The organism is Pseudomonas rhizozeae (genome assembly GCF_031583775.1).
Classification (GTDB): domain Bacteria; phylum Pseudomonadota; class Gammaproteobacteria; order Pseudomonadales; family Pseudomonadaceae; genus Aquipseudomonas.
This window is the reverse complement of sequence record NZ_JAVLSB010000026.1, coordinates 57,445-112,346: the sequence shown is the minus strand read 5'-3', so window position 1 is coordinate 112,346 and position 54,902 is coordinate 57,445. Positions and strand designations below refer to the sequence as shown.

Sequence of the window (54,902 nt, the reverse complement as noted above, 5' to 3'; positions counted from 1 at the left end):
ACACGCGGTTGATCGGCATTAACTGGATCGACGAATTTCAGGCCGTGATCACTTTGCCGTCGTCCGGCGTGCGCGACGTCGCGGAGTTGTTCGGCAAACGCCTCGGCCTGCCGCGGCAGCCACCGGGCATCATTGATTTCCAGCGCGCCACTGCGCTCAAGGGCTTGCTGTCGACGCTGCAAGTGGCGGGCATTCGTCGCGATCAGGTGCAGTTCGTCGATGTCGCTACCCGCACGCCGACCCTGGGCGCCACCACGCCAGGCTACCCGCCACAATTAGTGCGGCGTTTGCCCTATGCCAATGAGTTGACCCAGTTAATCAAAGGCGAGATCGATGCGTTCTTCGTCAAAGGCGCCGAGGGCTTGAGCCTGGCCCATCAGTTTGACGCGGTGATTCTCAACCAGACCGGCAATCATCCCGATCCAGCGATCCGCATCAATAATGGCACGCCGCGCTTGCTGACCGTCGATGGCACCCTGGCCCGGGAACGGCCGGACCTGGTGCAGTCGTTACTCGACTCAGTGGCCGAAGCGGCTGAATGGGCATCGCGCCATCCTGATGAAACCCAGCGCTTCGTGGCTCAGGAAATCGGCGTGTCGGAAGAGGCAGTGCAAGGCGCATTCGGCCCCGATCTGCACCGCAAATTCGCCACTCATCTGGACGCGCCGGGCTTGCAGGCGATCAACAGCTTCAAGAATTTTCTGCTGACCGAAGGCTTTATCGACGCCGATTTCTCGGTGGAGGCCTGGGTGTATGAGTGACGCGGTGACCTGGGATGTCATCGTGCTGGGCGGCGGTGCGGCAGGGCTGGTCGCGGCGTTTCATGCGCGGCAGGCCGGAGCCTCGGTGTTGGTGGTGAACAAGGGGCTGGTGGGCCGCAGCGGTGCGACCATCACCTCCGGCGGCGGCGTCTCGATTGCCGGCGAAAGCCTGGTGGCGATCGGGCTGGAGGCCGACGCCAGCGACACCGAAGAACGTTTCCTGCAGGACACCCTCGCGGCCGGTTCATGGCTCAACGATCAGCATCTGGTGCAGAGTATGGTCAGCGGCATCGGCGCGGAAGTGCAGCGCTTGATTGACTGGGGCATCAAGTTCAGCGTCAACCGTCGCGCTCCCGGCCACAGCAGCGGACGCGGCGTGCACATCAGCGGCATCGACATGCAGCGGGCCTTGACTCGCATCGCCCAGCAGGCCGGGGTGAGCTTTCGCGAAGACTTCCAATCGAGCCAATTGCTGCGCCGCGACGGCGCGGTGGTGGGCGTGCTCGGCCTCGACCGCCGCAGTGGCAGCGTTGACCGGATTTTCGGCAACAGCACGGTGCTGGCCACCGGCGGCGCGACTTCGAACTGGAGTCTGCGCACCGCGCCGGAGGAGTTGTCCGGTGAGGGCCAGCGCATGGCGGTGGAGGCGGGCGCCACCCTGATCGACATGGAAATGATGCAGTTTTTGCCCTGCTGCCTGGCCGCGCCAGCGCTGTGGCGCGGCCTGCAGTTCCCGTGGATTCTCGGCCCGCAGAGCGGCGTGCACGCCTGGTTGATGAACCGCTTTGGCGAACGTTTTATGGCCCGTTGGGACCCGGTGCGCATGGAGCTGGCGACGCGCGACATGGTGTCGGCCGCCTGTGCCACTGAAGTGTATGAAGGGCGCGGCAGTCCGAATGGCGGGGTGTATCTGTCGTGGAAGCATTTGCCCAACGACATCATCGATCACTTCCCGGCGACCTCGCGTTCGATCAGTGCGGACTGGCAGTGGGAAGGCTTCGACATGACCCCGCTGGTGGAGCGGATCAAGCAGGGCTACGGCATTGAAGTGGCCCCCGCTGCGCATTTCTCTCTGGGCGGGGTGCGCGTGGATGCGGGTGCCGCTACCGGCGTGCCCGGGTTGTTTGCCTGCGGCGAAGTGACCGGCGCGATGCACGGCGCCAATCGCTTGTCCGGCAATGCCGGGGCCCAAGTGTTGGTGCAAGGCCGTGTGGCCGGGCAAGCGGCGGCGCTGGATGCCTTGCAGCGGCGGGCGCTTGATCGTTCGGCAGACAATCTGGATGAAGCGGTGGCGGTGACGATTGCGCCGTTCGAGCGTCGCGAAGGTATCGCGCCGTTCGAACTCAAGGAGCGTTTGTCGCAACTGGCCGAACGCGCACTCGGCCCGGTGCGCACCGCCAAAGCCCTGAATGAAGGCCTTAATGAACTGACCGATCTGCGAACCAACGCGCTGCCGCAACTGGCCTGCCGCACCCGCGACTTGATGTGGAACCGCGACTGGAGCGACGCGCTGGAATGCCAAGCGGCCTTCAGTGTGATCGAGTCAGCCCTGCTCGGTGCCATTGGCCGCGAGCACTCGATTGGCGCACATCAGCGCCACGACCATAAAGCGCCGGCCAGCGGCGTGCTCAGCCACTCGCTGGTGACCTTCGACGGCGGCGCACTGCGTCGGCTCACCGTGCCCGTGGCGTTTCCCCTGATGGCCCGGCCATGAACAGACACTGGAGTTGCCGATGCTGATGCACCTGACGTTATTTCGTGACGGTGAACTGCGGCAACTGGAGATCCAGTTGCCGCCACCCGCTGGCCTCGGTCTGGGCATCGACAGCTGGGAAGGCGCCTCGGTGAGCACGGCGCTGCAGTATGCGCAGCGAGTGTTCGAGCCCAATCTCGGTTACTCGCTGTCGTGCCGTCGCGGACTGTGCAAACTGTGTGCGATGCGCATCAACGGCGAGGTGAAACTGGCCTGCACCGTAGCGCTGCACGACGGTATTCGCATCGAACCGGCCAAGCCGAAACTGGCGCTGCACGACACCGTGGTCGAGCTGAGCCTGGTGCGGATCAAGCCCGAACGCGCGCCGAAAGCCATCGCCCTGAAAACCTTTTCAACAACCACCTGACTGCCTGTCGGGCTAGCCCTTTCCATCGCCAAGCGAACCCTCTCAGGAGTTGCACCATGTCTGAAGCACTGTTGAAAACTGCCCCTGCTGCTGAAACCCAACCGAGCGCAATCTGGTACACCCGCTGCCCGGTGCCGACCACCTCCGGCATCGCCCAGCACAAGGGCTGGTTGCAGAATGAATTCGCCCGTCACGGGATCAAACTCGACTCGATCCGCGCGTCGCAAGACCGTGCGGTGCGCGAGTCGCATTTCCGCCACAGCCTGGCCGGCAGCTTCCGCGAGGGCGGTAACGTGCCGCCAATCTGGGCCCGCGCATTGGGCCAGGATACGGTGGTGGTCGGCATCACCTGGGTCGATGAATCGCAGCAAGTGTTCGTCCGGGGTGACAGCGATATCCACACCGTGGCCGACCTGCGCGGGCGCAAGCTCGGGGTGGTGCGCAAAGCCGCCAGTGACCTGGTGGACGTCGGCCGCGCCGAAGGCTTGCGCGGTTTGCTGACCGCGTTGCAACTGGGCGGCGTGCCCCGCGACAGCGTCGAATTCGTCGACATCGCCGCGCCCGAGTGGGACCTCAAGGAAGTCTCCAAGACCCGCGAAGACCATCACGCGATTCCGACCCTGGCCTTGCTAAACGGCACGGTGGACGCGATTTTCATCAAGGGCGCCGGCAGTGCCCGCGCACTGGCCCAGGGCTTGCGTCCGATCATTAACCTCAACGACCAGCCTGACCCGCTGCTGCGCCTGAGCGCCGGTTCGCCACGGCCGATCACCGTCGACCGCCAGACCTTGATCGACTCGCCGGACATCGTCGTGCGTTACCTCGCGGTGCTGCTGAAAACCAACGAGTGGGCCAAGGAGCATCCGCAGGACGTCGTCAGCACCATCGCCGCCGAAACCACCACCGACGAAGCCAGCGTGCGCCTGGCCTTCGGTGACAAACTGCACCTGGCGTTCGAGCCGCAACTGTCGCAGATCTACGTCGAAGGCTTGCGTCGGCAGAAAGACTTTTTGCTCGCCGAAGGCTTTATCTCCCAGGATTTCGACTTCGACAGCTGGATCGACCCCGCACCGCTGCAACAGGCGTGGGCGATCAAGGATGAGATTGTGCTGGAGTAAGTGACGTTGCCTGATGGTCCCACGCCGGAGCGTGGGACCATCACTGGAAAAAGAACTTGGTGTCGCGCTCAAACATTAATTAGAATCGATCTCATTTGAAACTTCCTTCGCGTAGGGTCTCTTGAGATGACTGAATCAGCGACGCCATCGCAGCACAGCCTGCACGCGCTGTATCGCGACCATTCGAGCTGGCTCGAAGGCTGGTTGCGGCGGCGCATGGGCAATGCCTGGGATGCCGCCGACCTGAGCCAGGACACCTTCTTGCGCGTGCTCTCCAGTTCGCAGCAGATCGCTGAAATGCGCGAGCCACGGGCCTATCTGGTTACCGTCGGCAAGCGCTTGCTGAGCAATTTCTACACCCGCCGCAATCTCGAACAAGCCTACCTCGACGCCCTCGCGCAGTTGCCGGAGGAGTGCGTGCCGTCCCCGGAGCAGCGCTGGCTGTGGCTGGAAACCCTGCAAGCCCTGGACGAATTGCTCGACGGCTTGCCGCCGCTGGTGCGCCGCGCGTTCCTCTGGAGCCAGCTGGACGGCCTCGGTTACCGCGAGATCGCCGAGCGCCTGGACGTCTCTGAACGCAGCGTCAAACGTTACATGGCCCAGGCCTACGAACATTGCCTGCTGGTGGAGTGGTGATGCGCGCTGCGCCGTCCGATGACGTGCGCCAAGTGGCGCGCGCCGCCGCGCAGTGGCTGGCATTGCTCGAATCGGGTGGGGCCAGCGAAGAAGATCACCTGCGCTTGCAACAATGGCGCAACAGTCACAGCAGCCACGAAAACGCCTGGCAGAAAGCCCAGCAATTGCGCCAACGCTTCATTGGTTTGCCGTCAGCGCTGGCCATGGCCACGCTGGATCGCCCGGACGCCGGGCGCCGCGCGGTCCTTAAACGTGCGCTGGGGGTCGCGGCACTGGTGCCGGCCGCTTGGCTGATCAGCCGCCAATTGCCGCTGGACGTGTGGCGCGCCGACCTGCAAACCAGCACCGGCGAACGCCAGCAGCGGCCGCTCGCCGATGGCAGCAGCCTACAGTTGAACAGCGCCAGCGCAGTCAATATCGATATGCCAGCGCGGCTGCTGACGTTGGTGCGCGGCGAGATGTCGCTGAAGGTGCCGGACACCGGACCGCTCACGATCCAGTCCAGCTATGGAAGGATTACGGTCAGCCACAGCGAAGTCTGCGTGCGCCTCAACGAGCGCGATTGCCGGGTCTCGGTGGTCAGCGGCTCGGTGCAGGTGCAACCGTTGCGCGGGCCATTGTTGGTGCTGCGCGAAGGTCAGCAAGTCGACCTGAGTGCCAGCGGCGCTGCTTCGGTGCAGGGCTTCGACGCTATGCAGCCGGGTTGGCGCGAAGGCGTGCTGGTGGCACAAAACCAGGCGTTGGGGGATTTCCTCCGCGAGTTGAGCCGCTACCGCCCAGGGTTGCTGCGCTGGGACCCAAGCCTGGAAAACCTGCGCGTCACCGGCAGTTTCCGCCTCGACAACACCGACCGGGTGCTGTCGCTACTGGCCGCGAGCCTGCCGCTTGAAGTGCAAGCGCGCACGCGGTTTTGGGTCACCTTGGTCCCGGCCAATAACCATCTCGATAAAAACATTGGCTGAGCCTGTCCCTTTTTTTCGCGTCGCTGGTCATTCCAGGTAAGTGAATTAAATCGAGAGCCTCTTCCAATGCCCGCCGTCTTGCCGTTTCGTTTGCGCCCGTTGCTGAACTTGAGCCTCATGCTGAGCCTGGGTGCCAGTCCGTTGTTCGTCCCGGTCAGTTATGCCGAAGACGCCGCCGCGCGCCGCAGCTACCAAGTGCCGGCCGGTAGTCTGAGCGCCGCGCTGACCCGGTTTGCCGGCCTGGCGGGGGTCAACCTGTCGGTGGACCCGGCGCTGGTCAGCGGCCGTAACAGCGCCGGATTGTCCGGCGAGTTCGGCGTCGAGGAAGGCTTTGCCCGGCTGCTGCAAGGCTCCGGCCTGCAACTGCAACCGGTGGGCGAGCAGGCTTACATCCTGACCCCAGCCCCCGAAGGCAGCAGCCTGCAACTGGCGCCGACCTCGATTCTCGGCGCCAGCGACGGCACCGACGGCGTGCCTTATGCCGGTGGCCAGGTGGCGCGGCGCGGTTCGCAAGGCTTGCTCGGCTCGAAGGACTTCATGGAAACGCCGTTCAGCATGACCACCTACACCAGCGAAACGGTGAAGAACCAGCAAGCGCGCACCCTCGGCGACCTGATCGCCAGCGACCCCTCGGTACGCGCCACCAACCCGGCGGGCGGGCGCTACGAGCAGTTCACCATTCGCGGTTTCAGCCTGTTCAACAGTGATGTGGCGTACAACGGCCTGTACGGCGTGCTGCCGACCTACACGATCGACATGGAAATGGCCGATCGGGTCGACATCCTCAAAGGCCCGACCCAGTTGATCAACGGCATTTCGCCACGGGGCAGCGTGGGTGGCGGGATCAACGTGGTGCCCAAGCGCGCCACCGACAAGCCCATCACCTCGTTCACCGGCAGCTACGCCTCGGACAGTCAGGTCGGCGGCGCGGTGGACATCGGTCGGCGCTTTGGCGAAGGTAACCAGTTCGGCGTGCGTTTTAACGGGGTCAAGCAGTCGGGCGATACCGAATGGGATCACCAGAATGTCGACCGGGAAATGGCCGTGCTGGGCCTGGACTTTCGCGGCGAGCGGCTGCGGCTTTCCACCGACTTCGGCCGCACCGAACGGGACACCGACGCCCCGCAAGAGCGTGTGCAAGTGGCGGCCAACGCTCAGGTGCCGCACGCCAGCGACGTGCGCCGCAACTACGCGCAACCCTGGAGTGTGGCGCATACCAAGGACACCTTCGGCACGGTCAACGCCGAGTTCGACGTCAACGATTCGGTGATGCTCTACGGTGGCGTCGGTGCGCGCAAAAGTAACCACGACTTCCTGCGGCACGCGGTGCCGGTCAGCAATGATCGCGGCGATTTCAGTGTGCAGCCGCGCAATTTCACCCGCGACGAAAACGTGCGCACAGCCACCGCCGGGGTGCGCAATTGGTTCCATACCGGCCCGGTGAGCCACGAGGTCAACCTGGCCGCCAGCTACTTCTACATGGACTTCGAGAACGGCGGCGCACGCTACGCCGCGTCCCCCAGCAACCTGTACAACCCGGTGGAAACGCCGACGCCGGTCCGCCCGACGCGCCAGGACGCCGAGGTCTACACCGAAAACCGCTTCAGCGGCGTGGCGTTGTCCGACACCCTGGGCTTCTTCGATGATCGTTTGCTGCTGACCCTCGGCGCGCGCTGGCAGCGGGTCAAGGTCGACGACTGGACCGATAACCTCAAGGGCGACACGGCGTACGACGAGGAAAAGGTCTCGCCGTCCGGCGGCCTTCTGTTCAAGGCCACCGACAAACTGTCGCTGTACGCCAACTACATGGAAGGCCTGAGCCAGGGCAAGATCGCGCCGTCGACTTCGGTCAACGAGGACGAAATCTTCCCGCCGTTCATTAGCCGCCAGGTTGAGGTCGGCGCCAAGTACGACGCCGGTGCCTTCGCGGTGACCGCTGCGGTGTTCCGCATCAAGCAGCCGGCTTACGAGACCAATGCCGTGACGCGGGTGTTCGGGCCCAACGGCAAACGACAGAACGACGGCGTGGAACTGAGCGTGTTCGGCGAACCGCTCAAGGGTTTCCGCCTGCTCGGCGGCGTGATGTACATCGACAGCGAACTGACCAACACCGCTGGCGGTACGTTCGACGGCAACCGCGCGCCGGCCACGCCAAAGTACAACGTCAACCTCGGCGCCGAGTGGGACGTGCCGAACCTGCAAGGGGTGACCCTGACCACGCGCGGCATCTACTCCAGCTCGCAGTATCTGGATCAGTCGAACAACAAGGAAATCGACGCCTGGACCCGCATCGACGTGGGCGCGCGGTACGCCTTCAAGATTGACGAGAAGAACATCACCCTGCGCGCCAATGTCGAGAACCTCGCCGACAAACGTTACTGGAGTTCGGCCGGCGCCTCGGACGACAGCGAGCCGGGCCTGACCCTGGCCACACCGCGCACTTATTTGCTGTCGGCGACGGTGGACTTTTGAAGCGACGCCACTGTGAAGGTTGATCCACTGAGCCGGCGCACTCTTTTGCGCCTGTCGTTGGGGGTGTGGGCGCTGCCGCAGATCGCGCTGGCGGACGGCGTGCGGGTAGTCACCTTGTTCCAGGGCGCCACCGATTGCGCCGTGGCGTTAGGCGTGACGCCCAGCGGCGTGGTCGATTCCTGGAGCGAGAAACCCATGTACCGCTACCTGCGCCACGCCGTGCAGGGCGTGGCGCATGTCGGCCTGGAAACCCAACCGAGCCTGGAAGACATTGCCCTGGTGCGACCGGACGTGATCGTCGCCTCGCGGTTTCGTCACCAACGCATCGCCCCGTTACTGGCGCAGATGGGCCAGGTGGTGATGCTCGACGAAGTCTTCGAATTCAAGCAGACCCTGGCCATGATGGGCGCCGCGTTGCAGCGTCAACAACAGGCCAGGTATTTGCTAGAAAAGTGGCAGCAGCGGGTGGCGCAGTTGCGCCTGCAATTGCAAGTGACCTACGGCGATCGTTGGCCGTTAACCGTGTCGGTGCTGGACATCCGCGAGGATCATATCCGCAGCTACTTGCCCGCCAGTTTCGCCGGCTCGGTGCTTAGCGAACTGGGTTTCGCCTGGACCCCGGCGGCCCGGGAGGCGCGGGGTGTGTCGCTGAAAATCACCAATAAGGAAAGCCTGCCGGTGGTCGATGCCGATCTGTTTTTCATCTTCCAGCGTGGCGACGGTGAAGCGGCGCAACGCAGCTATCAGGCACTGGTCCAGCACCCGATCTGGCAGCAGTTGCGGGCGCCGCGCCAAGGCTTGATGTGGAGGGTCGACGGCGTGGCCTGGAGTTTGTCCGGCGGCATTCTCGGCGCTAACTTAATGCTCGATGAAATCGCCCGCGTCACCGCCGGGGAAGTCGCTTCATGAACAACGGTTTGAAACTGCTCACGCTGTGCCTGGCGCTGGTGGTCTCCGGCATATTGAGCCTGGCCACGGGGGCGACCTGGATTGCGCCGGGGCAGATCCTCGCCGCGCTGTTTGACCCCGCCGCCCTGAACCTGACCCATCAACTGCTGGTGGACACCCGGCTGACCCGCACGCTGATGGCCATGGCGGTCGGCGCAAGCCTGGCGGTGGCGGGGGCGCTGATGCAGGCGTTGACCCGCAATCCTTTGGCATCGCCGGGATTATTCGGGGTCAATGCCGGGGCGACCTTTGCGATCATTCTCGGCGCCACGCTGTTGGGCCTGACCTCGCCGTCTCAGTGGTTGTGGTGCGCATTTATTGGCGCGGCGCTGGCCGGCGGCCTGGTGTGGGTGATCGGCAATCGTGGCCAGGGCAGCCTGAGTCCGTTGCGCATCGTGCTCGCCGGTGCGGCCATGACCGCGCTGTTTTCGGCGTTCAGCCAGGCCTTGCTGGTGGTCAATCAGGAGGGTCTCGACACGGTGCTGTTCTGGCTCGCCGGGTCCTTGTCCGAGCGCGACCTGGCCCTGGCGGCGCCGCTGCTGGCCTGCGTCGTGCTGGGATTGCTTGGCGCGCTGCTGCTGGCCGGGCAGGTCAATGTGCTCAACGCCGGTGAAGCGATCGCCAGCGGTCTGGGCCAGCGCACCGGGCTGATCCGTCTGCTGATGAGCGCGCTGATCATTGCCCTGGCCGGCAGCGCGGTGGCGTTGGCCGGCAGCATTGGTTTCATTGGTTTGCTGGTGCCGCACATGGTGCGCAGGGGCTTGTCGATCGATCATCGCTGGTTGCTGCCGGGCTGCGCTCTGGTCGGGGCGATTGTCTTGTTGCTGGCCGATACCCTGGCGCGGGTGGTGATTCTGCCGCAGGAGGTGCCGGTGGGCGTGATGACCGCGCTGTTCGGCGCACCGTTCTTTATCGCCTTGGCGCGGCGGGGTGGTCGGTATGCGTGATTCGCTCACCCTGCGTAGCGGCGGCTTCTCGCGGCGTATCGAGCTGTCGACGGTGTGGCGATTGTTGGCGGCGCTGGGCCTGACCTTAATGCTGATGCTCGGCGTGTTGTCGTTGGGCAAAATCAACCTGTCGCCACTGACCGTGCTGTACCTGCTGGGCGGCGGGGGCGATGACAGCCTGCGTTTTATCGTTGAGCAACTGCGCTTGCCGCGCCTGTTACTGGCGGCGTTGGTCGGTGCTGCGCTGGCGGTGTCCGGGCTGATTTTGCAAAGCATCATCCGCAACCCGTTGGCCTCGCCGGATCTGCTCGGTATCACCAGCGGCGCGAGCACGGCGGCGGTGTTGTACCTGTCGTTTTTCTCCGCGGTACTTGGCTCGCAGTGGTTGCCGCTGGCGGCGATGTTCGGTGCCGGTCTTGCGGCGCTGGCGATCTACTTGCTGGCGTGGAAACAAGGCGCCACGCCGCTGCGCCTGGTGCTGATCGGCGTCGGTGTGTCGGCGCTGTTGACCGCCGTGACCACTTTCACCCTGGTGTTCAGCCCGTTGACCACCACGCTGTCCGCCTACGTGTGGCTCACCGGCAGCGTCTACGGCGCCAGTTGGCCGGAGCCCAAAGCGTTGGCCCTGTGGTTGCTGGCGATTGTGCCGCTGTTGGTGTGGCTCGCGCGTCAGGTGCGGGTGCAACAACTGGACGATGCCTTGGCCCAGGGCATTGGCGTGCGGGTGCAGTGGTTGCGTGCCGGATTGTTGCTGGTCAGCGTGGCACTGGCCGGGGCGGCAGTGGCATGGGGCGGGGCGATTGCCTTCGTCGGGCTGATCGCTCCGCACATTGCCAAGCGCCTGGCGCCGCCGGGGTTTGCCGGGCAGGCGCTGATGGCGGCGTTGATCGGCGCCAACCTGGTGATGCTGGCCGACCTGATCGGCCGCACGCTGTTTCTGCCGCTGGACTTGCCGGCGGGGATTTTCGTCGCGGTGCTCGGCACGCCGTTCTTTTTGTACCTGCTGATCAACCAGCGGCACTGAGGATTTTTTATGACCGCTTCGATGGCGACTCGACAGTTGACCCTGGGCTATCAGCGCCAGGTGATCATCGACGGGTTGGACCTGCAATTGCCCGCCGGCCAGGTCTCGGTGTTGATCGGCAGTAACGGCTGTGGCAAAAGCACCTTGCTCAAAGCCCTGGCGCGGCTGCTCAAACCGCAGCAGGGTTCGGTGATTCTCAATGGCGCCGACATCCACAGCCGTTCCACCGCCGCCGTAGCGCGGGAGTTGGCGATCCTGCCGCAAATGCCCTCTGCGCCGGAGGGCATCAGCGTCCGGCAACTGGTGGCGCTGGGGCGTTTTCCGTATCAGAACTGGATGCAGCAATGGTCGGCCGAAGACGAGGCCATGGTCGAGCGCGCCATGCGCCAGACCGGCGTGCTGGAACTGGCCGAGCGGCCGGTGGATGCGTTGTCCGGCGGCCAGCGCCAGCGGGTGTGGATCGCCATGACGCTGGCTCAGGACACCGACATCGTGCTGCTCGACGAGCCCACCACCTTCCTCGACCTGGCGCACCAGATCGAAGTGCTGGACCTGCTGCGCGAGCTCAATCGCCAGCAAGGCAAGACCATCATCATGGTGCTGCACGACCTCAACCTGGCCTGTCGCTACGCCGATCATATGGTAGCGGTGCACCAGCGCACGGCGTTCGCCCAGGGCCGCCCGGCGGACATCCTCAATGAAGCGCTGGTCAAGCAGGTGTTCAACCTCAATTGCCGGATCATCGCCGACCCGTTCTTCGGCACGCCGCTGTGCATTCCGTTCGGCCGGGAGCTGCCGCCATGTCGCTGAGCGAAATGTTCAGCGTGCAGGACTGGGCGCTGTTGTCCGGTGCGCTGCGCCTTAAGCCGTTGGCCGCGCGCGATATGCAGCGTTCGGTCAGTGCCCGGGCGCTATTGGACGATGAGGTGTGCGCGCAGTTGCTCGATCAACTGGGGCCGGTGATCGGTTCGCCGACTCGCAGTATTACCGCATCGCTGCTGGCCAAGCGTTTTTCCTTTCTCGCCACCGGTGCCTGTTTGTACGCGCTGTCGGCGTGCGACCGGGGCCTGCCGCTGACACTGGACAACGCGGTGCTGGAATACGGTTATGACGAGGGTCGCTGGAGTTCGTCGCTGCCGCTGGCGGATCACACACCGCAAAGTTATGCGCCGGGCCAGCGCGAGGCCTGGCGTGAGGCGATCGTCGGCGACTTGTTCGCCGGGCTGCTGGCACCGTTGTGGCAAACCTTCAACCGGGTCAGCGGTATTTCCCGGCGGATCCTGTGGGAGAACACGGCGGTGCGCGTGTATTCGTTGTATGAGAAACGCATGGGTCTGATCGACGATCCGCTGATTCGCCAGCGCTGTGCCGAAGATTTTCACTGGTTGCTGGAAGAGGCGGCGCCTGCAGTGTTTGGGTTGGGGTACAACCCGCTGGGGCATTTCCGTCGGCCATTGACGGTGGTGGAGGGGGGCAAAGCGGTCCGGTTCCGCCGGACCTGTTGTTTTTGGTATGAAGTGTGTGAGCCGGTGGAGTTTTGTTCGGGGTGTCCGTTGGTGAGGCCCAAGGTGTCGAGGGCATCCGCAACGCACTCACCGGGCGGTGAATAGCCTTCGTCGAAACGTCGCCCGGAGCAGGCTCGCACACCGGAGCTCCAGTGTTCAGGCGAACGGCATCCATCACCCAACCCTCTGCTCGCGAGAGCTATTCGCCTGCCAGCAAACACCTCGAACGAACCCCATCGCACATTGACTCTGCCCGCCACCAGTGGTCAGATGCGCGCCTGTTTCAGGTGCCTCATGCCGCCGTGTATGAGGTGAAACGGGAAACCGGTGCGTCGTTTCGATGACTAGTCCGGTGCTGCCCCCGCAACGGTAAGCGAGCGAAGCATTCGACAGACCACTGTGCTCCGGCATGGGAAGGTGAATGCTTCATGACCCTCGCAAGCCCGGAGACCGGCCTGAAGCTTTGTGTGGCAAACCCGCGGTGGGCGGGCGCAGGCCGGTTTCCGTGGGCTTTTGCGCGCCCGCGATTCCCTATGCGTTGTTCCCTCCGGGATTCATTCATTCCTGTTTCGAGTTGGAACGACATGTCCCGTAAATCCTTGTTCAACACTTTGTCCGGCACGTCCCTGCGCGCCGGTATCGCGCCGTGCCTGGCGTTTGTCTTGCCGGTCCAGGCCGCTGAAGACGACACCACCCTGACGTTGCCGACCACGGCCATCACTGAAACCGTGCACAGCACCGAAGCGCCGGCCGACCTGCACACCGTGGTGCCGACCGGTTCGCGGCTGAACCTCACGGCGCTGCAAACTCCGGCCAGCGTCAGCCGCATCAGCGCGGAGCAGATCCAGCGCCGCAACAACGCCACGGTGCAGGACGCAGTGACCCGTTCGCCGGGCATCAGCTTCATCGGCTCGCCGGGCAATGGCGGCACCGCGTTGTCGGCGCGCGGCTTTACCGGGCATGGCTCGATCATGCAGCTCTATGACGGCACGCGGCTGTACGTGGGCGCTGGTACGGTGACGTTCCCGGTGGACACCTGGTCGGTGGAGCGCATCGATATCCTGCGTGGCCCGGCCTCGGTGCTGTACGGCGAAGGCGCAACCGGCGCGGTGGTCAACGTGGTGCCGAAGAAGCCGTTCGAGGGCGAGATACGCAATCGCCTGCGCCTGGGCTACGGCTCGGATGATCGCCGGCAAGCGGCGCTGGACAGCGGCGGCTCGTTGACCGACACCCTCAGCTATCGGCTCAACATCAATCGACAGGCGAGCAACGGCTGGGTCGATCGCGGCGACTCCGACAGCCTGGCCCTTAGCGCGTCACTGCGCTGGGCGCCGTCGGAAGACCTCAGCGTGAGCCTGTCCCACGACTACGGTGAGCAGAATCCGCAGCAGTATTTCGGCACGCCGCTGGTGCAGGGGCACAACCGCGAACGCCTGCGTGATCGCAATTACAACGTCGACAATGCCGAGCTGCACTACAACGATCAGTCGACGCGGCTGGTGACCGATTGGCGCATCAGCGATGCAATCACCGCCAGCAATCAGTTGTATTTCCTCAAGACCCAGCGGCGCTGGCGCAACGCGGAAACCTATACCTGGCAGCCCGGCGAGCAAATCGGCCGCAGCGACTTCATCAGCATCAAACACACCCAGGAACAGGTCGGCGATCGCCAGAGTTTCACCTTCGACCACAGTCTGTTCGGTCTCGACAGCCGCACGGTGGTTGGCGCCGACTACAACTCGATCCGCTTCCTGCGCAAGCATGACTTCGGTAACACCTACAGCGACAGCGTGCCCATGGCGCAGTCCGGTGGCGGGCAGTACGTCAGTGATGACCCGTACCGCTCGCGGGATGGTAATCAGGCGCGGCAGTTCTCGCTGTTCGCCGAGAACCGCACCCAGTTGACCGAACGTCTGTCGCTGATCACCGGGGCGCGCCGTGATCAGGTGCACCTTGATCGGCATGATTTGCTGTCCGACACCCGCAGCGACCGCAGCCTGACCGGTGAGAACTACCGCGCCGGACTGGTGTTTGCGCTGACCGACGACACCTCGGTCTACGGCCAGTACGCCACCAGTACCGAGGGTGTCAGCAACCTGCTGACCCTCAGCGCCGGCCAGCAGCAGTGGGACCTGACCAAGGCCAAGCAGACTGAAGTGGGTTTCAAGCAGCAGTTCCTCGATGACCGTGGCGAATGGACGTTGGCGGCGTATCACATCGTCAAAAAGAAACTGCTGAGCACCGACCCGGCCAACCCGACGATCCAGCAGCAGATCGGCCAGCAATCCTCGGACGGCATCGAGGCGACTTTGGAACTGAGCTTGCCTTACGCGGTGCAACTGTCGGCCAACGCCGCATTCGTACGCGCCGAGTACGACGACTTCGCCAGCGGCGGCCAGGACTTCCAGGGCAACCGGCCGGTCGATGTACCGCGCCGGACTGCCAACCTGTGGTTGAGCAAGGATTTCGCCGAACGCTTCAATGCCGGCGCGGGGGTGCGCTACGTCGATGCGCGTTATGCGGATAACGCTAACCAGACCACGGTGCCAAGCTACAGCGTGTTCGATGCCAACCTCGACTGGCGTATCCAGCCTGACCTGACCCTGGGCCTGCAATTGAACAACCTGTTCGACCGCCAGTACGCGACCACCTCCAGCAACAACGGCCAGCAATGGCTGCTGGGCGAGCCGCGTTCGTTGTTCGTCACGGCGGATTACAGCTTCTAACACCGCGCCAGATGACCGCGCCGCCCGTAGAGCGGCGCGGTTTTCATCAAATCATTAACGGGCCGCGAAGCGCGGTGCCAGATTCACGGCAGCGGCTTCGAACGCCGTCTTCATTTCTTCGACCACGGCGTCGCTGTGCTCGAACGACAAATACACCCGCCCATACGGCGACGGCATGATCAACACCCCGGCTTGTCTCAACGCGAGGTGCAGCGCCTGGCTGAATTCGGCATTGGCGAAGGCGTGCGCCTCTTCGTAGTTCACCGGGGGCTGCGCCGACGGCCAGAGAGCGAACACGTTGCCGTAGCCGCTGGTGCTGACCACGATGCCTTGGGCCTTGAACGTCGATTCCACAGCGATCCGCAACCGATCGCCGCGCTCGATCAAGCGTTGGTAATCGGCGTCGTCCAACAGGGCGAGGGTGCTGGTCACCGCCGCACATGCCAGCGGGTTGCCGCTGAAGGTGCCGCCGCGCAGCACGCGACCTTCCTCGAAACCGGCGAGGATGTGCGGCTTGCCGACGATGGCCGAGACCGGCACGCCGTTGCCGATGGCCTTGCCCACGCAAGCCAGGTCCGGATCGAGCCCGGCCTGCACACCGGCCAGCCCTGGGAACAGGCGAAAACCCATCAGCACTTCATCGCAGATCAGCAGCGCGCCGTGCTGGTGGGCGACTTGCTGCACATGCGCCAGGTAGCCCGGCGCGGGCATGATGCAGCCAGCGTTGGCGAGCATCGGTTCAAGGATTACTGCGGCGATGTCCGGGTCTTCGGCGAACAGCCGCTCGACGTCAGCGAAATCATTAAAGCGCAGCAGCGTCGTGCGCGGGGTGGAGGGCCGCTGACCGTCGGCGAAACCGGCCTCGCGGGAGGCGACGTTGCCGAAGCTGACGTCATCGAACCAGCCATCGAAGCCCGCCGCCATCTTGGCGATTTTGCCGCGCCCGGTGAACGCGCGGGCGGCGCGACAGGCCAGGTGCACGGCTTCGCTGCCGGAGTTAGTGAAAATCACTTTGCTCAAAGCGCCGGTGTGCGTCGCCAGTGCGCTGGCGGCAATCGGCTCGCGGACATGCGCCCACGACGGCGATGCCGAGTCGGCGAGGGCGCCGGCAACTTCAGCGTTCACCTGTTCGTTGGCATGCCCGAGCAACACGGCGCCGAAACCCAGCGCGGTGTCGATGTAGCGCCTGCCTTCGGTGTCCCATAGATAAGCGCCGTGGGCGTTGCGGATGCACAGGCTTTCGCCGTTGAGTTCGGGCAGGATGCGAGCGGCGCTGGAAACATCGCCAACCAGATTACGCATGTGAAACCTCTGTTGTGAGGGCAGGTGAATCGCCGGTTCGCGGACCGGCAAAATCATTCATCGCGGATTTGCCAGGGCTCAAGGGCCGCTGGTATTCCACGGGCTCTGCGCAAGTTTTTGTTCGAGGAAATCGCGGAACACGCGGATCCTCGGGCTCAGGTGTTTGCGATTGCTGTAGATCATGTAGATCGGTTCGAAACTGTCGGCACTGAACGCATCCAGCAGCGGTACCAGGCGTCCTTCGCGGATGTCCTGGCCGATATGAAACTCGGCCAGGCGCACGATGCCCGCGCCGTCGAGCGCCAGGTCGCGGAGCAAGTCACCTTGGGCGAAGGTGGCTTTGGGCACCACCGGTACGGTGATGCGTTTGCCGTTGAGCAGAAAATCCCAGTTGTTCCACACGCTGTTGAAGCCGAAGCTGAAGCAGGTGTGATCAAGCAACTGCAGCGGTTGCTCCGGCGTGCCATGCCGCGCCAGGTAGGCGGGCGAGGCGCAGATGATCCAGCGACTCTGGCCGATCTTGCGGGCAATGCGCGTGGAGTCGGGCAGCACGCCGCTGTGGATCGCCACGTCCAGGCCCTGGTCGAACTGGTCGGAAAACTGCGCGCCCACCTGCACATCGATGGTCAGGCCGGGGTAGGCGGCGAGAAATTCCGGCAGCCACGGGATGATCTGGTGCTTGGCGAAACTGGTCATGGTGTGCAGGCGCAACGAACCACTGACCCGGGTTGGAAACGCCTCGGCCAGGGAGTCGGCTTCGGCCATGGCATTGAACACCGCGCGGGCACTGACCAGGTAGGCCGCGCCTTCTTCGGTCAGGGTCAGGCTGCGGGTGCCACGCTGGAACAGCCGCACCTGCAAGCGATCCTCGAGCCGCGAAATCAGCTTGCTCATGGCCGATGGCGTCAACCCATGGGCACGCGACGCGGCGGAGAAGTTGCCGTGCTCGGTGGTCCAGAGAAATGCCAGTAATTGCGAATAATTGTCCATGTCTGCCTCCGGTAACTGCCGCCAGACTGGCAGCGCCGCGCCGGTGTGACAACCGGCGCGGCCCGCGCGCCAGTCGAGTGGGCGTTGGCCGTCAGCGGATGAAACGTTCGATGTAATCGTCCGGCAGGCCCAGGCTCTTGTAGTGCGCGCGGGCGCTTTCCAGTTTAGTGAACACGTCTTCGTAGCCGACCGCCACGCCTTGCGGGTCGACGTAGGTGTAGCCGCCCTGGACGTGGAACCAGGTGATCATCTCGTCGACGCCTTCGGGCACGAACAGGGTGTGGGTTTCACCCGGTGGCTCGAAAGCGAACGAACCTTCTTCGGCGACCCAATCGTGCTCCAGGTAGTACCAGCGGCCCTTGAGCACCAGTGCATGGACGCCGCCACTGTGGCGATGACGCGACAGCACGCCGCTCTGGCGCACCCGCAGCAGGTTGATGTAATAACCACCGGACACGCTGAGCAGCAGCGGCTTGAAGGACACCGACGCGGTCACCGGCACCCACAACTGATCGTCTTCCAGCCATTGGCCGAGGACACCGGGGTGGACCATGTCCGGGGACATGAACGGCACTTGCGGCAGTTGATAAGGGATCGCCAGTTCGTCGGGTTTGGGGGCTAAGGTCATGAGGACTTCCACAGTAAGTTCTTTGGAGCCCCGGCGCTGAAACGCCGGAGTCAGTGCAGGTTAGGGATGCGCCGGGCCGGGAAAAAGGCCTCGGTCGGCACACGCGCTATGACGGCCAGTCATAGCGGTTGATCAGGCAAACGCTCTGGGCGCGGCCGCCTCTTCAGGCATGGCCATGGCGCTGCGCTGCGCGGACAACTCTGGCTGCGACTTCTGCAACCAGGCACCGATGATCACCAGCACGGCAGTCAGGCCGAGGGTCGAGAGCAATTCCGCCCGTTGCCCGGGGAAGGCCGCCATGATGCCGAATACCACCAGAATCAAGGCGATGGTCAGCAGCGTGAGGTAGGGGAACAACCACATCCGCACTTCCAGCTGTTTGCCGAGGGCGACTAACTTGCGGCGCATGCACAACTGAGTAATCGCGATCACCAGGTACATCAACAAGGCCAAGGCACCGCTGGTGGCCAGCAGGAATTGGAACACCTGTTTCGGCAGCATGTAGTTGAACGCCAGGGCCACCAGCGCCGCCAGCGAGGTGAGCCCGACCGCCAGCAACGGCACGCCCTGGGCGGTGGTGCGCGACACGGCTTTCGGGGCATCGCCGCGTCGGGCCAGGGAATAGGCCATGCGCGAGGCGGTGTAAATTGCCGAGTTGAGGCAACTGGTGACCGCCACCAGCACGACAATGCCCATGATTTCCGGGGCCCACGGGATGTTCATCGCACTCAGCACCGCTTGATAGGAACCCTGGGCCAGGCTCGGCGCATTCCACGGGATCAGGCACACCACCACGAACATCGAACCGAGGTAGAACAGGCCCAGGCGCCACACCACCGCGCGAATGGCTTTCTTGATATTGGCTTTCGGGTCTTTCGATTCGGCAGCAGCGATGGTCACCACTTCACTGCCCTGGAAGCTGAACATCGCCGTCAGCAACGCCGCGACAATCGCCACATTGCCATTCGGCGCGAATCCACCGTTGGCGTACAGGTTGGACATGCCGCTGGTGGAAGAGCCCGGCAACAGCCCCATGATCGCCAGCACGCCGAGGATGATGAAGCCGACAATCGACACCACTTTGAACAACGACAGCCAGTATTCGAGGGCGCCGAACGAGCCGACGCTGAGGCTGTTGCAGGCGATCAGCACAGCGGTGATGCCGAACGCCGCGACCATATGCGGGATGCCCAACCAGTCACCGAGGATGTTGCCGGCAACGATCGCTTCGATGGCGATCACCAGCACGTAGAACCACCAGTACAACCAGCCGATGGAAAACCCGGCCCAACGGCCGATCGCCTGGTCCGCATAGGACGAGAAGGAGCCGGTGTCCGGCCGCGCGGTCGCCATCTCGCCGAGCATCTGCATCACCAGCACCACGATCATCGCGGCGAACGCATAAGCCACCAGTACTGCCGGCCCGGCAGCGGCGATGGCGTTGCTCGAACCCACGAACAGGCCGGCACCGATCACGCCGCCGATGGAAATCATCGTGACCTGCCGGCTCTTCAGCCCGTTGCCTAATTGGTTTGTCACCTTGTCTGTATCACCACGCATCGGCTTGTACCTCGATTGAACGCTTTTTTTGTTGTCGTGGGCTGTCAATCAGACAGTCATAACGGGACACCTTAAGCGCTCGTGGGACCGCGGATTAGCCCTTGATGCGTCATACGCGCTGTGACGAGGGTTCACAGGTGAGGTTGCCGGTGGCGGGATTGTCGTTTTACCGCAACGACAAAGGCCCGCAATGACGGGCCTTTGTTCGACAGCTGAAGGATCAAGCCTGGCGCGAGGTCAACGCCGAGTAGCTGTTCATCAGGTTGCGGTAGTTGGGGATGCGCTGGGACAGCAGATTGCCCAGGCCTTCGATGTCGTTGCGCCAGTCGCCTTGCAGCTCACAGGCCACCGAGAACCAGTTCATCATCTGTGCGCCCGCCTGGGTCATGCGGTTCCACGCCGCCTGCTGCACGGTGGTGTTGAAGGTGCCGGACGAATCGGTGACCACGAACACTTCAAAGCCTTCCGCCAGGGCCGACAGCGTTGGGAAGGTTACGCAGACATCGGTCACCACCCCGGCGATGATCAGTTGCTTGCGGCCGGTGGCCTTGATTGCCTTGACGAAATCTTCGTTGTCCCAGGCATTGATCTGGCCAGGACGGGCAATGTACGGCGCCTCCGGGAACATTTCTTTCAGCTCCGGCACCAGCGGGCCGTTCGGGCCTTGCTCGAAACTCGTGGTGAGGATGGTTGGCAATTCAAAGAACTTGGCGACGTCCGCCAGGGCCAGCACGTTGTTCTTGAACTCGTTCGGGGAGAAGTCCTGGACCAGGGAAATCAGGCCAGTCTGGTGGTCGATCATCAGCACTACAGCGTCGTCTTTATTCAGGCGGTTGTAAGTGGCGTTGGTCATGATGAGATCCTTAATGGTGGGTAGTCGTTGAGTTGTTTTTCGAGTGAGTTGAGCGGCTGCGTTCAACATGGGCCCAGATTAATGGTCTGCCGGGAAAGGAAAAAGCGCTTGAAAACGGTTTGACTGTCAACTCAGGCGGGACAATTAAACGAGTGAGCACGAATCAAACGGCTGAAATCACCAGAGTGCCAAATCGAACTTAAAGCTGACCGTTGCGTCAGAAAAATCAGTTCCATCCTCCCAATCACAGCAATCCAATAACAAGGACCGCCCCATGAGCCTCTACACCCTCGACTACCGTTTCAACGGCGAACCCCGTCGCCACGGGTTTGACCTCGACCAACCTGAACTGCCCGCGCACGAGGCCGCGATGCATTTGCTGGAACTGCACTTGGGCGACGCCGAGAACAGTTTGATCATGCCGTCGGCCGACGCGACGCCTGAGCAGATTCTGGAGCAAGCCGAGCGTGTGGGGCTGACGGACATTCGGGTGGTCAATCCCTCCGCCTGACCCGCTCAAGGGGCCGGCATGCCTGGCTGCCCGCGTCGGCAGCCGCAATCGACAACGCCCGAGACGGTGCCCGGGCGTTGGTGCCAGTGGATGGCGCGTGGCCGAATCAGTGAATGACAAAACCTGCGCCGACCGGATCATTGCGCTCGATCACCCAGCGCGAGGTGCCGAGGATGCTCGCGGTGCCCTTGACGGTCGGGCGCACGGCGCGGGTGCCGTTGAGGTCGACTTCGCCGAGCAGGCAGCCTTCGAACGTGCCGCTGCCCAAGAGACCTTCGGACAGGATCGGCTGATTGATGCCCATTTTGCCGCGTGCTTCGAACATCGCCATCATCGCGCTGGTGCCGGTGCCGCCGGGCGAGCGATCGAGCTGGCCGGCGCTGAACACATGGACGTTTTTGTAGAACGCACCTTCGATGGTTGCCGGGTGCCAGAACGTGATGAAGTTCAGGTCGTTGATGTGCGCCTCGGTCGGGTGCTGGATCTTCATCTGCTGGTTGATCTGGTCGCGGGCCAACAGGCCGAGGCGAGACAGTTCACTGCCGTTGTTCGGGCTGATGCGCAGGTCGCAGTGGCTCAGGTCGATGATGCCGAAGTAGTTGCCGCCCCACACCAGGTCAGCCTTGAGGTCGCCGTAGCCCGGCAGGTGAATCGGGATGTCCTGGGCGGCGACGTAGGCCGGGACGTTTTCGAAACGGGTCCAGAGCACGGTGTCGCCTTCCGACGCGACCTCGGCCACCACCAGCCCGGCGGTGGTTTCGAAACGGATCTTGGTGATGCCGTTTTCACCGCGTGGCACCAGGCCCAACGCGACCATCGCCATGCTCACGGCGATGGTGCCGTGGCCGCACATGTGCGAATAGACGCTGCCGTCCATGTAGATCAGGCCGGCGTCGAATTCGCTGCTCGACGGCGGTGTGAGGAACACCCCGAACATGTCTTTATGGCCGCGCGGTTCCTGCATCAAGGCTTTGCGCAGCCAGTCGTAGTTCTGCTCCAGAAACCCCCGTTTGGCGAGGATGCTGGAACCGGCCGGGTAGGGGATGCCGCTGTGGACGATGCACAATGGTTCGCCTTCGGTATGGGTATAGATGACATCGAACGTGTCTTGCATGCGCATGACTGAACTCCTGGCTGACGGGATGTTTGGGGGGATTATTTGCGTTCGGATAACAGGTCGAGACCGATGCACAGATCGAGAATGATCACCGCCACTACCACCACGATGATGGTGGCGCCGGACGCGGCGGCGATCGTCGGGTCGACGGTGTACTGCACGTAGTTGAAGAGCTTGACCGGTATGGTGTTGAGGTCGGGCGTGGTGTTGAAGATCGACAGCTCGACGTTGATCCACGACGAGATGAAGGCAAAGATCGACCCGGTCACCAGCCCCGGGCGGATCTGCGGCAGCACCACCAGGAAGAAGGTCGCCCAGGGGGTGGCGCCGAGGTCGCTGGACGCTTCTTCCAAGGCCCGTTGCTCCGGCGTCAGCATCGACAACACCGAGCGCAGGACGAAGGGCGAGATGATGATGGTGTGGCCGATCAGCAAGGCGAGGAAGCTGCGGGTCAGACCGAAATAACTGCCGAACTGCAACAGCGCCGCACCGAGCACAATGTGCGGAAACACCAGCGGCGAAGTCAGCGCGGCGAGGATGGTGCTCTTGCCGGGAAAGTCATGGCGGGCCATCGCCAAGGCTGCCGGCACGCTGAGCAACACCGCCACGACGGTGGCCGCCAGGGCCAGCACGGTGCTGGTGGCAAAGGACGCCACGTAGCTCGGGTCGCCAAGCATTTTGCCGTACCAATCCAGCGTCCAGCCTTGCGGCGGAAAGGCCAGGAAGGACGAGGCGGTGACCGAGACGCCGAGGATCACCACCAGCGGCAACAGCATGTAGCCGAGCACGGCCCAGGCCACGAGACGGATCAGCAATTGAGTGATCATTGGTTGCTCCCCCGGACACTGCCGACTCGTCCGGCCAGCCCGACCATTACCAGGGTAAAGATCAGCAGCACGACGCTCAGCGCTCCGCCGTAGTTGAAATCGAAGACTGAACTGTATTGCTGGAAAATCAGCATCGACAGCACCGAGATCCGCCCGCCGGACAGCAGCGCCGGCGTAACGTAGGCACTCGCCGCCAGGGTGAAGACCATGATCGAACCGGAGATAATCCCGGGCATGGTCAGCGGCAGCACCACATGAAAGAAGGTCGCGCGGGGGCTGGCGCCCAGGTCGTCGGAGGCCTGTTCGTAGGCCGGGTCGACCTGCGCCAGGGCATTGCCAGCGGCGAGGACAATAAACGGCAGCAGGATGTAGACCATGCCGATCAGGATGCCCAGTTCAGTGCCAAGGAAACGCACCGGCGTGTCAATCAGCCCGGTGTCCATCAGGCTCTGGTTGACCAGGCCTTTGCGTCCCAATAGCACCATCCAGCCGAACGAGCGCACGATGTTGCTGGTGAACATCGGCACCACCAGCAGAATCACACAGGCCCGGCGCCAAGCACGCCACTTGACCACGCGCACCAGATACCAGGCCAGCGGATAACCCAGCAGCAGCGAGACCAGCGTCGTCAACGCGGCGATACGAAACGTCACCAGGATCACGTCCCAGTGGTACTGATCGCCCAGCACCCGAATGTAGTGCTGCAGCGTCAGGGATTTATCGGCGTTGTCGGTCAGGCTGGCGAAGATCACCACCACAAACGGCGCGAGAAAGAACGCGGCGAAAAACGCCAGGGCGCCGAACAGCATCATCCACGGAACGAGCGCCGTCCTTTTCATACCGGCTCTCCGATCAGGTGCACGTGCGCCGGGTTGTAACCCAGGCGCACGGCGCCGCCGGTGGTCAGGCCTGACGGTGGCAGGCCCATGGTCCGCGCGACGATGGGCTGCCCGTCGATCAGCGCATGCACCAGGGTGTGGCTGCCCACGCTGACGATATCGGTCACGGTGCCGTGCAGTTCATGGCAACTGGCGCTTTCCGGGGTCGAGGCGTCCAGCACCTGCACATGCTCCGGCCGCAACACGGCCACGCCGCGCGGCAACAGGTCGCGTGCCGGGTGGCGCAGCGGCTTGTGCTGGATCGCCAGGCGCACCTCGCCGTTGTCACTGGCCTGATAGCTGATCAGGTTGGCCTCGCCGATAAAGTCGGCGACGAAACGCGAAGCGGGGGCGCTGTAGATCTGGCTGCTGGCGCCGACCTGCTCGATCCGTCCGGCATTCATCACCACGATGCGGTCGGCGATGGTCATCGCTTCTTCTTGGTCATGGGTGACGAAGATGAACGCTATACCCAATTTCGCTTGCAGGTGCTTGAGCTCAAGCTGCATGCGTTTGCGCAGTTTCATGTCCAGTGCCGACAGCGGTTCGTCGAGCAACAACAGCTTCGGTTGATTGACGATGGCCCGCGCCAACGCCACCCGTTGCTGCTGGCCGCCGGACATGCCGCGCGGGAAGCGATCTTCCAGTGCTTCGAGTCCGACCATCGCCAGCGCTTCCCGGGCTTTTTGCCGCGCTTCGGCACGCCCGACGCCTTGGCGCCGAGGCCCGTAGGCGACGTTTTCCAGCACGGTCAGGTGCGGGAACAACGCGTAATTCTGGAACACGGTATTGAGCGGCCGACGGTAGGGCGGCAGGCGACTGACGTCCTGGCCGTCGATAGCGATGGTGCCGGAATCCGGTTGCATGAACCCGGCAATCGAACGCAGCAACGTGGTCTTGCCACAGCCGCTGGGGCCGAGCAGGACGATAAACTCGCCTTGCTCGATGTCCAGTTGGATGTTGTCCAGCGCCTGGAACGGCCCGAAGCTTTTACAGACACTGTCGATGCTCAACAAAACTGACATTGCAGACCTCTTGAGCTAGTTTTTGGCGGTGACTTTGCGGTTCCAGTCATCGGTAACCTTGCTGCGCTGCGCGTTGATCTGGGCCCAGTCGAACAAGCGCAGGCTGTCGATCGAACCGCCGACACCCCACGGCAACTTGCGCGCCACGTCTTCGGCAACTTCCACGTCTTTCACCGCCGGCCCCAGGTACAACTTGCCAGCCAGGCACGAGGCGGCTTCCTTGGTCAGGGCGGTGTTGATGAACTGCTCGCCGGCCTTGGGGTTTTTCGCGCCTTTGATCAAGTGCAAACGTGCGTCAGTGGCCCAGGCGCCTTCCTTGGGAATGGTGAAACCGATGGGCGCACCCTTGTCGATCAAGTCCCACGCGCCGACGTTAAAGTGCGCACCGATGATCGCTTCGCCACTCTGGAACGCGTTGGTGGCAGCGCCCGAACTGTCGAAGAACAACGCGGTGTCCAGCGCGCCGAGCTTGCTGTACACGGCATCGAGGTTGCTGCGGTCGATACCCCAGACATCCGCCATGAAAAACACAAACGGCACTCCGGACGAGTTGGCGGGCGAGGGCAGCGCGATGGCGCCGGCGTACTCGGGTTTCCACAGGTCTTTCCAGCTGGTCGGCGCTTCCGGGATTTCCTTGGTGTTGTAAGTCAGGCCCAGGGAGTAGAAACCGCTGCTGACGGCGAATGTGTGGCCGGCGTCGCTGTAAAGGGCTTTGTCTTGCACATTCTTCAGATTGGGAATGGCGGCGGCGTCGAGATCGGCGACCACCCCGGCGGCGTGGGCCATTTCACTGATGCCGCCGTCCATCCACGCCACATCAATGGTCGGACTGGATTTCTGCTGCTGCAGCTTGGCCAGGGTCACGGTGGAGGTGCCGACTTCGGACGCCACGGCAATCCCGGTGGCTTTGGTGAAAGGTTCTGCAACACATTTGATGAAGGCCTCGCCCCAGTTACCGCCGTACAACGCCACGGTCAGTTTTTGCGGGTCGGCCATGGCGGCCGGCGAGGAGAGGCAGGCCGTAGCCCAAAGAGCAGCGGTGATTTTCTTTTCTGTCTGCAGTTTCATCATGTGTCCTCTATTGCGTTATTGGACTGTTCCCCTTGCCTGCATCTTGCTCGCCGTGGCGTTTTCAACGCTTGCACTTCAGGGACTTAAAGTTGAATAGTTAGGTCATGCCAAAATTGAGCCAGATAAAGTCCAGCCCACCTGCCTCCCTCGCGTCCGAGGGGAGCAACCGCCCGCAGTTGTCGGTGGGGCTGGTGCTGCTCGACCAATTCACCCTGGCGGCGTTTTCCGGTTTCGTCGACGTGTTGCGCCTGTCCGCCGACCTGGGCGGCGGCAGCCGGCAGATCCACACGGCGTGGACGGTGATGAGCGTCGACGGCTTGCCGCGTACCTCCAGCGCCGGCATCTCGCTGGAAGTCTCCGGCGGCCTGGCGCAAGACCTGGACGCGTTCGATTACGTGGCCATCTGCGGCGGCAACGATTACCTCAACACCCACTTGCCGAGTGCTTTGCGTGACTGGCTGCAACGGGTGGCCAAGAGCCGCACGCGTCTGCTGGGCATCTGCACCGGCACCTTTGCCCTGGCGCAGGCGGGCGTGGTGGAAAGTCGCGCGGTGTGCGTGCACTGGAACGTGCTGGATGCCTTCCGCGCGCGCTTCCCCAAAACCCCGGCGGCGGTGGATCACCTGTTCATCGACGAAGGCGACCTGATCACCTGCGCCGGCTCGACCGCCGCCATCGACTTGGCCCTGTACCTGGTCGCCCGGCACTGCGGCCGCGAAAAAGCCCAGCAAGCGGTGCGGCACATGATGCTGCAAGGCATCCGCCAGGGCCGGCAGCCGCAAGCCCACTTCTACGCCAACCTCGCCGACATCAAAGACGAACGCGTGCGCCAGGCCGCGCACTACATCGAACAGCGCATGGACAGCCTGCCGACACTCGACGCCATCGCCCGCTACGTCGGCCTCGGCCGCCGCCAATTGACCCGCGCTTTCCAGCTGTCACTGGGCATGTCACCCATGGAATTCCAACGCTCGCTACGCGTCGAGTACGGCGCCTGGCTGCTGCTCAACAGCCACAGCAGCATCACGCAAATCGCCATGGATTGCGGCTTCTCCGATGGCGCGCATTTCTCCCGCGAGTTTCGCGCACGGTTCAGCAAGTGCCCGCGGGAATATCAGAGTGAGGCGCGGCGGGAGGTGGGGCGGGGGGATTGATGCGGGCCGTTATGAACGGCTGCTTCCAGGTAAAGGAACACTACGATTCTTCACCGATTAAACACATTCTCCTCAACCCGTTTAACCGCCCTACGCGTTACGTCCTGAAAGCTACAACACCTTGTGCCATTGCCTACGGGTAAGACAGGATCCGCCGGCTTGTGCGCCTCGGGGGCGGTCGGTCACTTGGTTCCCGTCACTGCCCATCAGTGACCGGGTGTAGCAGCCCGTCGTGACTTGAGGCGTATTGGCTTCCAGACAGTCAGGTATTTCTTGCCTGCGCTCAATGGCAGCTGCGCGCAGGGCGCTTTCGAGCGCGCCGGAATCGTGTCTCCCCGGACTGCTAACCTGCGCACAGCCGCCACCTATCGTTTAGCAGCGATGCGTGATGGCTCCATTTTTCGGAGACCGATCAATAGATCCTCGCAGGAGGGGGAGAAGGACGAAGCGTTTTGACATGAGCATGGTGACTTCCTTGGTGGCGGGCGATTCACGCTACCGCTTATAGAGTCGATTGGGTTGTCGAGCGCATTTGACCCACGATGGAGAGCCGTCCGACTGTTATGATCCGAGCGTTTATTTCTCGCCAAGAGATTGCCCATGGATCGCTTGTCTTCCTTGTTATCGCAGTTCGGCGTTCGCGCCAATCTGTTTTACAACGGCAAACTGTGCGGCCTGTCGACTTACGACGGTGCCGGAGGACAGGGTTTTATCCACCTGTTACAGGCTGGCAGCGTGACCTTGGTGGGAGCCGATCACAAGCGCTCGCTGCTGATCCAGCCGACGCTCATTTTCATGCCGCGTCCCACCCGACATCAGTTATTTGCCGGTGAGCCGGAGGGCGCTCAGTTGTTGTGTGCGTCCATGGAGTTTCAGGGCGGGGTGGATAATCCGCTCTCGGCGTCGCTACCCGATTGTCTGGTGTTGGCCCTGGATGAACTGCCCATGCTGGCCGACACGCTGAAATGGATGTTCGGCGAAGCGGCGGGTGCGCATTGTGGCCGGGACGCCGCGCTGGAGCGGTTGTTCGAGCTGCTGGTCATTCTGTTGTTTCGACATCTGCTTGATCATCACCAGTTGCGTACCGGGGTGATGGCGGGGCTGGCTGACCCGCGCTTGTCGCGCTCTTTGGTGCAGATTCAGACCGCACCTCATCGTGCGTGGTCCGTGGCCGAACTGGCGAGCGAATCGAACATGTCGCGCGCGGCCTACGCCGTGCATTTTCGGGCTGTTGTAGGGCAAACACCCGCCGATTATCTGTTGAGCTGGCGTATCAGTCTGGCGCAGAAACGTCTTCGCGAGGGACGGTCCATCACCTTGATCGCCGCCGAAGTCGGTTATGAAAGTCCTTCGGCCCTTGCCCGCGCGTTTCGACGCAAGACTGGCTACAGTCCTCGGGACTGGGTTAAAGACCTGGCCGGCGGAGACGATGGGGCGATGGCCTGAAAACAGCTGGCTGCTTCGGGCCATCCTGGGGGCTCGATCATCGGCTTAACGTCGTTCCAGCGCGGTCAGCGAATGCCCGGCCACGAAAATGGAGGCCGCAAGCAAGCCGATATCCTTAAGCAGAAACTGACCTGGAGTGACCGAGATAGCGGGGAAACCGAGGCTGGGTTCGATCACGCCGGGGGTGGAGAGCATGAAACTCAAGGTGGTGAAAAACAGTCCTGCAGACAGCGCGCCACCGATCAGAGAAAGCTTCGGTGACAGCAAGCGACCCGCAATCAGTGCACCGATCGAGACCTCCACGACGCCAAGCAGACTGGAGAAGGTGTCAACGCTGAAAACATCGTAAACCCAGCCCAGGAATGGGCTGTTGCTCACCAGTGGAACCAGCCCGACCGCTTCGTAGTGCGTGAACTTCATGCCGCCGAACCAGAAGTAAATGACGGCGAGCGCAAAATAAGCCCCGTAGATGCCAAGCGCCATGGTTTTAAACCCGAGCGTTGAAGGGTTTGGCACGTCGTTGGTTTGATGGTGTTCGATGCTTGTGTTTTTCATGATCAATGCTTCCAAGAGAGTGAGAAGGAACGCTAATCAGCAACCCTGCGCTGTGTGCGTTGGGACTGGATACAGTGTTGCCTTCGTATGCACGCTCGTGGCGTCTGAACGTATTGCGTACGGTGCAGATCGTATTGACTCACTCGGACCCAAAGTAATGGGGTGAGGGTGTGTGCAATGGGCCGGAAGCCTGAGGGCGAGACGGGGCGGCCAGTGTCTGAAGGTTAAGAGTCACTTGAGGAGGGGCCGACGGTGGTGCTGGAGCCAGGCCAAATCAGCCCGCAGCACCCTCGCCGGTTTCAGCGCGAACGGCCGATCAGGATTGCTTCAGTTTTGCCAGCATGGCCACGGCGACGGCCTTCGCCGACTGTGGGTTCTGCCCAGAAATGACTTCGCGGTCTTCGATCACATGCTCGCTCCAAGGCTTGGCTTCGGAGAACTGAGCACCGGCTGCCGTCAGGCCATCCTGCGGGAACAGTTTCATATGGCCGCCGCCCAGGAAGCCTTTGGCTTGCTCTTCTTCTGCGTCGGTGAAGGCAGTGACTTTGTAACCCTTGTAGATCCAATTGGCGGGCGCTGCCGGCTGTTTGCCCGATTCCAGCGCAGAGACAAAACCGTGCGCGTCCGGGAGGGCCGAGAGCATGGCGATGGTGCCGTGGCAGGTGAAACCGGTGATCTTGCCGTTTTCATGGAAGTTAGTCAGCAACTGGCCCAGTTGCTTGTCCTTCAGCAGGTCCTGCATCGGGATATGGCCGCCAGGCACGAATACGGCATCGAACTTGTCGTAACCGATTTTCTGAACCTGCGCGAAGCTGATGGCCGGCGAGTTGCTTTTCGAGGTCAGCTTCAGCGTATCCAGCAGCGCGAGACTTTCCTGGCGAGCCTTTTCATCGCCGCCCCAGAAGCTCACATCATTGGATTTCTGGTCGGCGGTTGGCGCCTTGCCGCTAGGGGTGGCAAACACCACGGTTTGACCCGCCGCAATGAACGTCTGCACCGGTTGCATCAATTCGTTCAGGAAGAAACCGGTCTGCATGACCTTGCCGTCTTTCAGGTTCAATTGGTCCTGATCCGACAGTACGACCAATACCGTGCCGGCATTGGCATAGTTAGCGGCAGCGGCCAGCAGCGTGGCGATGATGATTTTCTTCACGAGATACTCCAGCAGGGATGGTTTGATGGCGCCATCTTATTACTGGAGCAAAAAGCGATAGAGCCCCTAATTTGAATTTCACTTATTACATTGGGTAATCAACAGTCGAGACTTGCTTTATTTCGTGCTGGGTAGGATGCCGTGATTGGATTACGGGGTTCTCAATACACCCGGCACATCCATATTGATCTTGCGCCAGAACGCTTCAGCAAAGCTGTAAACCGAGAAAGCAATCAGCCCCAAAGCCATCACGATCAAAATCAGCCATCCGGCCGGCAGATTCTGCAGTGCGTCGAGGGCTTCCTTCATGCCCGGTGGATTCATGGCTTGATAAGTGGAACCGCTGATTGCCAGCAGCAGTGCAATCTCGATAAACACCACTCCACGGGCGATCAGACCAAACCGCGACACCGGACGGACGTAGCGCATGACATCTTCGTCGGCCTCGAAATACTTTTCGAACGACGCCTTCCAGCCTTTGATGATGTGAGCGATCCCGACACCCAACGGGATGAGCGCGATCAGATACACCAACAGATTCGAGTATTCCCAAGACAAAAGATGCGCCAGCCAGTCTTTGGTTTGCCCACCGGAATCGCCCGAGCTTTTAATGCCGCTGATGAGCAGGCCCAATGCAAAAAACGCCAGAGCACCGTTGACCAGACCTCCCGCAAACAGCCCGATACGAATCACCAAACCTTTGGCTTCTGTGCCGTGATGATCGACATCGCGGGTCGCTTGCAGGAATCGCCAAGCGGCAAATGCAAGCAGACCCGCCACCACCAACCCAACTAAAAAATAGCCGAATGGCTGGCTTAACAGCGCTTCGAGGCTACTGTGGCTGTCTTTCGGTTTGGTCGAATCATGTGCGGCCAGCAACGCGAAGATACCGATGATCAAATAAAGCATGCCTCGAGCGGCATAGCCCCCCCGAGCGAGTATGACAAGGCTGTTGTGCGCGGACATGGGTTGTATTTCCTTAAGGTAATACAGAGAGCAGACCCGTGTTGGCGGGAGGGGTTCTATTAGTTATTCGATGACCGGGTTCTAGAGACAGTAGCAACCGTTTTGGAGCGCAACATTCCGGACTATGAAACACCCCGGTATGTCACTGATTAAACGCACTGCCCCGAGCTTGTTTAGTCGACCTGCGCGTTACTTCTAGAAAGCTACAAGAACTTGTGCCATTGCCTACGCTTCAGACAGAATCCGCCGGCTTGTTCGCCTTGCGGTCGGTCGGTAACTTGATTGCCGTCACTGCCCATCAGTGGCCGGGTTTAGTCGCCCGACGTTATCAGCAAAGTGCACGAGTGCCGTTTAGTCGGGTATTTCCTTATCCGAACTCAATGGTGGCTGTGCGCAGGGCGCTTCGGCGCGCCGGCAATGCTGATTCTCACCGGTCGACTAACCTGCACACAGCCGCCACCCACTCGTTTAGTCGCGAAGGGGCTGCGGCTTCACGGAGAATCAGCCTATGTTCAAGCCAACACCCAACCCGCCCGAAACCGATAACGCATCACCTTACGAAAACCCCCACACCAAGAAATTTCACGAAGCCGCCGACCGCGCCCTCGACTATTACCTCAACACTGAGAACATCAAGGCCAGCAGCCGCACGCCGAGCACGATGTTTGTCATCAATCCCGACTTCGACACTGAAACTTTGCTAGTGCACGCGTGTGAATCGCTGGCCTCGGCGAATGTCATGGCCGGCGATCTGGCGGGCACGCTGGAGGGGCCGAGTCGCAACGCGTTGTTGGGAATCGTGCAGATCATCATGCTCGGAGAACTGGCGGTGAACCGCGCGCTGGATCGACTGGAACCGGCGACCTGACTGAGGGCGCCGGGCGAGGAGGGGGGTATGGACGGGAGCAATAAGCCGACACGTCAACCCCCACCTTATGACCGGAGCAAATAGCGTCAGACCCCCATCAAGTCCCGGAACCCGCCTCTATCTCGCAGGCCCGTGCCAGTGCCTGGGTGTCGATATACTCGCGAATGTGCGTCAGCTTTCCGTTTCGCACGGTAATGGCGAACACCCAGTTGTCTGCCCACGTTTTATGGGTGGCTTTGATGATGCCCTTGGCGAAGCCGACGACCAGAACTCGGTCGCCCTGCGCCACATATTCATGGAACTCCATGACGGACGTCTCCAGCTTTTCGCAAGCCTCGCGAGTCAGATCTGCCAACCCTGAGTGGCCGCGATGCGTGCCCGCGAGCGGCCAGTGTTCACCCGGAATGATCCATTCAATATCTTCGGACGCCAGCGCTTGTAGCCCTAGCTGATCGCTGTGGCCCATTGCTTTGAAGAAGTCCTTAACAACCTGGATATTCATCTGTGCGTTCATCAACATCTCTCCCTTTGATCCCGCATCTGATCGCGTCCGTACTGATCAGATGCCTTGAGCGCCTACCCGTGAGGCGCGCGGGGTAGGTGAATCAACCGATATCAACATTCAGGGCAATGTCCCAAGTGCCTGCGCCATTTTTTGCAAGACCGATCATCATCAGACCGAGCGCTTCAAGCGTCTGGGCCATGTGCAAGCCGCCGACATCCAGAGGACGCAGTCCGAGACTTTTGATAAATGTCGAGACGCGCGTCTTGGCCTCTGGATTGTCGGCGGCGATGAACGCGTCGAGAGGACCGCCCTTGGCCAGGACATGGCCGAAGAGGGTGTTGAATGCCTTCACGACCTGGGCACTGGCGGGGACGATCCTGGCGATCTCCTGCGCACCGGAACTGTCGGCGGGAGAGACCAGGCCCTTGAGGTCAGGCGAGGCTGTGTTAGTGATGTCGATGATCACTTTGCCGCCGAGCGCGTCGCCGTAATCGGCCACCACCGACGCCGCAGCGTTGTACGGCACGGCCAAAATGACGATGTCGCCGGCAGGCGCGGCTCCGTAGGTGCCGATGATCGCTGCGCCTGCAAGCGTGTCGGCCAGCGCCTGCGACTTGGCACGGTCGCGGCTGACCACCTCGACGGTGTATCCGGCTTTGGCAGTACGACCGGCGATGGCCGCAGCCATGCCTCCTGAACCGATGATGCTGATCGTGCTCATGTGTTATCTCCAAATGTGTTGGGGTCTTGGCCAACGTCTCTGAACGGCGGATCTGCCGATCTGGATGCCGTGCTCGGGTCAACCCGGTCACGGCATGGCAACGTTGTTGTTCGCTCAGGCGGCGGGGAAGTAGTGGCCATTGTCCATATCGGCATACAGGCCGGGCTGCGTGGGGGTCCAACCGAGTGTCTGGCGCGTGATGTCACTCGACGCCGGCGTATCCAGCGTGACCAGGTTCGCGAGGAAGCCGAAGAAACCCGGCCCCATCATGACGTCCGCAGGAATGGGCACGGCGGGAAGGTTCAGACGGCTGCCAATGGCCTGCGCGATCTCGCGGAACGGGATCGCCCCTTCGGCCACCGCATGCCAGGATTTACCGGCGGGGCTCTTCTCCAATGCCAGACGGAACAGGGTCGCGAGGTCGCGGGCATGCACTGCCGCCCACCGATTGGAGCCGTCGCCGGAGAAGCCAGCAACACCCTTTTCCTTGGCTTGTCCGATCAGAACCTGAAGAAAGCCGGCCTTGTCGGTTGAGCTGTGCATGATTTCAGGAATGCGCACGACTGAAGATCGCACGCCGCGCTGGGCGAGATCGATGACGGTAAGTTCCACGATGTTACGAACCCGCAGGGATCCCTTGTATTGATCGCCCGCCGCAGAAAGAGCCGGATCCTCCTCGGTAACCGGTCGGCTCTGGAGTGGCCGAGGAACAGGCCAGCCCTCGTTGGTTGGCGAACCGATGCTTGCCGACACGACCAGCGGTTTTCCTGTTCCAGCCAAGGCATCGCCGTATGCGAGCATGATCTGGAGCTCCGCGGCGGCTACAGCGTCGAGCCCGCCGGCCGGGAGCAGGTCTTGTCGGTGCGCAACGTGGACCACACCGTCGGCGGCGGCAGCCGCTTGCTTGAGCCCGGCGAGATCATCGAGATCACCGCGACGCACCTTGGCGCCGAGCGCAGTGACTGCCTCTGCTGCACTGGCCGACCGGGCCAAAGCGGTAACTTCGTGGCCGGCGGCGATCAGGTCGCGGATGATATACGGACCGGAATGGCCGGTCCCGCCAGTGACAAATACGTGCATGTCGGTGCTCCTTTGAAGTGATCGTTCAGAAGCGCCGACTCATCCGACGACTGCGATCAACCTGCAATCCATGCTGGTCCACTCACTTGCAAAACGCAAGTGATCAGTAGGAATTTACTTGCACCGTGCAAGCAATGCTAAGATCCGGCCATGAAAACATCATCCAAAGAAGACTTTCGATCACATTGCGCGGTGAACTATGGCGTGGAAATTTTCGGTGACCGGTGGTCGCTGTTGATCATTCGCGACATCGTTTTTGTGGGTAAGAAAACGTATGGCCAGTTTCTGAAGTCGGAAGAAGGCATCGCGTCGAATGTCCTCGCTTCGCGCCTTGCCTTTCTTGAGGGGCAAGGCGTGCTGTTGAAGTCACCCAACCCCGACGACAAGCGCAAGGATTTCTACACGCTGACCGAGAAAGGCTTGGACCTCATTCCCATCGTGCTCAACATCGTGCTGTGGAGTGCGCAGCACGATCCGAAGTCGTACGTACGGAAACTCGACGCGTTCGTGACCCGACTCAGTCAAAACCCCACGCTGGTGAGCGAAGAGTTGAAGGCACTGGTCCGCAACGGTGGGTGTTTGTTTCCGGAGAGCAAGGAGTGATCACGACTGATAGCTCGCCCGCCAAATCAGGTCATCATGCTTATTTGCCGAGCTTGCGTAACTCATCCGATTCCACTACTCGCACGCCGTGATGTTCTTCCAGCGTCAGTTGCCACATGGCGCGGGCCAGTTGGCTGGCGTCGATTGCACGGTATTTGCCGGGGATCAGCCGGGTCAGGGGAGCGGCGAGTTGCTCGCCCAGACGTGGTTTATCGCGTTTACCCAGCAGGAGGGACGGGCGGCAGAGGGTCAGTTGCGGCCAGTTTTGGTCGCGCAGGGCGTTTTCCATTTCGCCTTTGACCCGATTGTAAAACGCCCAGGAATTGACATCAGCCCCAACCGCACTGATCACAATCAGATGCCGCGCGCCCATCTCCCGTGCCCGCTTGGCAAACGCCACTACCATGTCGAGGTCAACGGCGCGGAAGGCTGTTTTTGAGCCGGCCTGTTTGATGGTGGTGCCCAGGCAGCAGTGGGCGATGTCGACCCGGCCGGTGAGTTGCGGCAGGAGAACGCGCAAGTTACCGACCGGATTCTCTAATTGGGGATTTGCCACTAGCGGCCGGCGCGACGGCGCCAATACGCCACCGATCGCAGGTTCATTGAGCAGTCGATCTAAGAGGTATCCACCCGTCAATCCAGTGGCTCCAGCGAGCAATATCCGTTGATGAGTCAAGTGCATAGCGATCCATTTTCTGAAACATTTGAAGGTTGTTATTAGTCACGTAAAGAGATTTATTTAATATCGATATGGTTCGATATCGTTCGGCTCATATTCAGATGGGTTGTCGCAAGTGCGTTTATCACTTCTCGAACTGTGATGCCCATTATAAAAGCAACTTCCGAAACGCTGAAAAACTCAATATTCGCTAACAGGAAAATTTCACGCTGTTCATTTGGAAGTTGACGTGTCGCATTTACAATCCTGACATCTAACGTAGCTGTTGCCATGTCCTCCAGGCCTGTCTTGGGGATCGGTTGCGCTTTTATGTCGCAGCTTTTCCGCCCAAGTCGATCGTGGCCCCGCACGCGGCGTAACGCGCGGTAGAAGGACCAAAATAACCAGAGGCGCGGAGATTTGTCAGACGGTAACGGAAGGCCCTGTTCCACAATAAATGTGCAGGCCGAATGCACCAGTTGCTCTGCCAATTCAACGTCGTAGGTTAATCTCCAAACGTGCGCCCAAAGTCTTGGAAGCATCTCCTTAATTAATTCGGAACTTGAATGATCAGCGTAAGGCATGTCGAAGCAATCCCTGTAGTCAGCCAGCCAGTTAGTTGGAATTGACTCGCGAGGTCATTGGACTTCCTCCGTCTTGACTTTTGATATCGAGAGTCGCATGGCAGTGGGTATGTTGTTAAGGGATCTTGTTGTTGGTTTTCGGTGGTTAGATTGAAGGGCGCCATGTTTGCACACTGCATGGTTACTTACAAACGCCAGTTATGAACTATGGGTTCATAGGTTAAGGTGCATTAAATGGATTGTGCGGCAGAGCTTTATTGCGTATCTGGCGGCATTGGTTGCTGGTGCATTCATCCAGCGATTTTTTCCCGCGAATAACGACCAGGCGCCAGCCCTGTATATCGGGTAAACGCGACGCTGAAAGCACTCACGGAACTGTAACCAACCCGCTGCGCAATATCGGCCATGCTCTCGTCGCGAGCACGCAGCAGGTTCTTCGCCAGCGCCATCCGCCAAGCCAGTAAATAGGCCATCGGCGCCATGCCCAGTGCTTGTTTGAAGCGTTCGAAGAACGTGGAGCGGGAGAGGGCGGCTTCCCTGGCGAGTTGCGTCACTGTCCATGACCGGTTCGGCTGCTCGTGCATCCGGCGTATCGCTAGCGCCAGACGTTCATCGCCGAGGCCGCGAAGCAGGCCGGCCGGTGCGGATTCAGTCGCCGTGGCGCGCAGCGCTTCGATGAACAACACCTCCAACAGGTGCGCCAGGATGACATCCCGCGCTGGGCGCTGCCCCCGCGCTTCTTCAGTCACCAGCTCCACCAGCATGGCCAACCTGCGCGCGCCGCGCACGTGGATCAGTTGCGGGAGCAGCGAGACCAGCAACGCCGCATCCGGCGAACCAAAGGTGCAATGGCCCACCAACAATTGAGCATCGTGCGGGACATCTCGGGTGCCCAAGCGGATATCGCGCGGACGCACCTCGACGGGCTGAGTATCGACCGCATCGTCAGCCATCGGCTCAAGGCTCATCATCGTGAAGTCGTAGGCTGCCGGGATCAGCACAAAGTCCCCGGCCTGCAAGGTGATCGTCGAATGCCCGGCCACCGACAGCCGGCTGCCACCTTCGAGAATCGCACAGTAAAACGGCTGACCCGACACCGAGCGCCGCACCCGCCAAGCGCCGGCACCGCTGACAATTTTGGAGAGCGAAGCGCCGGGTTTTAGAAGCGTGACCACTTGGGCGAGCGGGTCGAGCATTTCGGACTCCTGCGAAAGATAAGTGGACTGGAGATGATATTAAGTCCGGATACGAGAGCCTATCGTTGCATCCCTGTCAACTATCGGGATGCAAACCACTTATGAAAACTGTGCTGATTACGGGATGTTCTTCCGGCTTTGGTCTCGCCACTGCTCACTATTTTCTCGAGCGAGGCTGGAAGGTCGTCGCGACCATGCGCACGCCAAACGAGGGCCTTTTGCCAGCGACCGAGCACCTGCGTATGCTGGCCCTCGACGTGACGGATCCGAGCAGTATTCAACAGGCCGTTGAAGCCGCAGGGCCGATCGATGTGCTGGTCAATAACGCCGGGATCGGTTTGCTCGGTGCCCTCGAAGGCATCTCGATTCCAGTGATACGCGAGATTTTTGAAACCAACACCTTTGGCACCATGGCGATGACGCAGGCGGTGCTCCCGCAGTTTCGGCAGCGTAGAAGCGGGGTGGTGATTAACGTCACCTCAAGCGTGACGATCAAGTCACTGCCGCTGCTCAGCGTCTACACCGCCAGCAAGGCAGCAGTGAATGCCTTTACCGAATCTCTGGCGCTTGAGCTTGAACCCTTCAACGTTCGCGTGAACCTGGTCCTGCCAGGGCGAGCGCCCACCACCGACTTCGGCAAAAATGCGCAACCGCGTATGCAGGGCAGCATCCCGGAGGCCTATACAGAGCTGGCGCAACAGATCTTTGCCGATTGGGCGCAGTTGACCTCAGTCACCGAAGCTCGGGACGTCGCTGAGGCCATATGGCTCGCGGCGAACGACCCAACCGCGCCAAAGCGCATTGTGGCTGGCGCGGATGCGATTGAGATTGAGAGCGAGATGGTTGCGTCTGCTTAAGGCTGTTGACGCTTGTTGTATGTCCGGTGCGCCGCAATTGTCGCTGCCGGTGGTAGCGGGGGATACGACGAGTTGCGGCTTAGCGTAGCGCGCATGCTGCGAGCAAATCCTGCCGCAGCATGCAGCGCCGTTTAAACGGGGTTGAACACTGATCTGCGCTCATCGTTAATCAAGAGGAAACGAGCTTCTCGTAGTCAGAGAAGGGCTTGAGCGCACAATACTGCACGTGCAGCAGATTCTCTTTAACGTAAGGCAGCGCCTCGATGTATTCACGAGCCTCTTCGAAGGTGGTGGACTCTAACTCAAACGCTGCACCGGGACCGGCGGCCAGTCCATGGACTGCGCGCACAATACCGTCGGCGAAGCCTTGCCAAACGTGTAATACCTCCGGTTTCGCCAGTCGCTTGAAGTCCTCTGCCGGTCCATCAGCACGGCGAGTCAGAATCACGAAGGTTTTCATAACGCCACCTTCGTTTCATGCGGCTGCGGCTGTGCTGTTTCGCCACTAGCGATGTGCACCATTATGCCGGTCTGGCCGACGGCCACGTGCTGTTTAAGCTCGTTGTGGGGAGTGTAGTCCCCACCGTTTTGCGGCCGAAAAGGTATCGGCGCGTCGGTGAACAAATCCTTGAGACGGGTGCGCCAAGCCTCTTTGGCTGCTGTAGCCTGTGCGGCGGTCAAGTTGCCAGTGCCGTATACGGCGAATGTAGGCAGCACATCGAACCCAGGAAAGTAGAGTGAGCCGTGCGTGATCGGAAACAGCAATTGCTCAATCGGCCCGTTAATACCGCGCGGCGAGTAGTCTGCTGCGGGGCCGCCGACAGCGACTGACAACAGGGCCCGCTTTCCCTTGAAGGCCCCGTCACCATAGCGGTAAGTATTGCCAGCGTCCTTGTAGCCGTGGGCGAGCCCGGCCGCCCAAACGCGATCTATCCATCCCTTCATGATGGCCGGCATGCCGTACCACCACAGTGGAAACTGGAAGATGACAGCATCTGCCGCTAGAACCTTGTCCTGCTCTGCTGCCACGTCCGCGCTTTGGCGGCGATGACGGTAGGCGTGGGCGGACTCTGCGCCGAACGACAGCCGCTCAAGGTTGGCCCGCTCAGGAAAGTCGTGCTCGTCGAACGTTGCTTTCCAGCCCATGGCGTATAGATCGGATAGCAAGACCTCGTGGCCTTGCGCAGTCAGGCATTCAACAGACACATCCACCAGTTGACGCGTTAGCGACGAAGGCTCGGGATGGGCGTAAATGATCAGTACTCTTTTCGACATGAATGACGGCTCCGCTGTGAGGTCGATGAAGTGTCGCGGGGCTCGGACAATCTGTGAAATCGCAAAATTTTCCTGCTAGCATAAGATCGATGGATACCAGACGCCTTGATCTCAATCTGCTTGTGACTTTGGAAGCCCTTCTCATCGAGCAGAACGTGACCAGGGCGGCGGCCCGTCTGTATTTAAGCCAGCCAGCGGTCAGTGCACAGTTGGGCCGCCTGCGCGACGTCTTCAACGACCCTCTCCTGATCCCCGCGCAGCGCGGGATGACCCCCACCGTCAAAGCCTTGGAACTCCTCGTCCCGCTTCGCCAGGCACTTGACCAAGTGAGGGCTGCGGTCACTACTCACCTGAATTTCGAACCTGCGACGGCGAACTTAACGGTATCAATCGCCTGCACGGATTACGTGCAGGCGGTCTTGATCAAACATCTCGTTGTCGCCATGCGACGCGAAGCACCGGGTGTTCGCATCGCCCTGCGCATCCTGGACGTACCACAGCTAGAGTTGCAGATGACCCGCGGTGAGGTGGATCTGGCCGTGATCAACATGAACGGCGCTCCGCCCGCACTGCTGTCTCAACATCTCTATGATGAGAGTTACGTGCTGATCGGGCGCCGTGGGCACCCAAGCCTGCACGCCGACCTGACGGTGGATGAGTTCGCGCAACTGGAACATGTCGTGGTGTCACTGCGCGGCGGAGGCTTCTCGACCTCAGTGGATAACGCCTTGGTCGCGCGGGGGCTGCGGCGTAACGTCGTTTTGTCGGCGTCGTCATTCCTTCCAGTTCCGGAGTTGGTCGCGGAGTCGGATTGTGTGGCGCTGGTTCCACGTCGTCTCGTAGAAGGTCATGGCGAGCAACTGCTGTGCGTAGCCCCACCATTGCCGGTGGAAGGTTTTCCGATTGGCATGTTCTGGCATGAGCGGTCGGATGGGCACGCCGGCTTCAGATGGGTGCGTGAGTTCATTACGCGCGTAGCCGATTCTCGGGCATCCAAGCTGACCGGGTAGAGGACGGTTCGACTGCATCGAACCGTCCTGCGAGGCACTTAAACGCATGATTGAAATGCGACGTCACTTGGCTTGCGATGGCGGGTTTCGAGCATCTTTGAAAACGGCCTCAACGCAAAAAGACCGCTGCCAAGTTGGCAGCGGCCGTGCTGGAAAAGTTCGTAAGGGATGAGCGATCAGGCCACTGTCGAATAGTCGGTGTACCCATCCGCGTAGCCTTGCGGGCTGCTGCCAAAATAGGTGCTGGGGTCCGCGGCATTGAGCGCCCATCACTGCATCACCTCACCCTCGCACGGTGGCCCCCGTACTACTTGGCGGCTGGGCGGTGTCGATAATCAAGCGGCGACCATCGAAGTGGACGGACCCTTTCAAGCCAATACGTCTTCTGCGCAGCTCGAGGCTGCACTGGCCGGATTGGGCATCGCGCTGCTACCTGTCGCTCTGAGCGCTGCCCATATCGATGCAGGCCGCCTGAAAGAAGTGCTCCCTGCTTACACTTCAGGCGCAATAGGCGTGCATTTTGTCTATCACAGCCGCCGTCAACTCCCCCGGGCGGTATCCGCGTTCATCGAATTCGCAGCAAACACCATCAAGGAATTGGGCTTGATGGACATTGGTCAGCGCGGTGCGAGTTCTATGCTTGAACGGTAGAGGGGCTGTTCGCGTTCCGCTTGCGCGGCCGCTATCGGCCAGAAGCGGGACGTCCCGCCCATGACTTTGGGAAGCATAGGATTTGAGGCTGGTGGCGTCGCCAAGTATCCGTAGTGCGCTGCGGGGAACTGCCATACGAAGCGAAATAGCTGCCACTCACAGTTACCTGCGGTATGCGGCTCAATCGGCTCCAGTGACTTTCACCTGCGCATGGATTTTGCTCGCATCCTGTGATGGGGGAAGCCCAAACACCTTTGCGTAGTCCCGGCTGAACTGGGTTGCGCTTTCGTACCCCACCTCGAATGCAGCGGCCATGACACTCTTTGCATTCGCCACCATCAGTGTTCTGGCCTGGAGCAGGCGCACGCGTTTCTGATATTGCAACGGACTGAGGTTGGTCACGGCCTTGAAGTGGCGGTGAAACGCCGAGACGCTCATCGACGCTCGCTCGGCCAAGCGCTCGACGCCAATGGGTTGGGCAAAGTCCTGACGAATCCACTGTACCGCAAGGTTCACTCGGGCCATCGCGCTGTCGGGCGCCGCGATCTCTCGCAGCATCCAGCCGAGGGGACCCTGAAGCACGCGGAAGATGATCTCTCGCTCGTAGACCGGGGCCAGCGCTGCGATGGCAGCCGGATCGCCCATGAGTCTGAGCATGCGCACCCAGGCGTCCATGAGGTCAGTGGTCATGGACGCGACTGAAAATCCAGGCGTGTGATCGACGCGACTGGCAGGTTTGGGCAGGTCGGCGAACAGGGTAGATAACACTGTTGGGTTGAGCGTCAGGCTGACAGCCAGATAAGGCTCCCCGGTTTCGGCGGGGTGTACCGAACCCACGGCAGGCAGGTCGATGGACATGACGAAATAAGTCGCGGGGTCATACCGCAGCGTGCGGTCGCCCACGGTCATGCTTTTGCTGCCTTGCAGAATCACATTGATCATCGGGTCATAGACCGCCGCGAGCATGTGCTCGGGGATCTTGCCCTTGACCATGGCCACACGCGGAATACCGGTTTCCGTACGCCGGTTTTCCGCCTTGGCCGCGAGTGACCTGAGTTCGTTCAGTTGATTGTCCATGGCATGCATGCTGAGGGCAGACGCTTGTGTGCTGCAAGCAAAAAGCAGAAACAGGCAGGTTTCGAGCAGGAACGGATGCGCTTCGGTCTGTAAGGCTCAGTACGCTGGGTTCTGATTCGAAGCACAGAGGAACAGCACATGAGCGTTATTGTTATTACAGGTGGGAGTCGCGGCATCGGGGCCAGCGCTGCCGAGCATATTGCGCGGCGCGGTATGGGTGTCATCCTGACCTACAACAGTCATCCAGAAGCAGCCGCTTCAGTTGTGGAGCGTATTGAGCACGCGGGAGGCAAGGCCGTTGCGCTCAAGCTCGATGTGGCTGACGTTACAAGTTTCTCCGGGTTTCGCGAGTCAGTGAAACTTGCCTTGCGGGAGATTTGGGGCCTCACCACCCTCAGTGGCCTGGTCAACAATGCCGGGTATGGTCTGTTCAACCCCTTGGCCAGCGTCAGCGAAGCGCAGTTTGATGGCCTGTTCAATGTGCATCTCAAAGGCCCGTTTTTCCTCACGCAGACATTGCTGCCGCTACTGGCGGACGGCGCGAGTATCGTCAACCTGACCAGCGCGACCACTCGTGTCGCCACGGCGGGTGTTGCGCCTTATGCGGCGTTCAAGGGCGGGCTCGAAGTACTCACCCGTTACATGGCCAAAGAATTTGGCGAACGACGGATTCGCGCCAACGCGGTGTCCCCCGGCGCGATCCGTACCGAACTTGGCGGCGGTTTGAACGACGAGTTCGAGGCTTTGCTGGCGGGGCAGACTGCACTGGGTAGGGTGGGTGAGCCGGAGGACGTCGCGCACGTGATCGCCAGTTTGCTGTCGCGGGACGGCAGCTGGATCAATGCCCAGACCATCGAGGTCGCTGGCGGCTACAACATCTGAGTCGCCTGCCACTACCCCATTTGAGGATTACGCAATGCTGGATCATGTCTTTTTGTCGGTAAGCGACATCACCCGTTCCATCCGCTTCTACGAAGCTGCCTTGACCCCGTTAGGCATTACCGCGCGCTTGGACTACGACGGCAAAGATGGCCCGCTGGGGCATCCCGACCTCAAAGGTTTCGGCGCCAATGGCCGAATGTTTTTCTGGCTGCGTGAGGGGGTCGTTGAAGGACGTGCCGCCCATGTGGGTTTCGTTGCCAGGAGCAAGGCTGAGGTGGACGCCGCCTATGCCGCAGCCATGAAAGAGGGCGCGGTCGATAACGGCTCGCCGGGTGCACGTTTGCACTATGATCCGGATTACTATGCCGCCAATGTGTTGGACCCGGACGGGTACAGCCTTGAATTCGTTTATAAAAAATGGCAGCACGTCCAATGAGCGCGCTGCTGATCTATGGCGCCACCGGCTATAGCGGTCGCATGGCCGCTGAACGGGCAAAAATGCTGGGCTTGCGGTTCGAAATCGCCGGGCGCGATCAAGCGCGTCTGGCGGTACTCGCTGCGCATCTGGACGTGCCGTTTCGGGTGTTCGATGCCGACGCGGATGCAGTGGGCGCGTTGTCCGGTATCTCTGTCCTGCTCAATTGCGCCGGCCCTTTTGCGCACACCGCAGAGCCGTTGATGCGTGCCTGTATCAAGGCCAGTGTCGACTATCTGGACATCACCGCAGAGATCAACGTCTATCGGCTGGCCGAGCAACTGGGCGCAGAGGCCGTTTCGCATCAGGTCATGCTCTTGCCCGGCGTGGGTTGGGACGTGGTGCCGACCGATTCGCTGGCGGTGCATGTCGCCAAGCGTGTCGAACAGCCTTTTGCACTGAGCATCGCGCTTCAGGTCCCAGGTTCGATGTCACGTGGCTCGGCCATGAGCGTCAGTGAAATCATCGGGGCAGGGGTCATGGCGAGGATCGATGGGGAGCTGATCGCCACGCCTGACGCCACGCCGCGTCATTTCGATTTCGGTGATGGCCCGGTCCTGTGCGCACCGCTATCGTTTGGTGACCTGGTGACGGGCTGGCACTCGACTGGCATCCCGAACATCGCGATGTTCGTGCACATCTCAGGCGATGCGTTTCCAGAAGGAGATCTCTCAACACTGCCTGATGGTCCGACGTCTGAGGAAAGGGAGGCGCATCGTGCCCGAGCAGTTGTTGAGGTCATGGGTGCTGACCGAGTAATCGCCCGGTCTGTGATCGAAACTGTGAACGGCTACTCCTACACGCCTCTCGCGGCAGTGGAGGCAGCGCGTCGGGTGCTGGAAGGTGAGCGTCTGTCGGGTTTCGCTACACCGGCGAAAGCCTTCGGTGGCGGGTTTGCCGAGAGTATCGAGGGGACGTTGATCACCGACTTCTGAGGCCTTCGGGTCAGGCTCGCGCGGCCTCGATTGCCCGCAAATCGAATGCCGCCTGGGAAGGCGACTTCATTGGATCAAGCGTTGCAACGGCATCGGCGTCGGCCACCACATCTGCGGTGTCCAACGCCGATACAGCGTTGCTTTTCAGGCAAGATCGCATCGAAAGTGCGGTCCAGGTCTTGCCATCGAGAGATGGTCGAACATCATACCGGGGCCTCCAGGCTTGGATCCTGAGGCCAGTAGAAGGATCGTGCCGGACTCCATTTCGCAGCGGTGCATCAAGAACCTTGCTCAAGGCGCTCGTCAGCCGCGGAGCACCGTCCGGAGAACAGGGCTATCACCAGGCCCGCAAGCACGAATCCCGCGGCAGCAGCCGGAGTTGCGACCAGGCCGTAATGGGCAACAACAGCGCCCCCGGCCAATGCGCCGGCCGCATTACCGACGTTGAAGGCGGACACTGCGACCGACAAGGCGACATCGGACTGCGCCTTAGCGAGTGCAACGACGCACACTTGTACGGCCGTGACGAACACCCATGCTGCGAAGCCCCACAGCATGGCGATCACGAGCGACACCATAGCGTTCGTGCTGAACATCATCGCACCCAGCAGGATAGCTTGCGCGGCTACCGATCCCAGCATGGTAGTGGTCGCATGACCGTTCGCCAGCTTGCCACCCGCCGCCCCGCCGATAGCTGAAAAGATGCCATATGCGAGCAGCGCGGTCGGCACCGTAGCGGCGGATACGCCGCTAACTTCGGTCCAGAATGGTGCTACATACGTGTATAAGGCGAACCAGCCTGTGTTGATAAGGATGATCGCGAGGTACAGAAGCATTAGGGGGCGGTTGTCGAATACCGAGAACAGCGAGCGGATGCCGTCGATAGCGCCCCTGACGCCCGAACCTAAACTGGCCTGTCCGGGAATTCGCGGTAACAGCAAGTGGGCCGCGGTGGCGACTCCGAATGTCAGAGCCGAGATGATCCCGTATGGTGTGCGCCAGCCCGAGTGCTGGCCAATCCAAGCGCCCAGCGGTGTGCCCAGCACGGTGGCCATAGTGATCCCACCCATCACTATCGCCATCGCTGCGCCCTGGCGGTTCGGCGCTGCTGTCGTGGCAGCGGTGGAGAAGGCGATCCCATAAAACAGGCCGCCGAACGCCCCAGCCACGAAGCGCATCACGACCGCCAGGCTGTACGCGGGTGCCATCACCCCCACAGCATTGGCCGCCATGAAGGCCAGCAGCGCGCCGACCAGCACCTTACGCCGGTCATAGCGGCTCACGGCGCCCGCCAGCAGCGGGCCTCCCACCGCAATGCCTATCGCGAATGCTGTAACCAGCTGGCCGGCAGCCGCTACTGAGACGCCAAGGTCAGCCGCAACATCGGGCAGCGTTCCCATCATCAAAAATTCGGAGGTGCCCACGGCGAACGTCCCCGCCGCCAGAATCAGGAGCTTGCGCCAGCCCAGGCCTTGGTCGGGCCCGACGACGGGCGTAGCCAGGGCTACGCCGTCTGGTTGATTGAATGTACCCATTATGAAAGTTCCAGTTGGTAGTCTGTAAGTCAGCCGTTGCCGGTCACGTTAAGTGAAGCGATGGTCGCCAGCGTCGTAGTCGGCTCAGGGCAACCACGTAATCGCGGTCCGCCTGTGCCGTCACGATCTTGCCGTTGGTACCGATGAATTAGCGCGCCGGCAGCAGCATTCGCCAGAAGGGGGCGCTGTTGTATTGGGACAGTTCGCCGCCGCGCGGGGGATGTACGGCCTTGATCAGGCGCTCTCCCGCGCGGTCGGCGATGCGTTGCCAGCGTCGCTGTGCAGTTTGAAGCCCAGGTCGTGATCGTGAACGGCCTTGAGGCAGAATGCCGGGGCCGTTCAAGTCGAACCTCTCGCGATAGCTTCCCCGGTCTACTCGGCGGTCGGCTTGTCCACGACGCCCTCGGTGCCTGCGCTGTTGAACGTGACATCGAGGGCCACGGGTTTGATGTGTTCAGACATCGAATGCTCCTGGTTGGTTGGCATGTTCAGGACGGGCTGGCGTCGCGGTGGCAGCATTCTCGCAATGCCAGAGTCAGTTGCGTAGGGGCCTAAACTGGATTAGGTTCATGCGTATTGCGAATGAGGGATTTGCCATGCCCAAGACTCTGGACCGCCACGACCTGATGCAACTCTTCGTGCGCATCGTTGACACCCAGTCGATCTCCGCCGCGGGGCGCCTGATGGGCTTGTCCCAGCCGGCGGCCAGTCGCCGGTTGCGCATGCTCGAGGACATGCTGGGCGTGCGGCTGCTCATGCGTACCACACAACAGCTCTCGCTGACCGAGGATGGTTGCATGTTTCTGGAAGATGCCAGGCGCATGCTGACCGACTGGCAGCGTAGCGCGGAGGCCCTGAAGGGGGAGCAGGGCGAATTGTCGGGATCCCTGAAACTGGCGGTCCCGTCGGCCCTGGGGCAGTCGCTGTTCGCGGATATCGCCTGTGACTTTCTGCGCCTGCATCCGCGCGTGCGGCTTGACTGGCGCGTATGCGACGACCCGTGCGATCTGACTACTGGGGGCTTTGATCTGTGGATACGGGTCGGGCCAGTACGGAACGAGTCTCTAGTCATGCGTACGCTGGGGAGTATCGAAAGGCTGGTGGTATCAGTGCCTGGCCTAGGCGGGCTTGAGGAGCCATGTACCGGTCCGGCTGAGCTAGAGTGCTTTCCGGCGGTGTTGCTGTCCTCTTATGATGGGCGGGAGTTTACCTTGACCAGCCCCGGCGAAGAGACACGCAACGTCAAGCCGGCTGCGGCCTTCGCGACCGACAACCTGTTCGCGGCATTGCAAGCGACCACCCGTGGCATCGGCTATTCGCTGCTGCCGCGCTGGCTGATTGCGGAGCATCTGCAACAGGGCAGTCTGATCGTCCAGTGTCCGCGCTGGCGACCGGAAAGCCTGCGGCTGTGCATTGCGTTTCCGCAAGGACGCTTCCGCCCGAAACGCGTTAGCGCCTTTGTCGAATTCCTGCGCAGTGCTATCCCCGAGTCGTCGCTCGGCATCTATCTAACACTCGAGTGAGACAAATAGCCCTGTGATCCGCATTCGTGAACAGGACAGCGAAGATAAGGGCTGTCCCCGACGCGTCAGCACAGCAACTCACTGTTCACTGCCGTTTTCTGTTCTCGATAAAGTTTAGCTGTCCCCTAGGGGCGAAATTTCTTCCGAACTCCGCAAAACGTTTACCCCATGTGCGTCCAGTCTGGTGGCGTTCTGCTGTTTCGATTCCGACGCGTGAACGCCATCGCGTGGGCGCCCAGGGCGCGCGACAGCTTGACACCGATATGCGCTCTACTTAAAGCTAGTTAACTTTACTCTGGAGTGTAGCTGCAATGAGTCGTGCCTATGTTGTCGGTCATTTTTCAGTAAAAGACGAAAGTAAATGGGGAGAATATCGCGCCCAAGTTCCAGCCACCATAGATGCATTTGGTGGGACGATCGTCTTCCGTGGGGAAAAGGTGCGCGACTTAGCAGGCGGATGTTCAGAGGAAGGCGTTGTAGTGATTAAGTTTCCAGATATGGATGCTCTCAATAACTGGTACGCATCTGCGGTGTATCAGGCGCTGATTCCACTTCGTCAAGAGGCGGCAGCTATGACGCTCACCGCCTATAAGGAATGAAGTTCGTGCTGTGCGGGGTGTAATCAGTTCTGATCTGCACTCTTCACTTCAACCACTCCGGTAAGCGGGTGTCTGCCACGCAGCCATAGCAACTTTAGCGACAGGAAGAAGGTCCGCCTTTTTGGCCCCATCCCTTGCCTGGATGGCCATCCCCTGGATAACGCCCGTGTAATAGCGGGCGAGCGCACAGACGTCCGTTGCGGTCGGCAGCTCACAAGCGCTCACCCCGCGCTCAATAGTTTCTTGGATTTGGCCAAGGGCAGCGAGCCTGAAGCCCTTCAACGCCTCAGCCACGGCGCTGGGACATTCTTCACCAACGGTGGCTAGCGTAATCATGCATCCCGAAGGCAGGAGGCCGTTTGCCGGCATTGCCTCAGCTGCTGCCAGCAGCGCTTTCTGCATGCCCTCACGGGCGGTGGCTGCGTCACTGAGGTGGTGCCAAATCGACGCGTAAGCTAACTCGGTGTAGCGGCCGACAGCCTCAATGTAGAGCTGTTCCTTGCTGCCGAACGCCGAATACAGACTCGGTGAGTTGATGCCCATCGCCCGGCATAGCTCGCTGTTAGACGTGCCTAGAAACCCGTTGCTCCAGAACACGCGCATTGCCGACTCAAGGGCAACGTCCCGATCGAACTTGCGTGGCCGCCCTCGGGACAGCTTTTTCAAGACGGCGCTCGGCCCGTCCATGTTTTGCAGCTTTGTGTCGTTTTTTTGTGCCATGCGGCACAATAAATTTGTTGACATTAAAAATCAAGGGTGGGATTTTTATGTGCCGCTAAGTACAAAAATGAGGAATTTATGTCGCTTGTTGGAAAGCGTGCTCTCGTCACCGGCGGTAGCCGTGGCATCGGTGCAGCCATCGCCAAGGTCTTGGCAGCAGAGGGTGCCGATGTTGCTTTTACTTACGAGAAGTCCACCAGTGCCGCGGCAGAAGTAGTCCGGGCGATCGAAGTTTTGGGCCGTCGAGCGACTGCCATCCAGGCAAATAGCGCTGACGTTTCAGAGGTAAAAGCGTCGGTGGAGCAGGCTATCGCCTATCTCGGAGGATTAGACATCCTGGTCAATAATGCTGGTATTTTCCTGGGCCACAACGTGAGGGATGTAGCACTAAAGGACCTCGATGCCGTCCTAAGCGTCAATGTAAAAGCTCCCATTATCGCCATCCAAGCAGTAATTCCGCACCTTGGCCACGGAGGCCGCATTATCAACATCGGTAGCTGGTTCGGCGAGCGCGTCCAATGGTCTGGCCTGGCGATCTATGCAATGTCCAAATCCGCTTTAATTTCCCTTACCAGAGGCTTGGCGCGCGAGCTTGGCGCTGAGGGCATCACCGTCAACTTAGTGCAACCGGGAGCTATCAACACAGACATGAATCCCGACAATGGACCGATCGCTGAAACCATCCGAGGACTAATTCCATCAGGCCAATTCGGCACGGGCGAGGACATTGCACATACAGTGGCGTTCCTGGCAAGCGAAAAGGCTCAGTACATTACTGGCACGTCGTTGACCGTCGACGGCGGAATGATTGCGTAGAGGAGTCGACGACATTTACCGCATTGCAGCTGAATGAGTCCGCGTAGACGGCTGGATAGGCGTACGACTTAAGTCACTGATCCCACCTTGATTTTCTAACCGAGTTGTCAAATCGTTTTTCTGGAGTCAATTGTTGAGAGCACCGATATGACTTTGGAATGCTGGCGCTAATTATTATAGAAGGAGAATAAAATGTCTGAGCAGACCGGTATTGTTGTTGTTAAAAAGTTTTATGACAGCTTTGTGCAAGGCGACATTGAAGCAGTCGTTGCAACCTTAAGTGATAACCTCGATTGGCGCGAATCTGAGAATTTCTTGCTTGGTGATCGAAATCCTTATCTGTCTCCAGCTGCTGTTGTAGAAGGCGTTTTTAACCGCATCGCTAGAGAGTTTCAGGATTATCAAGCTGGGCCTACCGAGTTGATCGATGCGGGTGATGTAGTGGTTGCCGTGGGCCGATCGAAGGGAATCATGGCCTCGACCGGAAAACCGTTTGACGCGCAATACATGCATGTCGTGCGCGTTGCTAACGGCAAGATCGTCAGTTTTCAGCAATTGATCGACACGCTTGAAGTGTCGCGTTCGCAACAGGTCGGTTAAGCACATGTCGAAGTGAGCAGCATGACCGAGACTAATTTCGGCTGCGGTATGGCGCTGTGCGGGGCAGTGCCGGAAGTAGCCGGCGCAGCACCTTTAGAAAGGAAAATGATTCCAAGGTCGCTGATTGAAATTGATTGCTGCTTTGCGAAGATAAAATAGCAATTCTAAAATTGAAAGCTCTGGGTGTGCGGAATAAAACCACTCAATTGAGTGGTTTTATTCCCTGATATTTAGTCAATTTATTTCAATTCTTCGATATCCAGTGCTTTACGAACGGCGGGCCTTTCTCTCATGCGGAGATACCAAGCCTTTAGATTTCCCAAATCGTCAAAATGAATATTGGTTTGGTAGGTGGGCGCAAGCCATTGAGCCTGCCCCCATTGTGTTAGCGAGTAGAGGTAGGCATCTGCCACTGTGTAATGGCCCATGAGGTAATCACGTTCTGCCAGTTGCTCATTGATCCAGGAATACCGTTGTTCCAATTTAGGTTTGGCTGTTTCTGTGCCGTAGGTTCCTGCCAACCTTGCGTAGATAAGAGGGATGAAACCTTTATGAATTTCCGAAGTGAGGAAGCTCAACCACTCTTGTAAGCGATAGCGGTCAAAAGTGCCGTTAATGGGAACAAGATCCGCTTCAGGTTTCAAATCAGCGAGATATTGAACAATGGCAGGACCTTCACGTAGCAAAGTGCCGTCGTCAAGCTCCAATAAAGGAATATAGCCAAATGGACTGATCTCGTAGAAGTCTCGGCCATCCTCTGTCTTGTGTGTTTTATAGTCCACCTTCACCAGTTGGACATTTAGGCCCAACTCATTGATGACGATGTGTGGTGCGAGTGAGCAAGCAGCAGGTACGTAATAAAGCTTCATATGCGATCTTCATAATTAGAAAAGAGACTCCGCTATTTTAGCTACCTGGAAAAATGTGTAAAGAAGGCGGTGAAATGTGGCCTAGGATAAAATATTATACTTACTGATTGCTGAGGTTTATATGAAAAAGAATATGAGCGGCTGTTCTGTAGAGGAGTCAATGCGGTTATTAGGTGGCCGCTGGAGATTGTTGCTTGTCTCCTACCTCTTGGAGGGGCCTAAACGATTCAACGACCTACGTCGCAATATGCCCGGCATTTCACAAAGGATGCTGACATTGGACCTTCGGGCCCTGGAAGAAGCAGATCTTATTAAACGAACCGTCTACCCAACTTCGCCAATCAAGGTTGAATATGAATTGACTGAGGACGGCAAAAGATTGGTGCCAATAGTGGAAATAATGAAAGATTTCGGTTTGTGGCTTAAAGCACGCGTAAAAAATGGAGAAGGCTAATTTTTAAGTGAATTTTGCCGCTGTGAATCTACACTTCTTCTGTTGTTAGCTGTGTTTATGTTGGTTATCTACCCGTGTTAGGGGCTTGGTTTCAGGAGCGCCAGCTGGCTCAGCCGCATCGGCTGGACCGAAATGGGAGGAAGTTTAGGACGCAACAGTTCGTCTGCATCGGGCTGCTCGGTTGCTATGGCAAGTCCGGAACACTCTTGCGCTTGAGTTTTCACACAATTCCCATCTTTAGAAATTCGTTGAGCGCACGAACAATATCCAGACTGGATTGCGTAGTGATGCGTCCTGGATTCTGATCGAACATGTGTGGGGCGCCGGGATAGACGTGAAGCTCTACAGCGACCCCGGCGCGCGACAGTCTCAATGCAAATTCCACATCTTCTTCCAGAAACAGGTCCAGCGAGCCTACCGATATGAAACTTGGAGGCAGGCCTTGAAGGTCTCGCTGCATGGATGGAGAAAAAAGGCCGATACGATCATCGTCAAGGTTGTAACCCCCGCGAAGGCAATTCCAACAGAACCGGTTCGGTGCAGGCAACCAGCTGAAAGTCCCAGTGCTTTCGTTCTGGTGAGGCGAGTTCGAGGTGCCCGTGCGGTGATCCAACATAGGATAGACAAGCACCTGGGCGGCAATGGGATACTGCCCTTTGTCGCGGGCCAGTATGCCCAATGCAGCCGCCAGGCCTCCGCCAGCGCTGTGACCCATGATCACGATTTTTCGGGTATCCATGCCCAGGTCATGGTCATCACCAAATAGCCAGCCGAGCGCGGTGTAGCAGTCTTCAAGGGGTAGAGGAAAAGGGTATTCAGGCGCCAGTCGATAATCAACTGCGACGATGAGCGTTTTCAATTCTTCGGCAAGCGCCGCCAGGTAGGCATCGGCCATTTCAGGCCTGCCCAGTACAAATCCTCCACCATGGATGTACAGGATCACCGGAAGGAGGGCGGTTGTTGATGTCGCACCGGGTCGATAAATACACAAGCGCAGACGCTCTTCATCTACCGTTATCCATCGCTCTTCGTAGCTGTTGTTTTGCTGAGTCCCAAAGGTTGAATGGATGCGCTCCCGGATGGTCGGCAGTGTTTCGATCGACCATTGATCCGTGCCAGGGATCAGAAAGCTATGGAATTCTGGGTCAAGCAATTCATGTGGCTTCAAACGTTCCGCTCCCTTTCTGTCGAACGCAATGGCACCCGTCGCCAGGTGCCTTGCCCTCGCAGTTAAAGCCAGGCTTTGATTTGAGCGGACACGGCTTGAGTGGAGATGCCATAGCGATCATGCAATGTCGGCAGGGCGCCTGCATCGAGGAATGCGTCGGGCAAAGCGATCTGCCTGAAGGTTGGCGTCACACCGTTGCGCAGCAGCACGCCGGCGACGGCCTCGCCGAGGCCACCAATGATTGAGCTGTTTTCTGCGGTGACCACCAGTCGACCTGACTTCCTTGCCTCGGCAAGAATGGTTTGTTCGTCAAGGGGTTTGATCGTCGGTACGTGCAGCACGGCGACATCGACGCCATCCGCTTGCAGTTCCTTGGCCGCTTCCAGTGCTCGCATGGTCATGAGGCCGGTGGAGATGATCAGCACATCGTTGCCGGTGCGCAGGGTCTTGGCCTTGCCGATCTCGAAACTGTAGCCGTACTCGTCCAGCACCAGCGGCACATTGCCGCGCAGCAGGCGCATGTACACCGGCCCCTGATGCGCGGCAATGGCGGGCACGGCCTGTTCGATTTCCAGGGCATCGCACGGGTCGACTATCATCAGGTTGGGCATGGCGCGGAAGATCGCCAGGTCATCGGTGGCCTGGTGGCTCGGACCGTAACCGGTAGTGAGACCGGGCAAACCACAAACGATTTTGACGTTGAGGTTTTCCTCGGCAATCGCCATGCAGATGAAGTCATAGGCGCGGCGTGAAGCGAACACCGCGTAGGTGGTGGCGAAAGGCACGAAGCCTTCGCGGGCCATACCTGCGGCCGCACTCATCAGCAACTGTTCGGCCATGCCCATTTGATAGAAGCGGTCGGGATGCGCTTTGGCGAAGATGTGCAGGTCGGTGTACTTGGACAAGTCGGCGGACAGGCCGACGATGTCCGCACGCTGGTCTGCCAGAGCGGCTAATGCATGGCCAAAAGGAGCAGATTTCGTGGCCTGTCCTTCAGAGGCAATGGAGGCGATCATCGCCGAGGTCGTCAGACGTTTTTTGATCGGTTCGGCAGTCGAAGTCGGCGTGTTGGCTGCATTGCTCATTGTTTTTTTCCTTCTTCAAGATTGTTCAGTGCCAGATCCCATTCGTGTTCTTCCACTCGGATGAAGTGGGTCTTCTCCCGGGTTTCGAGGAAGGGCACGCCTTTGCCCATTTTGGTGTCGCATATGATCACCCGAGGTTGAGTGCCAGGATGGTTGCGGGCGGCATCGAACGCGGTGACCAGCGCCTTCAGGTCATTGCCGTCGACGCGCTGGGTGAACCAGCCAAAGGCTTGCCAGCGATCGACGATGGGTTCGAACGACAGGATTTCACTGGAGTAACCGTCGGCTTGCTGGTTGTTGACGTCGACGATGGCGATCAGGTTGTCGAGCTTCCAGTGTGATGCCGACATCACGGCTTCCCAGGTCGAGCCTTCATTCAATTCGCCATCCGATAGCAAGTTATAGATGAACGCCGTTGACCCCTTGCGCTTGAGGCCCAGGCAGGCACCGACCGCGATGCCCAAGCCCTGGCCCAGCGACCCGCCGGTGATTTCCATGCCTGGCGTATAGGCGGCCATCCCCGACATCGGCAGACGACTGTCGTCCGCGCCGTAGGTTTCCAACTCATCGAGCGGGATGATTTCGGCTTCGATCAATGCGGCGTACAGCGCAATGGCGTAGTGGCCGATGGAAAGGTAGAAGCGATCACGCTCCTCCCACTCCGAATCATCCGGCCGATAATTCAATGCATGGAAATAGGAGACCGCCAGCAGATCGGCAGCACCCAGGGCCTGACCGACATAGCCCTGGCCCTGGACTTGGCCCATGCGCAGCGCGTGGCGACGAATGTTGTGGGCGCGCTCCACCAAGGTTTTGGATGAGGCGTGTGAAGGAATAGTAGTCATGGTGAAACTCCGTTAACTCAACGATTGACCAAAGCGGCGGGAATGCGCAGCACCAG

59 protein-coding genes and 1 riboswitch (2 of these 60 only partly in view) are annotated in these 54,902 nt (G+C 60.4%); of the genes, 30 read left to right on the top strand and 29 right to left on the bottom strand.

All coding sequences use genetic code 11. The annotated features are described in order from the left end of the window. From RG836_RS08920 to RG836_RS08860, 13 genes are all read left to right on the top strand, one after another. A protein-coding gene (locus tag RG836_RS08920; RefSeq protein ID WP_310844833.1) for an ABC transporter substrate-binding protein crosses the window boundary here: on the top strand, nucleotides 1–761 show its 3' portion. The gene continues 232 nt to the left of window position 1, outside the view; the window shows 761 of its 993 coding nt (coding positions 233–993); its start codon lies beyond the left edge, outside the window; it ends in the stop codon at nucleotides 759–761. Then, complete coding sequence (locus RG836_RS08915; RefSeq protein ID WP_310844832.1) at nucleotides 754–2,475, top strand: FAD-dependent oxidoreductase; 1,722 nt, start codon at nucleotides 754–756, stop codon at nucleotides 2,473–2,475. The genes RG836_RS08920 and RG836_RS08915 overlap by 8 nt, the downstream gene beginning before the upstream one ends. A gap of 19 nt (nucleotides 2,476–2,494) precedes the next feature. Further along, nucleotides 2,495–2,881 carry a 2Fe-2S iron-sulfur cluster-binding protein gene (locus tag RG836_RS08910; RefSeq protein ID WP_310844831.1) on the top strand — a complete coding sequence of 129 codons (387 nt, stop codon included), beginning with the start codon at nucleotides 2,495–2,497 and terminating at the stop codon, nucleotides 2,879–2,881. A gap of 56 nt (nucleotides 2,882–2,937) precedes the next feature. Continuing rightward, a complete protein-coding gene (locus RG836_RS08905; protein WP_310844829.1) occupies nucleotides 2,938–3,999 on the top strand; it encodes an ABC transporter substrate-binding protein in 1,062 nt (353 codons plus the stop codon). Nucleotides 4,000–4,125: 126 nt separating this feature from the next. Next, complete coding sequence (locus RG836_RS08900; RefSeq protein ID WP_310844827.1) at nucleotides 4,126–4,635, top strand: sigma-70 family RNA polymerase sigma factor; 510 nt, start codon at nucleotides 4,126–4,128, stop codon at nucleotides 4,633–4,635. Then, a complete protein-coding gene (locus tag RG836_RS08895) occupies nucleotides 4,635–5,597 on the top strand; it encodes a FecR domain-containing protein (protein ID WP_310844825.1) in 963 nt (320 codons plus the stop codon). Before RG836_RS08900 ends, RG836_RS08895 begins: the two co-directional genes overlap by 1 nt. Before the next feature lie 66 nt (nucleotides 5,598–5,663). Further along, on the top strand, nucleotides 5,664–8,069 hold the full coding sequence (locus tag RG836_RS08890) for a TonB-dependent receptor (protein ID WP_310844824.1): 2,406 nt from the start codon (nucleotides 5,664–5,666) through the stop codon (nucleotides 8,067–8,069). 12 nt (nucleotides 8,070–8,081) lie between these two features. Then, complete coding sequence (locus tag RG836_RS08885; RefSeq protein ID WP_310844823.1) at nucleotides 8,082–8,978, top strand: ABC transporter substrate-binding protein; 897 nt, start codon at nucleotides 8,082–8,084, stop codon at nucleotides 8,976–8,978. After that, the gene (locus RG836_RS08880) at nucleotides 8,975–9,964 is read left to right on the top strand and encodes a FecCD family ABC transporter permease (RefSeq protein ID WP_310844822.1); all 990 of its coding nucleotides are present in this window, start codon (nucleotides 8,975–8,977) and stop codon (nucleotides 9,962–9,964) included. The genes RG836_RS08885 and RG836_RS08880 overlap by 4 nt, the downstream gene beginning before the upstream one ends. Then, the gene (locus tag RG836_RS08875) at nucleotides 9,957–10,988 is read left to right on the top strand and encodes a FecCD family ABC transporter permease (protein WP_310844821.1); all 1,032 of its coding nucleotides are present in this window, start codon (nucleotides 9,957–9,959) and stop codon (nucleotides 10,986–10,988) included. The genes RG836_RS08880 and RG836_RS08875 overlap by 8 nt, the downstream gene beginning before the upstream one ends. A 9-nt stretch (nucleotides 10,989–10,997) precedes the next feature. Beyond that, the gene (locus RG836_RS08870) at nucleotides 10,998–11,798 is read left to right on the top strand and encodes an ABC transporter ATP-binding protein (protein ID WP_310844820.1); all 801 of its coding nucleotides are present in this window, start codon (nucleotides 10,998–11,000) and stop codon (nucleotides 11,796–11,798) included. After that, nucleotides 11,789–12,598, top strand: a complete 810-nt coding sequence (locus RG836_RS08865) for an IucA/IucC family C-terminal-domain containing protein (RefSeq protein ID WP_310844819.1) — start codon at nucleotides 11,789–11,791, stop codon at nucleotides 12,596–12,598. Before RG836_RS08870 ends, RG836_RS08865 begins: the two co-directional genes overlap by 10 nt. Nucleotides 12,599–12,761: 163 nt before the next feature. After that, nucleotides 12,762–12,966, top strand: a riboswitch (cobalamin riboswitch). Between the two features lie 111 nt (nucleotides 12,967–13,077). Further along, nucleotides 13,078–15,219 carry a TonB-dependent receptor gene (locus tag RG836_RS08860; RefSeq protein WP_310844818.1) on the top strand — a complete coding sequence of 714 codons (2,142 nt, stop codon included), beginning with the start codon at nucleotides 13,078–13,080 and terminating at the stop codon, nucleotides 15,217–15,219. Between the two features lie 54 nt (nucleotides 15,220–15,273). Here RG836_RS08860 and RG836_RS08855 read toward each other — a convergent pair whose 3' ends face one another. The 5 genes from RG836_RS08855 to ycaC form a co-directional block, all read right to left on the bottom strand. Further along, nucleotides 15,274–16,521, bottom strand: a complete 1,248-nt coding sequence (locus RG836_RS08855) for an aspartate aminotransferase family protein (RefSeq protein WP_310844816.1) — start codon at nucleotides 16,519–16,521, stop codon at nucleotides 15,274–15,276. Between the two features lie 78 nt (nucleotides 16,522–16,599). After that, complete coding sequence (locus RG836_RS08850; protein WP_310844815.1) at nucleotides 16,600–17,511, bottom strand: LysR family transcriptional regulator; 912 nt, start codon at nucleotides 17,509–17,511, stop codon at nucleotides 16,600–16,602. 91 nt (nucleotides 17,512–17,602) lie between these two features. Continuing rightward, nucleotides 17,603–18,139 carry a 2,4'-dihydroxyacetophenone dioxygenase family protein gene (locus RG836_RS08845; RefSeq protein ID WP_310844814.1) on the bottom strand — a complete coding sequence of 179 codons (537 nt, stop codon included), beginning with the start codon at nucleotides 18,137–18,139 and terminating at the stop codon, nucleotides 17,603–17,605. 132 nt (nucleotides 18,140–18,271) lie between these two features. Then, a complete protein-coding gene (locus RG836_RS08840; RefSeq protein WP_310844812.1) occupies nucleotides 18,272–19,699 on the bottom strand; it encodes an amino acid permease in 1,428 nt (475 codons plus the stop codon). A 220-nt stretch (nucleotides 19,700–19,919) separates the two neighbouring features. After that, a complete protein-coding gene (ycaC, locus tag RG836_RS08835) occupies nucleotides 19,920–20,552 on the bottom strand; it encodes an isochorismate family cysteine hydrolase YcaC (protein WP_310844811.1) in 633 nt (210 codons plus the stop codon). Between the two features lie 274 nt (nucleotides 20,553–20,826). Between ycaC and RG836_RS08830 the strand changes: the two genes are divergently transcribed. Then, a complete protein-coding gene (locus tag RG836_RS08830) occupies nucleotides 20,827–21,063 on the top strand; it encodes a hypothetical protein (RefSeq protein WP_310844809.1) in 237 nt (78 codons plus the stop codon). Between the two features lie 106 nt (nucleotides 21,064–21,169). On the opposite strand, the gene RG836_RS08825 is transcribed toward RG836_RS08830, so the two are convergent. The 5 genes from RG836_RS08825 to RG836_RS08805 are packed head-to-tail and all read right to left on the bottom strand — an operon-like array spanning nucleotide 21,170 to nucleotide 25,978. After that, nucleotides 21,170–22,183: a proline racemase family protein gene (locus RG836_RS08825; protein WP_310844807.1), complete on the bottom strand. Its 1,014-nt coding sequence runs from the start codon at nucleotides 22,181–22,183 to the stop codon at nucleotides 21,170–21,172. Between the two features lie 35 nt (nucleotides 22,184–22,218). Further along, nucleotides 22,219–23,007: an ABC transporter permease gene (locus RG836_RS08820; protein WP_310844806.1), complete on the bottom strand. Its 789-nt coding sequence runs from the start codon at nucleotides 23,005–23,007 to the stop codon at nucleotides 22,219–22,221. Then, on the bottom strand, nucleotides 23,004–23,846 hold the full coding sequence (locus RG836_RS08815) for an ABC transporter permease (RefSeq protein ID WP_310844804.1): 843 nt from the start codon (nucleotides 23,844–23,846) through the stop codon (nucleotides 23,004–23,006). The genes RG836_RS08820 and RG836_RS08815 overlap by 4 nt, the downstream gene beginning before the upstream one ends. Beyond that, nucleotides 23,843–24,910, bottom strand: coding sequence for an ABC transporter ATP-binding protein (locus RG836_RS08810; RefSeq protein ID WP_310844803.1), 1,068 nt, complete (start codon nucleotides 24,908–24,910; stop codon nucleotides 23,843–23,845). The genes RG836_RS08815 and RG836_RS08810 overlap by 4 nt, the downstream gene beginning before the upstream one ends. Before the next feature lie 15 nt (nucleotides 24,911–24,925). After that, complete coding sequence (locus RG836_RS08805; protein ID WP_310844802.1) at nucleotides 24,926–25,978, bottom strand: ABC transporter substrate-binding protein; 1,053 nt, start codon at nucleotides 25,976–25,978, stop codon at nucleotides 24,926–24,928. Between the two features lie 116 nt (nucleotides 25,979–26,094). On the opposite strand from RG836_RS08805, the gene RG836_RS08800 reads away from it, so the two are divergent. Both RG836_RS08800 and RG836_RS08795 read left to right on the top strand, forming a co-directional pair. Further along, nucleotides 26,095–27,135 carry a GlxA family transcriptional regulator gene (locus tag RG836_RS08800; RefSeq protein WP_310844801.1) on the top strand — a complete coding sequence of 347 codons (1,041 nt, stop codon included), beginning with the start codon at nucleotides 26,095–26,097 and terminating at the stop codon, nucleotides 27,133–27,135. Nucleotides 27,136–27,735: 600 nt separating this feature from the next. Continuing rightward, nucleotides 27,736–28,581: a helix-turn-helix transcriptional regulator gene (locus RG836_RS08795; protein ID WP_310844800.1), complete on the top strand. Its 846-nt coding sequence runs from the start codon at nucleotides 27,736–27,738 to the stop codon at nucleotides 28,579–28,581. A gap of 45 nt (nucleotides 28,582–28,626) precedes the next feature. Here RG836_RS08795 and RG836_RS08790 read toward each other — a convergent pair whose 3' ends face one another. The 3 genes from RG836_RS08790 to RG836_RS08780 all read right to left on the bottom strand — a co-directional run bounded on the left by RG836_RS08790 (nucleotide 28,627) and on the right by RG836_RS08780 (nucleotide 31,255). Further along, nucleotides 28,627–29,136, bottom strand: a complete 510-nt coding sequence (locus RG836_RS08790; protein ID WP_310844798.1) for a YkgB family protein — start codon at nucleotides 29,134–29,136, stop codon at nucleotides 28,627–28,629. 316 nt (nucleotides 29,137–29,452) lie between these two features. Further along, a complete protein-coding gene (locus tag RG836_RS08785; RefSeq protein ID WP_310844797.1) occupies nucleotides 29,453–30,289 on the bottom strand; it encodes a type 1 glutamine amidotransferase domain-containing protein in 837 nt (278 codons plus the stop codon). A 150-nt stretch (nucleotides 30,290–30,439) separates the two neighbouring features. Beyond that, entirely contained in the window at nucleotides 30,440–31,255 is an 816-nt protein-coding gene (locus RG836_RS08780) for a DUF1206 domain-containing protein (RefSeq protein ID WP_310844796.1), read from the bottom strand. A gap of 508 nt (nucleotides 31,256–31,763) precedes the next feature. Between RG836_RS08780 and RG836_RS08775 the strand changes: the two genes are divergently transcribed. Beyond that, nucleotides 31,764–32,123 carry a DUF6124 family protein gene (locus RG836_RS08775; protein ID WP_310844795.1) on the top strand — a complete coding sequence of 120 codons (360 nt, stop codon included), beginning with the start codon at nucleotides 31,764–31,766 and terminating at the stop codon, nucleotides 32,121–32,123. A 97-nt stretch (nucleotides 32,124–32,220) separates the two neighbouring features. Here the strand turns inward: RG836_RS08775 and RG836_RS08770 are convergent, their stop codons facing one another. From RG836_RS08770 to RG836_RS08760, 3 genes are all read right to left on the bottom strand, one after another. After that, complete coding sequence (locus RG836_RS08770; protein ID WP_310844794.1) at nucleotides 32,221–32,637, bottom strand: nuclear transport factor 2 family protein; 417 nt, start codon at nucleotides 32,635–32,637, stop codon at nucleotides 32,221–32,223. A gap of 91 nt (nucleotides 32,638–32,728) precedes the next feature. Further along, on the bottom strand, nucleotides 32,729–33,349 hold the full coding sequence (locus RG836_RS08765) for an NADPH-dependent F420 reductase (protein ID WP_310844793.1): 621 nt from the start codon (nucleotides 33,347–33,349) through the stop codon (nucleotides 32,729–32,731). A 114-nt stretch (nucleotides 33,350–33,463) separates the two neighbouring features. Beyond that, the gene (locus RG836_RS08760; RefSeq protein ID WP_310844792.1) at nucleotides 33,464–34,429 is read right to left on the bottom strand and encodes an SDR family oxidoreductase; all 966 of its coding nucleotides are present in this window, start codon (nucleotides 34,427–34,429) and stop codon (nucleotides 33,464–33,466) included. A gap of 150 nt (nucleotides 34,430–34,579) precedes the next feature. Between RG836_RS08760 and RG836_RS08755 the strand changes: the two genes are divergently transcribed. Then, nucleotides 34,580–35,032: a winged helix-turn-helix transcriptional regulator gene (locus RG836_RS08755; protein WP_310844791.1), complete on the top strand. Its 453-nt coding sequence runs from the start codon at nucleotides 34,580–34,582 to the stop codon at nucleotides 35,030–35,032. Between the two features lie 40 nt (nucleotides 35,033–35,072). Here RG836_RS08755 and RG836_RS08750 read toward each other — a convergent pair whose 3' ends face one another. The 3 genes from RG836_RS08750 to RG836_RS08740 form a co-directional block, all read right to left on the bottom strand. After that, entirely contained in the window at nucleotides 35,073–35,714 is a 642-nt protein-coding gene (locus RG836_RS08750) for a Rossmann-fold NAD(P)-binding domain-containing protein (protein ID WP_310844790.1), read from the bottom strand. Between the two features lie 53 nt (nucleotides 35,715–35,767). Beyond that, on the bottom strand, nucleotides 35,768–36,274 hold the full coding sequence (locus RG836_RS08745; protein ID WP_310844789.1) for an RNA polymerase sigma factor: 507 nt from the start codon (nucleotides 36,272–36,274) through the stop codon (nucleotides 35,768–35,770). 290 nt (nucleotides 36,275–36,564) lie between these two features. Next, nucleotides 36,565–37,470, bottom strand: a complete 906-nt coding sequence (locus RG836_RS08740; protein WP_310844788.1) for an AraC family transcriptional regulator — start codon at nucleotides 37,468–37,470, stop codon at nucleotides 36,565–36,567. A gap of 101 nt (nucleotides 37,471–37,571) precedes the next feature. On the opposite strand from RG836_RS08740, the gene RG836_RS08735 reads away from it, so the two are divergent. Next, a complete protein-coding gene (locus tag RG836_RS08735; RefSeq protein ID WP_310844787.1) occupies nucleotides 37,572–38,327 on the top strand; it encodes an SDR family oxidoreductase in 756 nt (251 codons plus the stop codon). Between the two features lie 169 nt (nucleotides 38,328–38,496). On the opposite strand, the gene RG836_RS08730 is transcribed toward RG836_RS08735, so the two are convergent. Continuing rightward, the gene (locus tag RG836_RS08730; RefSeq protein ID WP_310844786.1) at nucleotides 38,497–38,787 is read right to left on the bottom strand and encodes a hypothetical protein; all 291 of its coding nucleotides are present in this window, start codon (nucleotides 38,785–38,787) and stop codon (nucleotides 38,497–38,499) included. Continuing rightward, nucleotides 38,784–39,602, bottom strand: coding sequence for an NAD(P)H-dependent oxidoreductase (locus RG836_RS08725; protein ID WP_310844785.1), 819 nt, complete (start codon nucleotides 39,600–39,602; stop codon nucleotides 38,784–38,786). The genes RG836_RS08730 and RG836_RS08725 overlap by 4 nt, the downstream gene beginning before the upstream one ends. Nucleotides 39,603–39,691: 89 nt before the next feature. On the opposite strand from RG836_RS08725, the gene RG836_RS08720 reads away from it, so the two are divergent. Both RG836_RS08720 and RG836_RS08715 read left to right on the top strand, forming a co-directional pair. Beyond that, nucleotides 39,692–40,612 (top strand): LysR family transcriptional regulator, encoded by a 921-nt coding sequence (locus RG836_RS08720; RefSeq protein WP_310844784.1) that lies wholly within the window; start codon nucleotides 39,692–39,694, stop codon nucleotides 40,610–40,612. A 258-nt stretch (nucleotides 40,613–40,870) separates the two neighbouring features. Next, complete coding sequence (locus tag RG836_RS08715; RefSeq protein WP_310844783.1) at nucleotides 40,871–41,263, top strand: LysR substrate-binding domain-containing protein; 393 nt, start codon at nucleotides 40,871–40,873, stop codon at nucleotides 41,261–41,263. A gap of 180 nt (nucleotides 41,264–41,443) precedes the next feature. Here RG836_RS08715 and RG836_RS08710 read toward each other — a convergent pair whose 3' ends face one another. Further along, the gene (locus RG836_RS08710) at nucleotides 41,444–42,340 is read right to left on the bottom strand and encodes an AraC family transcriptional regulator (protein WP_310844782.1); all 897 of its coding nucleotides are present in this window, start codon (nucleotides 42,338–42,340) and stop codon (nucleotides 41,444–41,446) included. 138 nt (nucleotides 42,341–42,478) lie between these two features. Here RG836_RS08710 and RG836_RS08705 point away from each other — a divergent pair, with 138 nt between their 5' ends. The 3 genes from RG836_RS08705 to RG836_RS08695 are packed head-to-tail and all read left to right on the top strand — an operon-like array spanning nucleotide 42,479 to nucleotide 44,632. Next, nucleotides 42,479–43,222, top strand: a complete 744-nt coding sequence (locus RG836_RS08705; protein ID WP_310844781.1) for an SDR family NAD(P)-dependent oxidoreductase — start codon at nucleotides 42,479–42,481, stop codon at nucleotides 43,220–43,222. Between the two features lie 34 nt (nucleotides 43,223–43,256). Beyond that, a complete protein-coding gene (locus tag RG836_RS08700; RefSeq protein WP_310844780.1) occupies nucleotides 43,257–43,658 on the top strand; it encodes a VOC family protein in 402 nt (133 codons plus the stop codon). After that, entirely contained in the window at nucleotides 43,655–44,632 is a 978-nt protein-coding gene (locus RG836_RS08695; RefSeq protein ID WP_310844779.1) for a saccharopine dehydrogenase family protein, read from the top strand. The genes RG836_RS08700 and RG836_RS08695 overlap by 4 nt, the downstream gene beginning before the upstream one ends. A gap of 278 nt (nucleotides 44,633–44,910) precedes the next feature. Here the strand turns inward: RG836_RS08695 and RG836_RS08690 are convergent, their stop codons facing one another. Then, entirely contained in the window at nucleotides 44,911–46,167 is a 1,257-nt protein-coding gene (locus tag RG836_RS08690; RefSeq protein WP_310844778.1) for an MFS transporter, read from the bottom strand. A gap of 569 nt (nucleotides 46,168–46,736) precedes the next feature. Between RG836_RS08690 and RG836_RS08685 the strand changes: the two genes are divergently transcribed. Together RG836_RS08685 and RG836_RS08680 are read left to right on the top strand one after the other, a co-directional pair. Beyond that, nucleotides 46,737–47,690 (top strand): LysR family transcriptional regulator, encoded by a 954-nt coding sequence (locus RG836_RS08685; RefSeq protein ID WP_310844777.1) that lies wholly within the window; start codon nucleotides 46,737–46,739, stop codon nucleotides 47,688–47,690. 311 nt (nucleotides 47,691–48,001) lie between these two features. Beyond that, nucleotides 48,002–48,289, top strand: a complete 288-nt coding sequence (locus RG836_RS08680; RefSeq protein ID WP_310844776.1) for a DUF1330 domain-containing protein — start codon at nucleotides 48,002–48,004, stop codon at nucleotides 48,287–48,289. 48 nt (nucleotides 48,290–48,337) lie between these two features. On the opposite strand, the gene RG836_RS08675 is transcribed toward RG836_RS08680, so the two are convergent. Beyond that, nucleotides 48,338–49,033, bottom strand: coding sequence for a TetR/AcrR family transcriptional regulator (locus RG836_RS08675; RefSeq protein ID WP_310844775.1), 696 nt, complete (start codon nucleotides 49,031–49,033; stop codon nucleotides 48,338–48,340). A gap of 54 nt (nucleotides 49,034–49,087) precedes the next feature. Between RG836_RS08675 and RG836_RS08670 the strand changes: the two genes are divergently transcribed. The 3 genes from RG836_RS08670 (at nucleotide 49,088) to RG836_RS08660 (ending at nucleotide 50,584) form a co-directional block, all read left to right on the top strand. After that, nucleotides 49,088–49,825, top strand: coding sequence for an SDR family NAD(P)-dependent oxidoreductase (locus RG836_RS08670; RefSeq protein ID WP_310844774.1), 738 nt, complete (start codon nucleotides 49,088–49,090; stop codon nucleotides 49,823–49,825). A gap of 192 nt (nucleotides 49,826–50,017) precedes the next feature. Next, nucleotides 50,018–50,425 carry a nuclear transport factor 2 family protein gene (locus tag RG836_RS08665; protein ID WP_310844773.1) on the top strand — a complete coding sequence of 136 codons (408 nt, stop codon included), beginning with the start codon at nucleotides 50,018–50,020 and terminating at the stop codon, nucleotides 50,423–50,425. A 21-nt stretch (nucleotides 50,426–50,446) separates the two neighbouring features. Continuing rightward, a complete protein-coding gene (locus tag RG836_RS08660) occupies nucleotides 50,447–50,584 on the top strand; it encodes a hypothetical protein (RefSeq protein ID WP_310844772.1) in 138 nt (45 codons plus the stop codon). Between the two features lie 80 nt (nucleotides 50,585–50,664). Here RG836_RS08660 and gstA read toward each other — a convergent pair whose 3' ends face one another. Continuing rightward, on the bottom strand, nucleotides 50,665–51,294 hold the full coding sequence (gstA, locus tag RG836_RS08655; protein WP_310844771.1) for a glutathione transferase GstA: 630 nt from the start codon (nucleotides 51,292–51,294) through the stop codon (nucleotides 50,665–50,667). A gap of 121 nt (nucleotides 51,295–51,415) precedes the next feature. Here gstA and RG836_RS08650 point away from each other — a divergent pair, with 121 nt between their 5' ends. Next, nucleotides 51,416–51,748 (top strand): winged helix-turn-helix transcriptional regulator, encoded by a 333-nt coding sequence (locus tag RG836_RS08650; protein WP_310844770.1) that lies wholly within the window; start codon nucleotides 51,416–51,418, stop codon nucleotides 51,746–51,748. A gap of 220 nt (nucleotides 51,749–51,968) precedes the next feature. Here RG836_RS08650 and RG836_RS08645 read toward each other — a convergent pair whose 3' ends face one another. The 4 genes from RG836_RS08645 to RG836_RS08630 all read right to left on the bottom strand — a co-directional run. Next, complete coding sequence (locus tag RG836_RS08645) at nucleotides 51,969–52,916, bottom strand: alpha/beta hydrolase (RefSeq protein WP_310844769.1); 948 nt, start codon at nucleotides 52,914–52,916, stop codon at nucleotides 51,969–51,971. Between the two features lie 62 nt (nucleotides 52,917–52,978). Then, entirely contained in the window at nucleotides 52,979–54,001 is a 1,023-nt protein-coding gene (locus RG836_RS08640) for a transketolase family protein (RefSeq protein ID WP_310844768.1), read from the bottom strand. Next, nucleotides 53,998–54,846, bottom strand: a complete 849-nt coding sequence (locus RG836_RS08635; protein ID WP_310844767.1) for a transketolase — start codon at nucleotides 54,844–54,846, stop codon at nucleotides 53,998–54,000. The genes RG836_RS08640 and RG836_RS08635 overlap by 4 nt, the downstream gene beginning before the upstream one ends. 17 nt (nucleotides 54,847–54,863) lie before the next feature. Next, on the bottom strand, nucleotides 54,864–54,902 hold the end of the coding sequence (locus RG836_RS08630; RefSeq protein ID WP_310844837.1) for an MFS transporter. 1,260 nt of this gene lie beyond the right edge of the window; only the last 39 of its 1,299 coding nucleotides appear in the window; its start codon lies off the right edge, out of view — the gene reads right to left on this strand; its stop codon occupies nucleotides 54,864–54,866.

Coding starts and splice junctions, on each gene's coding strand:
- RG836_RS08700 (WP_310844780.1), top strand. CDS start 43,257: ATGCTGGATCATGTCTTTTTGTCGGTAAGCGACATCACCCGTTCCATC.
- RG836_RS08805 (WP_310844802.1), bottom strand. CDS start 25,978: ATGAAACTGCAGACAGAAAAGAAAATCACCGCTGCTCTTTGGGCTACG.
- RG836_RS08765 (WP_310844793.1), bottom strand. CDS start 33,349: ATGAGCACGATCAGCATCATCGGTTCAGGAGGCATGGCTGCGGCCATC.
- RG836_RS08770 (WP_310844794.1), bottom strand. CDS start 32,637: ATGAACGCACAGATGAATATCCAGGTTGTTAAGGACTTCTTCAAAGCA.
- RG836_RS08870 (WP_310844820.1), top strand. CDS start 10,998: ATGACCGCTTCGATGGCGACTCGACAGTTGACCCTGGGCTATCAGCGC.
- RG836_RS08760 (WP_310844792.1), bottom strand. CDS start 34,429: ATGCACGTATTTGTCACTGGCGGGACCGGCCATTCCGGTCCGTATATC.
- RG836_RS08895 (WP_310844825.1), top strand. CDS start 4,635: ATGCGCGCTGCGCCGTCCGATGACGTGCGCCAAGTGGCGCGCGCCGCC.
- RG836_RS08840 (WP_310844812.1), bottom strand. CDS start 19,699: ATGCGTGGTGATACAGACAAGGTGACAAACCAATTAGGCAACGGGCTG.
- RG836_RS08640 (WP_310844768.1), bottom strand. CDS start 54,001: ATGAGCAATGCAGCCAACACGCCGACTTCGACTGCCGAACCGATCAAA.
- RG836_RS08750 (WP_310844790.1), bottom strand. CDS start 35,714: ATGCACTTGACTCATCAACGGATATTGCTCGCTGGAGCCACTGGATTG.
- RG836_RS08825 (WP_310844807.1), bottom strand. CDS start 22,183: ATGCGCATGCAAGACACGTTCGATGTCATCTATACCCATACCGAAGGC.
- RG836_RS08780 (WP_310844796.1), bottom strand. CDS start 31,255: ATGTCCGCGCACAACAGCCTTGTCATACTCGCTCGGGGGGGCTATGCC.
- RG836_RS08650 (WP_310844770.1), top strand. CDS start 51,416: ATGAAAAAGAATATGAGCGGCTGTTCTGTAGAGGAGTCAATGCGGTTA.
- RG836_RS08740 (WP_310844788.1), bottom strand. CDS start 37,470: ATGCTCGACCCGCTCGCCCAAGTGGTCACGCTTCTAAAACCCGGCGCT.
- RG836_RS08695 (WP_310844779.1), top strand. CDS start 43,655: ATGAGCGCGCTGCTGATCTATGGCGCCACCGGCTATAGCGGTCGCATG.
- RG836_RS08775 (WP_310844795.1), top strand. CDS start 31,764: ATGTTCAAGCCAACACCCAACCCGCCCGAAACCGATAACGCATCACCT.
- RG836_RS08725 (WP_310844785.1), bottom strand. CDS start 39,602: ATGTCGAAAAGAGTACTGATCATTTACGCCCATCCCGAGCCTTCGTCG.
- RG836_RS08880 (WP_310844822.1), top strand. CDS start 8,975: ATGAACAACGGTTTGAAACTGCTCACGCTGTGCCTGGCGCTGGTGGTC.
- RG836_RS08905 (WP_310844829.1), top strand. CDS start 2,938: ATGTCTGAAGCACTGTTGAAAACTGCCCCTGCTGCTGAAACCCAACCG.
- RG836_RS08810 (WP_310844803.1), bottom strand. CDS start 24,910: ATGTCAGTTTTGTTGAGCATCGACAGTGTCTGTAAAAGCTTCGGGCCG.
- RG836_RS08915 (WP_310844832.1), top strand. CDS start 754: ATGAGTGACGCGGTGACCTGGGATGTCATCGTGCTGGGCGGCGGTGCG.
- RG836_RS08730 (WP_310844786.1), bottom strand. CDS start 38,787: ATGAAAACCTTCGTGATTCTGACTCGCCGTGCTGATGGACCGGCAGAG.
- RG836_RS08865 (WP_310844819.1), top strand. CDS start 11,789: ATGTCGCTGAGCGAAATGTTCAGCGTGCAGGACTGGGCGCTGTTGTCC.
- RG836_RS08850 (WP_310844815.1), bottom strand. CDS start 17,511: ATGGACAATTATTCGCAATTACTGGCATTTCTCTGGACCACCGAGCAC.
- RG836_RS08860 (WP_310844818.1), top strand. CDS start 13,078: ATGTCCCGTAAATCCTTGTTCAACACTTTGTCCGGCACGTCCCTGCGC.
- RG836_RS08660 (WP_310844772.1), top strand. CDS start 50,447: ATGACCGAGACTAATTTCGGCTGCGGTATGGCGCTGTGCGGGGCAGTG.
- gstA (WP_310844771.1), bottom strand. CDS start 51,294: ATGAAGCTTTATTACGTACCTGCTGCTTGCTCACTCGCACCACACATC.
- RG836_RS08790 (WP_310844798.1), bottom strand. CDS start 29,136: ATGAAAAACACAAGCATCGAACACCATCAAACCAACGACGTGCCAAAC.
- RG836_RS08735 (WP_310844787.1), top strand. CDS start 37,572: ATGAAAACTGTGCTGATTACGGGATGTTCTTCCGGCTTTGGTCTCGCC.
- RG836_RS08845 (WP_310844814.1), bottom strand. CDS start 18,139: ATGACCTTAGCCCCCAAACCCGACGAACTGGCGATCCCTTATCAACTG.
- RG836_RS08795 (WP_310844800.1), top strand. CDS start 27,736: ATGGATCGCTTGTCTTCCTTGTTATCGCAGTTCGGCGTTCGCGCCAAT.
- RG836_RS08720 (WP_310844784.1), top strand. CDS start 39,692: ATGGATACCAGACGCCTTGATCTCAATCTGCTTGTGACTTTGGAAGCC.
- RG836_RS08890 (WP_310844824.1), top strand. CDS start 5,664: ATGCCCGCCGTCTTGCCGTTTCGTTTGCGCCCGTTGCTGAACTTGAGC.
- RG836_RS08685 (WP_310844777.1), top strand. CDS start 46,737: ATGCGTATTGCGAATGAGGGATTTGCCATGCCCAAGACTCTGGACCGC.
- RG836_RS08910 (WP_310844831.1), top strand. CDS start 2,495: ATGCTGATGCACCTGACGTTATTTCGTGACGGTGAACTGCGGCAACTG.
- RG836_RS08745 (WP_310844789.1), bottom strand. CDS start 36,274: ATGCCTTACGCTGATCATTCAAGTTCCGAATTAATTAAGGAGATGCTT.
- RG836_RS08855 (WP_310844816.1), bottom strand. CDS start 16,521: ATGCGTAATCTGGTTGGCGATGTTTCCAGCGCCGCTCGCATCCTGCCC.
- RG836_RS08830 (WP_310844809.1), top strand. CDS start 20,827: ATGAGCCTCTACACCCTCGACTACCGTTTCAACGGCGAACCCCGTCGC.
- RG836_RS08665 (WP_310844773.1), top strand. CDS start 50,018: ATGTCTGAGCAGACCGGTATTGTTGTTGTTAAAAAGTTTTATGACAGC.
- RG836_RS08820 (WP_310844806.1), bottom strand. CDS start 23,007: ATGATCACTCAATTGCTGATCCGTCTCGTGGCCTGGGCCGTGCTCGGC.
- RG836_RS08635 (WP_310844767.1), bottom strand. CDS start 54,846: ATGACTACTATTCCTTCACACGCCTCATCCAAAACCTTGGTGGAGCGC.
- RG836_RS08900 (WP_310844827.1), top strand. CDS start 4,126: ATGACTGAATCAGCGACGCCATCGCAGCACAGCCTGCACGCGCTGTAT.
- RG836_RS08670 (WP_310844774.1), top strand. CDS start 49,088: ATGTCGCTTGTTGGAAAGCGTGCTCTCGTCACCGGCGGTAGCCGTGGC.
- ycaC (WP_310844811.1), bottom strand. CDS start 20,552: ATGACCAACGCCACTTACAACCGCCTGAATAAAGACGACGCTGTAGTG.
- RG836_RS08680 (WP_310844776.1), top strand. CDS start 48,002: ATGAGTCGTGCCTATGTTGTCGGTCATTTTTCAGTAAAAGACGAAAGT.
- RG836_RS08815 (WP_310844804.1), bottom strand. CDS start 23,846: ATGAAAAGGACGGCGCTCGTTCCGTGGATGATGCTGTTCGGCGCCCTG.
- RG836_RS08705 (WP_310844781.1), top strand. CDS start 42,479: ATGAGCGTTATTGTTATTACAGGTGGGAGTCGCGGCATCGGGGCCAGC.
- RG836_RS08875 (WP_310844821.1), top strand. CDS start 9,957: ATGCGTGATTCGCTCACCCTGCGTAGCGGCGGCTTCTCGCGGCGTATC.
- RG836_RS08755 (WP_310844791.1), top strand. CDS start 34,580: ATGAAAACATCATCCAAAGAAGACTTTCGATCACATTGCGCGGTGAAC.
- RG836_RS08710 (WP_310844782.1), bottom strand. CDS start 42,340: ATGGACAATCAACTGAACGAACTCAGGTCACTCGCGGCCAAGGCGGAA.
- RG836_RS08675 (WP_310844775.1), bottom strand. CDS start 49,033: ATGTCAACAAATTTATTGTGCCGCATGGCACAAAAAAACGACACAAAG.
- RG836_RS08690 (WP_310844778.1), bottom strand. CDS start 46,167: ATGGGTACATTCAATCAACCAGACGGCGTAGCCCTGGCTACGCCCGTC.